Origin of the sequence: Catenuloplanes sp. NPDC051500 (assembly GCF_044454585.1) — a bacterium.
Classification (GTDB): Bacteria; Actinomycetota; Actinomycetes; order Mycobacteriales; family Micromonosporaceae; genus Catenuloplanes.
The window spans coordinates 25,253-74,501 of sequence record NZ_JBITDX010000032.1 but is presented as its reverse complement, the minus strand read 5'-3'; the positions used below and the strand labels follow the sequence as shown (position 1 = coordinate 74,501).

At 71.8% G+C, this 49,249-nt stretch carries 47 protein-coding genes, 2 pseudogenes and 1 riboswitch; of the genes and pseudogenes, 23 read left to right on the top strand and 26 right to left on the bottom strand.

Annotated elements, in window-relative coordinates:
* Positions 1-666 precede the first annotated feature (666 nt).
* The 7 genes from ACIA8K_RS37815 to ACIA8K_RS37785 form a co-directional block, all read right to left on the bottom strand.
* Positions 667-1,542: a patatin-like phospholipase family protein gene (locus ACIA8K_RS37815; protein ID WP_396068297.1), complete on the bottom strand. Its 876-nt coding sequence runs from the start codon at positions 1,540-1,542 to the stop codon at positions 667-669.
* A gap of 94 nt (positions 1,543-1,636) precedes the next feature.
* Complete coding sequence (gene serA / locus ACIA8K_RS37810) at positions 1,637-2,851, bottom strand: phosphoglycerate dehydrogenase (protein ID WP_396068296.1); 1,215 nt, start codon at positions 2,849-2,851, stop codon at positions 1,637-1,639.
* Positions 2,852-3,145: 294 nt separating this feature from the next.
* Positions 3,146-3,628, bottom strand: a complete 483-nt coding sequence (locus tag ACIA8K_RS37805) for a hypothetical protein (protein WP_396068295.1) — start codon at positions 3,626-3,628, stop codon at positions 3,146-3,148.
* A gap of 155 nt (positions 3,629-3,783) precedes the next feature.
* A complete protein-coding gene (locus tag ACIA8K_RS37800; protein WP_396068294.1) occupies positions 3,784-4,233 on the bottom strand; it encodes a hypothetical protein in 450 nt (149 codons plus the stop codon).
* Complete coding sequence (locus ACIA8K_RS37795; RefSeq protein WP_396068293.1) at positions 4,230-4,745, bottom strand: RNA polymerase sigma factor; 516 nt, start codon at positions 4,743-4,745, stop codon at positions 4,230-4,232. Before ACIA8K_RS37795 ends, ACIA8K_RS37800 begins: the two co-directional genes overlap by 4 nt.
* Positions 4,746-4,790: 45 nt before the next feature.
* Entirely contained in the window at positions 4,791-4,979 is a 189-nt protein-coding gene (locus ACIA8K_RS37790) for a DUF397 domain-containing protein (protein WP_396068300.1), read from the bottom strand.
* Position 4,980: 1 nt separating this feature from the next.
* On the bottom strand, positions 4,981-5,862 hold the full coding sequence (locus ACIA8K_RS37785; RefSeq protein ID WP_396068292.1) for a helix-turn-helix domain-containing protein: 882 nt from the start codon (positions 5,860-5,862) through the stop codon (positions 4,981-4,983).
* A gap of 156 nt (positions 5,863-6,018) precedes the next feature.
* Here ACIA8K_RS37785 and ACIA8K_RS37780 point away from each other — a divergent pair, with 156 nt between their 5' ends.
* The gene (locus ACIA8K_RS37780) at positions 6,019-6,318 is read left to right on the top strand and encodes a hypothetical protein (RefSeq protein WP_396068291.1); all 300 of its coding nucleotides are present in this window, start codon (positions 6,019-6,021) and stop codon (positions 6,316-6,318) included.
* 7 nt (positions 6,319-6,325) lie between these two features.
* Here the strand turns inward: ACIA8K_RS37780 and ACIA8K_RS37775 are convergent, their stop codons facing one another.
* The 4 genes from ACIA8K_RS37775 to ACIA8K_RS37760 are packed head-to-tail and all read right to left on the bottom strand — an operon-like array spanning position 6,326 to position 9,400.
* Positions 6,326-6,568 carry a hypothetical protein gene (locus ACIA8K_RS37775; RefSeq protein WP_396068290.1) on the bottom strand — a complete coding sequence of 81 codons (243 nt, stop codon included), beginning with the start codon at positions 6,566-6,568 and terminating at the stop codon, positions 6,326-6,328.
* Between the two features lie 48 nt (positions 6,569-6,616).
* Entirely contained in the window at positions 6,617-7,945 is a 1,329-nt protein-coding gene (locus ACIA8K_RS37770) for a hypothetical protein (RefSeq protein WP_396068289.1), read from the bottom strand.
* Positions 7,942-8,352 carry a hypothetical protein gene (locus ACIA8K_RS37765; protein ID WP_396068288.1) on the bottom strand — a complete coding sequence of 137 codons (411 nt, stop codon included), beginning with the start codon at positions 8,350-8,352 and terminating at the stop codon, positions 7,942-7,944. The genes ACIA8K_RS37770 and ACIA8K_RS37765 overlap by 4 nt, the downstream gene beginning before the upstream one ends.
* 22 nt (positions 8,353-8,374) lie before the next feature.
* The gene (locus ACIA8K_RS37760; RefSeq protein WP_396068299.1) at positions 8,375-9,400 is read right to left on the bottom strand and encodes an LLM class flavin-dependent oxidoreductase; all 1,026 of its coding nucleotides are present in this window, start codon (positions 9,398-9,400) and stop codon (positions 8,375-8,377) included.
* Between the two features lie 173 nt (positions 9,401-9,573).
* Here ACIA8K_RS37760 and ACIA8K_RS37755 point away from each other — a divergent pair, with 173 nt between their 5' ends.
* Complete coding sequence (locus ACIA8K_RS37755) at positions 9,574-10,959, top strand: serine hydrolase domain-containing protein (protein ID WP_396068287.1); 1,386 nt, start codon at positions 9,574-9,576, stop codon at positions 10,957-10,959.
* On the opposite strand, the gene ACIA8K_RS37750 is transcribed toward ACIA8K_RS37755, so the two are convergent.
* The 3 genes from ACIA8K_RS37750 to ACIA8K_RS37740 all read right to left on the bottom strand — a co-directional run bounded on the left by ACIA8K_RS37750 (position 10,936) and on the right by ACIA8K_RS37740 (position 13,366).
* The gene (locus ACIA8K_RS37750) at positions 10,936-11,412 is read right to left on the bottom strand and encodes an META domain-containing protein (protein WP_396068286.1); all 477 of its coding nucleotides are present in this window, start codon (positions 11,410-11,412) and stop codon (positions 10,936-10,938) included. The genes ACIA8K_RS37755 and ACIA8K_RS37750 overlap by 24 nt on opposite strands.
* A gap of 82 nt (positions 11,413-11,494) precedes the next feature.
* Entirely contained in the window at positions 11,495-12,745 is a 1,251-nt protein-coding gene (locus tag ACIA8K_RS37745) for a hypothetical protein (RefSeq protein WP_396068285.1), read from the bottom strand.
* Positions 12,746-13,111: 366 nt separating this feature from the next.
* On the bottom strand, positions 13,112-13,366 hold the full coding sequence (locus tag ACIA8K_RS37740) for a hypothetical protein (protein WP_396068284.1): 255 nt from the start codon (positions 13,364-13,366) through the stop codon (positions 13,112-13,114).
* A gap of 133 nt (positions 13,367-13,499) precedes the next feature.
* Between ACIA8K_RS37740 and ACIA8K_RS37735 the strand changes: the two genes are divergently transcribed.
* Positions 13,500-14,351, top strand: coding sequence for an alpha/beta hydrolase-fold protein (locus tag ACIA8K_RS37735; RefSeq protein ID WP_396068283.1), 852 nt, complete (start codon positions 13,500-13,502; stop codon positions 14,349-14,351).
* Positions 14,352-14,418: 67 nt separating this feature from the next.
* On the opposite strand, the gene ACIA8K_RS37730 is transcribed toward ACIA8K_RS37735, so the two are convergent.
* On the bottom strand, positions 14,419-14,724 hold the full coding sequence (locus tag ACIA8K_RS37730; protein ID WP_396068282.1) for a hypothetical protein: 306 nt from the start codon (positions 14,722-14,724) through the stop codon (positions 14,419-14,421).
* A gap of 127 nt (positions 14,725-14,851) precedes the next feature.
* On the opposite strand from ACIA8K_RS37730, the gene ACIA8K_RS37725 reads away from it, so the two are divergent.
* A complete protein-coding gene (locus tag ACIA8K_RS37725) occupies positions 14,852-16,477 on the top strand; it encodes a diguanylate cyclase (protein ID WP_396068281.1) in 1,626 nt (541 codons plus the stop codon).
* A gap of 121 nt (positions 16,478-16,598) precedes the next feature.
* Here the strand turns inward: ACIA8K_RS37725 and ACIA8K_RS37720 are convergent, their stop codons facing one another.
* Entirely contained in the window at positions 16,599-17,507 is a 909-nt protein-coding gene (locus tag ACIA8K_RS37720; protein WP_396068280.1) for a LysR family transcriptional regulator, read from the bottom strand.
* 153 nt (positions 17,508-17,660) lie between these two features.
* On the opposite strand from ACIA8K_RS37720, the gene ACIA8K_RS37715 reads away from it, so the two are divergent.
* A complete protein-coding gene (locus ACIA8K_RS37715; RefSeq protein WP_396068279.1) occupies positions 17,661-18,758 on the top strand; it encodes a C4-dicarboxylate ABC transporter in 1,098 nt (365 codons plus the stop codon).
* Here ACIA8K_RS37715 and ACIA8K_RS37710 read toward each other — a convergent pair.
* Both ACIA8K_RS37710 and ACIA8K_RS37705 read right to left on the bottom strand, forming a co-directional pair.
* Complete coding sequence (locus ACIA8K_RS37710) at positions 18,707-19,474, bottom strand: phosphotransferase (RefSeq protein ID WP_396068278.1); 768 nt, start codon at positions 19,472-19,474, stop codon at positions 18,707-18,709. The genes ACIA8K_RS37715 and ACIA8K_RS37710 overlap by 52 nt on opposite strands.
* Positions 19,475-19,557: 83 nt before the next feature.
* Positions 19,558-20,409 carry an ion transporter gene (locus tag ACIA8K_RS37705; protein ID WP_396068277.1) on the bottom strand — a complete coding sequence of 284 codons (852 nt, stop codon included), beginning with the start codon at positions 20,407-20,409 and terminating at the stop codon, positions 19,558-19,560.
* Positions 20,410-20,420: 11 nt separating this feature from the next.
* Between ACIA8K_RS37705 and ACIA8K_RS37700 the strand changes: the two genes are divergently transcribed.
* The 3 genes from ACIA8K_RS37700 to ACIA8K_RS37690 all read left to right on the top strand — a co-directional run bounded on the left by ACIA8K_RS37700 (position 20,421) and on the right by ACIA8K_RS37690 (position 23,355).
* Entirely contained in the window at positions 20,421-21,407 is a 987-nt protein-coding gene (locus tag ACIA8K_RS37700; protein ID WP_396068276.1) for a nitronate monooxygenase, read from the top strand.
* Between the two features lie 242 nt (positions 21,408-21,649).
* Entirely contained in the window at positions 21,650-22,687 is a 1,038-nt protein-coding gene (locus tag ACIA8K_RS37695; protein ID WP_396068275.1) for a TerC/Alx family metal homeostasis membrane protein, read from the top strand.
* An 83-nt stretch (positions 22,688-22,770) separates the two neighbouring features.
* Positions 22,771-23,355, top strand: coding sequence for a hypothetical protein (locus tag ACIA8K_RS37690; protein WP_396068274.1), 585 nt, complete (start codon positions 22,771-22,773; stop codon positions 23,353-23,355).
* A 44-nt stretch (positions 23,356-23,399) separates the two neighbouring features.
* On the opposite strand, the pseudogene ACIA8K_RS37685 reads toward ACIA8K_RS37690, so the two are convergent.
* Both ACIA8K_RS37685 and ACIA8K_RS37680 read right to left on the bottom strand, forming a co-directional pair.
* Positions 23,400-23,657: pseudogene (locus ACIA8K_RS37685) on the bottom strand (snapalysin family zinc-dependent metalloprotease); the annotation flags it as partial.
* Between the two features lie 24 nt (positions 23,658-23,681).
* Positions 23,682-23,930: a hypothetical protein gene (locus ACIA8K_RS37680; protein WP_396068273.1), complete on the bottom strand. Its 249-nt coding sequence runs from the start codon at positions 23,928-23,930 to the stop codon at positions 23,682-23,684.
* A 141-nt stretch (positions 23,931-24,071) separates the two neighbouring features.
* Here ACIA8K_RS37680 and ACIA8K_RS37675 point away from each other — a divergent pair, with 141 nt between their 5' ends.
* Positions 24,072-25,034 carry a zinc-binding alcohol dehydrogenase family protein gene (locus tag ACIA8K_RS37675; RefSeq protein WP_396068272.1) on the top strand — a complete coding sequence of 321 codons (963 nt, stop codon included), beginning with the start codon at positions 24,072-24,074 and terminating at the stop codon, positions 25,032-25,034.
* Here ACIA8K_RS37675 and ACIA8K_RS37670 read toward each other — a convergent pair.
* Together ACIA8K_RS37670 and ACIA8K_RS37665 are read right to left on the bottom strand one after the other, a co-directional pair.
* On the bottom strand, positions 25,031-25,960 hold the full coding sequence (locus tag ACIA8K_RS37670; protein WP_396068271.1) for a diacylglycerol/lipid kinase family protein: 930 nt from the start codon (positions 25,958-25,960) through the stop codon (positions 25,031-25,033). The two genes, ACIA8K_RS37675 and ACIA8K_RS37670, sit on opposite strands and share 4 nt — an antisense overlap.
* 38 nt (positions 25,961-25,998) lie before the next feature.
* On the bottom strand, positions 25,999-26,487 hold the full coding sequence (locus ACIA8K_RS37665; protein ID WP_396068270.1) for an NUDIX domain-containing protein: 489 nt from the start codon (positions 26,485-26,487) through the stop codon (positions 25,999-26,001).
* A 75-nt stretch (positions 26,488-26,562) separates the two neighbouring features.
* Between ACIA8K_RS37665 and ACIA8K_RS37660 the strand changes: the two genes are divergently transcribed.
* Entirely contained in the window at positions 26,563-27,774 is a 1,212-nt protein-coding gene (locus ACIA8K_RS37660) for an ATP-binding protein (protein WP_396068269.1), read from the top strand.
* Entirely contained in the window at positions 27,771-30,080 is a 2,310-nt protein-coding gene (locus ACIA8K_RS37655; protein ID WP_396068268.1) for a PAS domain S-box protein, read from the top strand. Before ACIA8K_RS37660 ends, ACIA8K_RS37655 begins: the two co-directional genes overlap by 4 nt.
* 11 nt (positions 30,081-30,091) lie before the next feature.
* Here ACIA8K_RS37655 and ACIA8K_RS37650 read toward each other — a convergent pair whose 3' ends face one another.
* Complete coding sequence (locus ACIA8K_RS37650; RefSeq protein ID WP_396068267.1) at positions 30,092-30,976, bottom strand: DMT family transporter; 885 nt, start codon at positions 30,974-30,976, stop codon at positions 30,092-30,094.
* Between the two features lie 69 nt (positions 30,977-31,045).
* Here ACIA8K_RS37650 and ACIA8K_RS37645 point away from each other — a divergent pair, with 69 nt between their 5' ends.
* From ACIA8K_RS37645 to ACIA8K_RS37610, 8 genes are all read left to right on the top strand, one after another.
* Positions 31,046-31,975 (top strand): LysR family transcriptional regulator, encoded by a 930-nt coding sequence (locus ACIA8K_RS37645; RefSeq protein WP_396068266.1) that lies wholly within the window; start codon positions 31,046-31,048, stop codon positions 31,973-31,975.
* Between the two features lie 198 nt (positions 31,976-32,173).
* A complete protein-coding gene (locus tag ACIA8K_RS37640; RefSeq protein ID WP_396068265.1) occupies positions 32,174-33,730 on the top strand; it encodes a CocE/NonD family hydrolase in 1,557 nt (518 codons plus the stop codon).
* Between the two features lie 72 nt (positions 33,731-33,802).
* Entirely contained in the window at positions 33,803-34,216 is a 414-nt protein-coding gene (locus ACIA8K_RS37635) for a hypothetical protein (RefSeq protein ID WP_396068264.1), read from the top strand.
* Positions 34,210-34,434 carry a helix-turn-helix transcriptional regulator gene (locus ACIA8K_RS37630; RefSeq protein WP_396068263.1) on the top strand — a complete coding sequence of 75 codons (225 nt, stop codon included), beginning with the start codon at positions 34,210-34,212 and terminating at the stop codon, positions 34,432-34,434. The genes ACIA8K_RS37635 and ACIA8K_RS37630 overlap by 7 nt, the downstream gene beginning before the upstream one ends.
* Complete coding sequence (locus tag ACIA8K_RS37625) at positions 34,431-34,919, top strand: alcohol dehydrogenase catalytic domain-containing protein (protein ID WP_396068262.1); 489 nt, start codon at positions 34,431-34,433, stop codon at positions 34,917-34,919. Before ACIA8K_RS37630 ends, ACIA8K_RS37625 begins: the two co-directional genes overlap by 4 nt.
* 97 nt (positions 34,920-35,016) lie before the next feature.
* A complete protein-coding gene (locus tag ACIA8K_RS37620) occupies positions 35,017-35,316 on the top strand; it encodes a hypothetical protein (RefSeq protein ID WP_396068261.1) in 300 nt (99 codons plus the stop codon).
* Complete coding sequence (locus tag ACIA8K_RS37615; protein ID WP_396068260.1) at positions 35,313-35,903, top strand: RNA polymerase sigma factor; 591 nt, start codon at positions 35,313-35,315, stop codon at positions 35,901-35,903. The genes ACIA8K_RS37620 and ACIA8K_RS37615 overlap by 4 nt, the downstream gene beginning before the upstream one ends.
* Complete coding sequence (locus tag ACIA8K_RS37610; protein ID WP_396068259.1) at positions 35,900-36,247, top strand: hypothetical protein; 348 nt, start codon at positions 35,900-35,902, stop codon at positions 36,245-36,247. Before ACIA8K_RS37615 ends, ACIA8K_RS37610 begins: the two co-directional genes overlap by 4 nt.
* Here ACIA8K_RS37610 and ACIA8K_RS37605 read toward each other — a convergent pair whose 3' ends face one another.
* A complete protein-coding gene (locus tag ACIA8K_RS37605; protein ID WP_396068298.1) occupies positions 36,248-37,360 on the bottom strand; it encodes a LamG domain-containing protein in 1,113 nt (370 codons plus the stop codon). It abuts the gene before it with no gap.
* Here ACIA8K_RS37605 and ACIA8K_RS37600 point away from each other — a divergent pair.
* Entirely contained in the window at positions 37,359-37,730 is a 372-nt protein-coding gene (locus tag ACIA8K_RS37600) for a hypothetical protein (RefSeq protein WP_396068301.1), read from the top strand. The genes ACIA8K_RS37605 and ACIA8K_RS37600 overlap by 2 nt on opposite strands.
* Before the next feature lie 1,817 nt (positions 37,731-39,547).
* Here the strand turns inward: ACIA8K_RS37600 and ACIA8K_RS37595 are convergent.
* Positions 39,548-40,015 (bottom strand): annotated as a pseudogene (locus ACIA8K_RS37595) (protein kinase); the annotation flags it as partial.
* 127 nt (positions 40,016-40,142) lie between these two features.
* Positions 40,143-43,745, bottom strand: coding sequence for a cobaltochelatase subunit CobN (gene cobN / locus ACIA8K_RS37590; RefSeq protein ID WP_396068258.1), 3,603 nt, complete (start codon positions 43,743-43,745; stop codon positions 40,143-40,145).
* 56 nt (positions 43,746-43,801) lie between these two features.
* Positions 43,802-43,966: riboswitch (cobalamin riboswitch) on the bottom strand.
* 158 nt (positions 43,967-44,124) lie between these two features.
* Between cobN and ACIA8K_RS37585 the strand changes: the two genes are divergently transcribed.
* The 3 genes from ACIA8K_RS37585 to ACIA8K_RS37575 are packed head-to-tail and all read left to right on the top strand — an operon-like array spanning position 44,125 to position 48,040.
* Positions 44,125-45,840 (top strand): precorrin-3B synthase, encoded by a 1,716-nt coding sequence (locus tag ACIA8K_RS37585; RefSeq protein WP_396068257.1) that lies wholly within the window; start codon positions 44,125-44,127, stop codon positions 45,838-45,840.
* Positions 45,837-46,469 carry a precorrin-8X methylmutase gene (locus ACIA8K_RS37580; RefSeq protein WP_396068256.1) on the top strand — a complete coding sequence of 211 codons (633 nt, stop codon included), beginning with the start codon at positions 45,837-45,839 and terminating at the stop codon, positions 46,467-46,469. Before ACIA8K_RS37585 ends, ACIA8K_RS37580 begins: the two co-directional genes overlap by 4 nt.
* A gap of 2 nt (positions 46,470-46,471) precedes the next feature.
* Complete coding sequence (locus ACIA8K_RS37575) at positions 46,472-48,040, top strand: precorrin-2 C(20)-methyltransferase (protein WP_396068255.1); 1,569 nt, start codon at positions 46,472-46,474, stop codon at positions 48,038-48,040.
* Positions 48,041-49,249: the final 1,209 nt, after the last annotated feature.

Here is a 49,249-nt window from a genome sequence, read left to right as displayed (position 1 = left end):
TGGTGGCCCTTATTCGAGCGCGATAAGGGCCACCAGAGCCGCAAGGATCTTGCATCCCGCCAGATGGACGCGAGATCCCGCACAACGAACCCATCTCGGCGCGGAGCGCCCAAGCTGCCACTGTCTCTGGCGCGGCGACACGCGAAAGCCAAGATCGACTAACTCTTCGGCAGCTCTCGGCTTCGGTGCAAGCCCTTGCGACCGCCCAGGGCGAGCTCGACCGGCTTGCCCGGCTGCGTCCGCTGTTTCGGTGCGAGCTCTTGCGACCGCCCAGGGCGAGTTTGACTGGCTTGCCGGGCCGCGTCCGCTGTCTCGGTGCCGGCCCTTGCGACAGTCCAGACCGCAGCCGCCCAGACCAGCCGCCGCTGAGACGATGACCGTGCTGCCCCCGCGTGCCGCGAGACCGCTGACCAGCCGGAACGACCCGCCAGACTCTCGGCTCGATGCCAGCCCTTCGATCGTCAGGCCCCAGACCGCCGCACGCGAATGGGCAACAGAGTCGTCAAGCCCGGTCGGCAGCGCGTCGTCGCGTAGCCGGGCCGCGTCCTGCGTCGGGGCTCACCGAACAGCCGCCGGTACTCGTAGGTGAACTGGGACAAGCTGTCATAACCGACCAGGTGCCGGATCGCGGCGATGTCACCGGGCCCAAATCGCCCGCGCCACCGCCTACGCGAAGCAGGCGGCCGACACGGCCGGGGCGACGCGGTGGCCCTGGGCGCGGGCGGCGTCAAAGGCGGGATCCCAGCGGGTGGCGTCGAAGACGTTGGAGCCGAGCGCGTCAAGTGCCTCCGCGTCCGGGACGACGAGCGTGGCGCGGGTGGCCCGGGCGTCGCGGCTGTCGCGGGTGTCGCGGGTGTCGCGGCGGAGCGTGTCCAGTTCGGCGTCGGTGGTGCCGCGGGCGCGGGTGCGGGTGGGGGAGAGCGGGGAGAGGACGACGACGCGGGCCGCGCCGGTGGCCAGGTCCGCGTTGGTCAGTGAGCGGACGCCGCCGTCCATGTAGCGGCTGCCGTTCATGGTGACCGGCGGGAAGATGCACGGGACGGCGCAGCTCGCGGCGACCGCGCGGTCAAGCGGCACGCCTGAGGTGCGGTCCCAGGTGACGGGATGGCCGGTGGCCGCGTCGACCGCGGTGATCAGCAGCGGGCGGTCCGGCCAGTCGTGGGACGGCAGGCGGCGGCCGAGCGCGATGACGTAGGGCTCCTCAGCGACCACGTCCGCGGCCAGTGCCAGCGTGCCGACCGCGGCCCGGACCGACGCGGGATCTCGTTCCGTGTCGTTGAGCAGGCCGAACACCTCGGTGCCGCGTGCCCAGTCCGGCTGCATCGGCGGGTCGGCGTCGGTCAGCCGTGCCTCCAGCCGGGCGGCGTCGACGGGGTCGAGGCCGCCGGCGAGCAGCGCCCCGGCGACCGCGCCGGCGGACGTGCCGACGATCAGGTCCGCGCCGGTCAGGTCGACGCCCTGTTCGCGCAGGCCGGCGAGCAGTCCGAGATGCCAGGCGATGCCGGTGAGGCCGCCGGCGCCGAGCACGAGCGCGAGATCCATATGTTCAGGGTAAGGCGCTGTATCGACGTGGGGGGCGGAGCGAGGCGCGGTCCAGGAGCACGGGAGGGCGGCGAACCGCCCTCCCGTGGCCGGGTCAGGCCAGGACGCGCAGGCGGACCGTCTGGGGCAGCGTGCCCAGCTGGTTGACCATCTCCGGGGTGAAGTCGCGGCCGATGTCGGTGAGCAGGTAGCCGAACTCGCCGCGGGTGGCAAGCAGCTGACCCTCGACGTTCACCGAGTGCTCCGCGAGCACCCGGTTGACCTGCGCGAGTACGCCGGGCGTGTTGCGGTGCAGGTAGACCAGGCGGTGGCCGGTGGTGTGCGGCGGGAGCGCGACGGAGGGCAGGTTGACGCTTAGCGTGGTGTTGCCCTCGGTCAGGTAGGTGGCCAGCTTGTTGGAGACGAACGCGCCGATGTCGGCCTGCGCCTCCTCGGTGGAGCCGCCGATGTGCGGGGTGAGGATCACGTTCGGCAGGCCGCGCAGGACGGACTGGAACTCGTCGCCGCGGCCCTTCGGCTCGACCGGGAAGACGTCCACGGCGGCGCCGGCGATGTGCCCGTTCTCGAGGTGCCGGCGGAGCGCGTCGTGGTCGATGACGAGGCCGCGGGAGAGGTTGAGGAAGATGCTGCCGGGCTTCATCCGGGCGAACTGCTCCTCGCCGAAGAAGCCGTTGTTGCCGGGGCGGCCGTCGACGTGGATGGTGACGATGTCGGCCACGTCGAGCAGCTCGTCGAGGGTGCTGCAGCGCCGGGCGTTGCCGAGCGAGAGCTTGTCCGCGCTGTCGTAGAAGTAGACGCGCATGCCGAGCGCCTCGGCGAGCACGGAGAGCTGGGTGCCGATGTTGCCGTAGCCGACGATGCCGAGCCGCCGCCCGCGCACCTCGTGGCTGCCGTCCGCGGCTTTGTCCCAGGTGCCCGCGTGCATGCCGGTGTTCTTCTCGGTGAGCCGGCGGGTCAGCGCGATGATCTCGGCGAGGGCCAGCTCGACGACGCTTCGCGTGTTCGAGAACGGCGCGTTGAAGATCGCGATGCCGGCCTCGGACGCGGCGGCCTGGTCGATCTGGTCGGTGCCGATGCAGAACGCGCCGATCGCGGCCAGGTCCTTCGCGGCCTCGATGACGCGCGCGGTGACCCTGGTCTTGGACCGGATGCCGAGCAGCGTGACGCCGTCGATCCGCGAGATCAGCTCCTCCTCGTCGAGCGCGGAGGAGACGGACTCCACGACATAGCCCTCGGACTCGAACCGGGCCACCGCGTCGGGGTGGATGTTCTCCAGGAGAAGGACTCGCGCTTTACCGTCGTCGATCATCGGGTGTTAATCCTCGGTTTCCCTGCTGCTGGGGTGGGTCGGTCCCACCTTAGCGAGCCGCGCATGCGGGTTTCGGCGAGCGGCTGGCCGGGTCCCACATTGCGTGACGGGCGCAGGTGCAGAAAAATCGATCGATCCCGATCAAAAGTAGTGGGGCATGAGCAGGTGAGCGTCATCCTGACGCCCTTTATCCGGATATTTCCGGGCATTGCGTCGGCCGAGGCGTAGGCCGGGCCGCCCGTCACCCGGATCGGTGACGGCCGGCTGGACCCATGCCCGGACTGAACCTCAGGGTCAGGGCGCGTTGAAGTTGAGGGTGACGTCGTTGGACTGGCCGATGACCGTGACGTCCCAGCCGTTCGGGTGCTGAAGCGTCAGCAGCGAGCCGATGTCGGTGAGGACCGTGTACCCGGCCTTCGGCGCCGCCGCCCGGTAGTAGTCGAGCACCTCCGCCGGGGACGGCGCGCTGAGGATCACGGTGCTCGTCGTACCCCCGATGAACGCGTCCTTGACCGTGGCACCCGGCGGAAATTCAAGACCGGGCGCAACGCCGGAGATGGTACGGCCGTCGACAGCCACCGAATCGCCCGCGGACGATCCCGCGGGCGCTCCGGTGGCGGGCGGCGCAGCAGCGGCCGAGGTCGCCTCCGACGCAGCGGCCGGTGAGGTGGCGGCTGGCGCCGGTGCGGCCTCCGGCGCCGGGCTGGAGGAGCAACCGGCCATCACCGCCAGGGCCATGCCTGTCGATAGAGTCAGGGCGAGCGTCCTGGCGGTCATGGCGTCCTCCGGCGTGTCGGGTCTGTTACCGCTCCCGATCTTGAATGATGGCCGCAACCGCCACCTCACCAGAACGTGCCAACGACCTGCGCGTTCATCGACGGTCAGGGCCGCGCCGAGGCACCGCGCCACGGCACCGCGCCACGGCATCGTGCTCAGCCGCCGAGCTCCCGCTTGCGACGCAGCAGCGCCGCCCGGTGTGCCCGCGCCCGGACCAGGTTGACCACCGCGACCACGAGCAGCGTGACCGACATCGCGATTGCGGCCGGCTCCCACGTGTCCCGGGAGATCGCCACCGCTGCCACGAACGCGGCCAGCAGCGCGGACGCGGTCAGCCCGAGCCAGCCCGCGATCACCCGGTCCCGGGCGAAGAGCGGCGCGCGCCGGGTCAGCACCCAGCTCGCCCACCCGCACCAGCCCAGCCCGACCGCCACCATGACCGCGAACGCGGCCCGCGTCGCGCCCGGCAGCCCGGGTTCGGTCGCCCACAGCGTGCCGGCCACAAGCGCCCCGCCCAGCCCGCCGAGCAGCGCCACCACGGCGGCGAGACGGCGTCCCGGCGACAGCGTCCCGGACAGTCGGCCGATCATGTCGTCCGCGTTCATGCCTGGTGTCCTTTCTCGATGAGCGAGGCGCGGAGCAGTCGCCGCCCGCGTGACAGCCGTGACTTGACAGTGCCGGCCGGCACGCCGCAGATCTCCGCGCACGTCTCGACGGACAGGTCCTGCAGGTAGAACAGGATCAGCAACTCGCGTTCCAGTACCGGCACCCCGGCCAGCCCGGCGGCCACCACGGCCCGGTCGACGACGGCGTCGCCGATGTCCGGCTCCGGCTCGTCGGCCGGTGCGGCAGGTCGTGCGTACTCGGCGCGCAGCCGGTTGGTGACCGCCCGCCGCGCGATGCTGAACAGCCACGGCGCGAACCGGCCCGGCTCCCTCAATCGGGGCAGCCCGCGTACGACGGCGAGCCACACCTCCTGGGCCACGTCGTCCGCGGCCCCCGTACCGATCATGCGGCGCACGAACGCGTGCACCGGCTCGTGCCACTCCCGGACCAGCCCGGCGAACGCGTCACGCTCGCCGAGCTGGGCGCGGACGACCAGCAGTTCGTCAGTCATCCCGCCTCCTCTCACCGACTCAGTCGGGAAAGGGGGCCGGCGGGTTCATCGCCCGGCGAGGTGTGCGGTGAATGCGCGGTACGCGGCGGTACTCACGGTCAGGATCGGCCCGGCCGGATCCTTGCTGTCGCGGAAGGCAACAAAACCGGGCAAATTACCGGCGATTTCCACGCAGTTGCCGCCGCCGCCACCGCTACGACGACTCTTGCGCCATTGCGCCCGGCTCAGGTCCAGATCATGCACCGGTGTACTCCTTGATCACTTTTCCGATGAGGTCATCCGAAGCATCGCGATCGAGAGCCCGCCGGTCCAGCATATTCCACACCGTTTCGAACGAGGACACCTCTTCGGGGAGGTCGAGATAGAGCGCGCCGGTCACGTTCTCCATGTAGACGGTGGTCGGCTCCACTTTGCGGATTCCGACCTGGGGGAAGTCGAGCAGCACGAACGCGCCGGCGCCCATCGCCCAGTGCGGCCCGGCGGAGGACGGCACGATGCGCACGCCGATGTTCGGCCGCGTGGAGATGTTCACCAGGTGAGCCAGCTGCCGCAACCAGGCGTCGGTGTCACCGATCGGGCGGTGCAGCACCGACTCGTCGAGCAGCACGTCGAGCTGCGGCGGCCGGGGCGTGCGGCGGGTGAGCAGCCGCTGGCGCTGCATCCGGACCCGCAGGTGCTGGGCCAGTTCGGGCTCCGAGATGGCGGGGAAGGTGCCGAGCACCGTGGTGGCGTAGGCCTCCAGCTGCAACAGGCCGGGTATGAGCGTCGGCTCGTAGTGCCGGAGCCGGGACGCGGCCTCCTCCATGCCGACGTAGAGCTCGAACCACTTCGGCACCGCCTTGCCGTACGCCTGCCACCAGCCGTGTTCCTTGCTCGCCGCGGCCAGGCCGAGCATCACCTCGCGCATGTCGTCCGGAGCGCCGTAGAGGTCGCTGGCGGCCCGCACCTCAAGCAGCTTGACCGGCGCCTCGCCGCCCTCGATGCGCGACATTCGCGCAAGTGATATCTCCAGGTGGAGTGCGGCGTCCTTGAGCTTGACGCCCGCCTCCTCGCGCATCTGGCGTAGTAAACGACCGAGCTGCCTCCGGGGTACGGACGATCCGCCCTCTGTCGGCATGCCGTCTCCTCGTCGTCGTTTTTGAGAGGTCGTTCCCTCTCGAAATGCAGGGCCGGAAAAGCGAACACCGGAAATTCCGGTAGCAAGCTTTCCAGGCGGCCGCCCGAACGGGAAGGTCTACCACGGAACACGTCCGTACCAGGGAAGGACGACACGATGGTGAATGCGCCGCCGCCGATGCCGCGACTGACGCCGGGCACGATCCTCGGACTGCACGAGCGCGACTACCGCTACGGCGTCGGATACCTCGGGTTACGGGTCCGTGAGGTGGGGGTGGACCGGATCGATACTGCGGCGGAGTGGGTGCTGGTCCGCGGCCATCGGCTCACCCACGACGGCCGGGTCGACGCCCGCGAGCTGGAGATCCTGGTCAATGTCGCGGCCCTCCGTGAGGGCGCGGTCAAGCCGACCGGCTGGCTGCCGCCGGTCACGGCCGTGGCGCCCCCGCGCCGCTGAGAGGTGACTACTCGGCGTCGGGGGAGAGGTACCGCTGCGCCCACTCCGGAACACGCTTCGCCTTCGTGAACCGGCGGGTGATCCGGACGCGCGGGGCCTCGGCGCACTGGCCGCTGATGGAGAGCTGCTTGAACTCGCCGTCGTCGAAGACCGCTGTCACATTGTCCGGCGTGATGGTGCGGCCGGGGTGGTCGGTCTCCACGGCGGGGACGCCGGAGACGGGGTAGTGGTACTCGTCGGTGGTGCTCACGTGAGGGGTCTCCCGGGTTACCGATCAAGGACGCGTCAGAGGATCACTCTACGGCCGTGTGCCAGGTGTCGGCGACGGCATCGCGGCAGTCTCCGGCACATCTGTGACGGAGGTGGTCTCCCGCGTGTTTCTGGTACGTGCCCGGCGCAGGACGAGCGGCAGCCACGGCGCTGTGCGTCTGGGCAGCCACGGCGCTGTGAGTCTGCGCAGCCACGGTGCCAAGCCCACAAGCAGCAGAATCGCCAGCAGCGGCGCCCGCCACCAGCCGGAGAGCACCTGTGGCGGCGCGCCCGGCGTCTCGGTGGTCCACGGGCGTGCGGTCTTCGACCAGGCCAGGAACGCGTCGCCGGCCGGGACCAGCCCGCCCGCGTACCGCTTGCTGCCGGGCGTGTCGAACGGCAGCCCGGCGACCTCGCCGAACGAGGCGTACCCCGCGGCAAGTGACCTGTCGCCGTGTACCTGGGCGGCACCGAGCGCGACGACAGTGGTGGAGAGGCTGATGCCGAGCGGCAGCGGCCCGGAGTCGACGTCGGCCGGCCCGTCCGTGCCGTGCGGGTATTCGCGGACGGCCGGCCCGAGCCCGAGCGGCCGGTCCAGGAATTGCGTGCGGAACAGCAGGTACTGCTCGCGGGCGAAGACCGGGTCCACGTCCACCAGGAAGCGCTGGATGATCGCCTGTGAGGTGCCGCGCGCGCCGGTGACTGACGGTGACGCGGTGTGCGGCATCAGGCCGGTGGCCGGGTCGAGCCGGGCGCGTACGTCACCGACCCAGCGGGTGACGGTCGGGGTGAAGCGGCCCGGCCCGGACAGCGTGGCGGCCAGCCGCAGCGACGCGATCGCCACAGTGGAGTCGCAGGGCCAGGCCTGACCGGGATAGGCCTCCAGGAACGGCGTGCCGGAGGCGTCGAACGCGGCCGCGAGCGCCTCCGAGTCCGCGAGGAACCGGGCCCGCTGCGCCGGATCGTCGCGCACCGTCAGCAGCCCGCCGCGCAGCCAGTTCGTCCAGCCGGCGTAGAAGACGCCGTAGGCGGGCGTCGCGCCCGGGTCGAACGGCGCGCGCCCGGCGTCCGACTCCACCTGGGCGAGCGCCCACGCGGCCTCGTCCGCCGCCTCGTCGACTGACACGCCGCGCTGTCCCAGCTCCACCCAGGACAGTCCGTAGAGGACGTTGAGGAAGTAGAACCCCTCCGGGAACAGCGACTGCGCGTCGGTGGCGGCGCCGTCATCGAGCGCGGACCGCAGGAAGGCGAGCTGACGGCGTACCCCCGGCGGCTCGTGATCTGGATCTGCGGCTGCGGACGGCGCGACGAGCCGGATCGCGCCGCCCAGCGCAAGCAGGGACAGCAGCACGGCGAGGACGCGGCGGACCAGGATCACGAGGACAGCGACGCCGCGGCGGCGCGCAGGTGGGCGTCGACCGCGCCCCGGTCCCAGCCGCGCATCACGACTGTGAACGCGGCGGCGCGCGCCTCCGCGGCCACGGAGGCGCGCAACGCCGGGTCGGTGGACGTGCGTGCCGCCTCGATCCGGGCCAGCAGCGCGCGCACCTGGCCGATGTCGTAGCCGCGCAGCACGACGAGGAATTCGCCCGGCCCGTAGGAGACGGTCGGGCCCACCGGTGGCTCGGCCGGCTGTGCCCGCACCACGACGCCGAGCACGAGCAGCCACACGCCCGCGAAGCCGGCGGTGACGCCGAACGACCCGGTGAGCCCCAGGACGATGCCGGCCAGCACGGTCCCGATCAGCAGGCCGGCGAGGAACAGGACGATCGGTCTGGCACGCATCCGGTCACGATAGCCGTGACCGTCAATGCGCAAGCAGCTCGCGCACCCGGGGGATGACCTCGGTGCCGTAGAGCTCGATCGAGCGCATCATCGCGTCGTGCGGCAGCGTGCCGTGCGAGTACTTGAGGTCGAACCGCGTGATGCCGAGCGCCCGCACGGTCCGGGCGATCTTCTGCGCGACAGTCTCCGGCGAGCCGGCGTGCAGCGCGCCCTCGGTCAGGTCCGCGTCGAACGCCCGGCGGGTCATCGGCGGCCAGCCGCGCTCCCGGCCGATCCGGTCCCGGTTCACGCGCATGTGCGGCCAGAGCGTGTCCGCCGCCTCCTGGTCGGTGTCCGCCACGAAGCCCGGCGCGTGCACCGCGACCGGCAGTGGCTCCGCGCCCAGTTCGCTCAGCGCCCGGTGGTACAGCTCGACGTAGGGCGCGAACCTAACCGGATCGCCGCCGATGATCGCCAGCACCAGGGGCAGCCGGTGGCTCGCCGCGCGCACCACCGACTCCGGACTGCCGCCCACACCGATCCAGGTGCTGATCCTGCCGGACTCGGTCTTCGGGTAGACGTGCTGCGCGTCGAGCGCGGCCCGGACCGTGCCCTCCCAGGTCACCGGCCCCTCGTCGAGCAGCGTCGCCATCAGGTCCAGCTTCTCGGAGAACAGCTTCTCGTAGTCGCGCAGCTCGAAGCCGAACAGCGGGAACGACTCGGTGAACGAGCCGCGGCCAAGCGTGATCTCGGCGCGGCCGTTCGAGACCGCGTCGAGCGTGGCGAACCGCTCGAACACCCGCACCGGGTCGTCGGAGCTGAGCACTGTCACCGCGGTGCCCAGCTTGATCGTCGAGGTGCGCCCGGCGATCGCGGCAAGCACGATCTCCGGCGCGGACACCGCATAGTCGTCCCGGTGGTGCTCGCCCACGCCGAACGCGTCCACGCCGACCCGCTCGGCCAGCACGGCCTGCGCCACGACATCGCGGATGACCTGCGCATACGACACCCGTTTGCCGTCCGGCCCGGCCGTGACGTCGCCGAATGTGTCAAGCCCGAATTCCACGATCTGCTCCCTGCTCCGGCCCCGCAGCGGGGCATCCGGGGCCAGTCAACCGCACGAGCACCTGCGCGATTCCCGCGACCTGCACATCCAGATCAAACGCATGTGAGGGTACGAATCGAGCGCGCTGGATACCGTACCCCCTCGATCGGGTGGTTGTCCGTTCTAGGGTTGTGTTCATGTCTCTCGATGTGATCGCCTCCGCGCTGCACGCCGACCTCCCCCCGCTGCTCGCCCGGCACCAGGTCCCGGGCGCGGTGCTGGCGGTCTACGCGGACGGCGAGCAGATCGACCTCGCGCACGGCGTGCTGAACATCCGCACCGGCGTCGAGGCCACCACCGACTCGCTCTTCCAGGTCGGCTCGATCACCAAGGTCTGGACCACCACGCTGATCATGCAACTGGCCGACGAGGGCCGTCTCGAACTGGACGCGCCGGTCCGCCGCTACCTGCCGGCGTTCCGGCTGGGGTCGGAGGCGGCCGCGGCCGCGGTCACGATCCGCCAGCTGCTGTGCCACACCGGTGGCTTCGAAGGCGACCTGTTCACCGACACCGGCCGCGGCGACGACTGCGTGGCCCGGTTCGTCGCCTCGCTCGGCGACACGCCGCAGCTGTTCCCGCCCGGCACGATGCTCTCCTACAACAACGCCGGGTTCGCCGTGCTCGGCCGCGTGATCGAGGTGCTGCACGGCCGCCCGTTCGACGAGGTGCTGCGTACCTGCCTGGCCGAACCGCTCGGCGTGCGCGCGTTCGCGACCGACGCGTACGAGGCGATCCTGCACCGCGCGGCGGTCGGCCACATCCGCCCGTCCGCGGGCGCGCCGCTCGCTCCCGCCCGCATCTGGTCGCTGCCCCGCTCCAACGCCCCGGCCGGCAGCATGCTGGCGATGAGCGCGGCCGACCTGCTGCTCTTCGCCCGCATGCACCTGGCCGGCGGCGACCACCTGGTCTCCCCGGACGCGGTCAAGGCGATGCAGCAACGCGCCGCCGACCGCCCCGCCCCCGGCATGCCCGGCGGCGGCTGGGGCCTCGGCTGGGAGATCCTCGACGACGGCGGCAGCGTCATCGGGCACGACGGCGGCACCATCGGCCAGGCCGCGTTCCTGCGCGTCGTCCCGGACCGTGACGTGGCGATCGCGCTGCTCACCAACGGCGGCGACGCGGCCTCGCTCTACTGGTCGCTGGTCCCGCCGCTCATCCACGCGCTGACCGGCGTGCGGTTGCCGCCGCCGGCCACGCTGCCGCCGGTCCCCGCGCCGTTCGACGCGTCCCGTTACCTCGGCGTCTACAGCTCCCGCGTCGCCGACCTGACGATCTCCCAGGACGCGGCCGGCCGGGTCTGGCTCGACGACGCGCCCAAGGGCATCTTCACCCAGCTCGGCCCGCCGTCACCGCCGCAGGAGCTGGTCCACCTCACCGGCGACACACTCATCGCCCGTACCCCCGAGGGTGTGGTTCATCCGGTCTACGCCTTCCTCGGCGCCGACCCGGAGGGCCGGTCGCTGTATCTGCACGGCGGCCGTGCCACCCGTCGCGCGCCCTCAGCCGGTGCGCGGCGCGTCTGACGGCTGTTGCGTGTCCGGCGAGGGTGTGCCGGTGGAGCGCAGTCGCATCGTCGCCCGCGCGGTGGTAAGCGTCAGCCCGCCGCCGTCGAGCGCCACTGTGGGCCGGTCCGCGAAGAACGCGGCCACCCACTCCTGCACCGCGACGAACTCCTCGGGGCAGGGCAGGTCGGTCGTGCGCGGATCCGTGACGGTGAGCCGGTCGCCGTCCAAGCCGGCCCGCCCGGTCATCGTGTTGCAGCCGCTGTCGGCCGCGAGGGTGCCCGGACCGAAGGTAAGCGTGATCTGTGCCGCGCCCGACGGCCTACCGGTTCCTGATATATCGACGAGTTCGTATGCGCCGCTCGGTTCCGAACCGTTCGTGGCCTGCCCGGTAATGGTTCCCGGCGCATCTGTGGAGGCGCAACCGGTGACGATTGCCGCCGCTGTCGCAATGATCAATAATTGGGTACGCATTCCGGTTGGACGCCTTTCACCGCGACCTGGACGCGTGCCCCTACCGATGTCACTCGATAGGGGCACGCCGGGAAAACTCGGATCACGAGGTCTCGTAGACCAGCGCGCTCCAGAATGCGTTGAGCGGGCTGGCCCACGCCTCGCCGTTCGCGACATTGCAGCCGGTCAGGCTCGAACTGTGCAGGGCGACGGCATAGCGGTTGCCGGAGCCCGGCAGCCAGTACCAGCCGCCGCCGCTGTCCCCGCCGCACGGGTCGTAGCCGACCATCTTCGTCTTGATCGCGGCGCCGACCTCGGTGACCGTGGCGCACGGGTTACCGGCCCGGGCCGGGTTGGTGTAGCTGGCCGACAGGCAGTTGACGTCGTTGACCAGGTTGAAGCTCTCGCCGGTCACCGGGGAGAAGCTGGACGGCCCGATCATGATGCGGCCCGCGGTCTGCGCGGTGTAGAACGCGTTCGTCACCTGGATCGCACCGGCGTCCTGGTTGCCCGAGTTGAGGAAGTCGGTGGCCGGGCCGACGGTGCGGATCGTCGCGGTGCCGTTGGACCACGACTCGCCGATGGTGCCGACGCAGTGGCCGGCGGTCAGCGCCCACTTGATGCCGTTGCTGCGCGCGGTGAAGCCGAGCGAGCACCACAGCGAGCCGGAGCGGCGCAGCACCAGGCCGGCGCGCAGGTCGTTGTCGCAGTCCGTCCGCGAGGTGCAGGCGTCCAGGTGCTGGGTGACCTTCGTGCCCTGCTCGACCCGGACGCCGACCGGCACGTCGGCCGCCGAGAGCGCGGCGAACCGCGTCTTCGGCACCCGCACCACGACCTCGTTGGTCAGGACGTCGATCGTCACGTCGCCGTCCGCCGCCTTCGCCAGCTTGTCCGTGCCGGAGCGGATCCGCTCCACCTGCTCGCCCAGCTCCCGCATGGACCGGGCGACCTGGTGCGTGTTGACGATCAGGCCCGGCGTCCGGGCGGCTGCCGTCGCGACGTCCTTCGCCGCGGCCGGCGTGGTCACCGCGATGTGGAACTCCGCGGTGTGCGGGTCGAACCAGCCGCCCGCCCAGGTGTCCTTCTCGACGTCAAGACTCTGCCGGAACGTCGCGCTGCCCGCCTGGGCACGCGCCGCCGTCAGTGCCGCCTCGGGCGAGAGGTCCTTGAACGACGCCCGGTACGCGTCCGCGACGGTCTGCAGGTCGTTCCTGCCCGTGTCGTAGGCCGCCGCCGGGGCCTTGGCCGGTGCGGCTTTCGCCTGAGCGGCGCTCGCCGGGACGGTGAGCGCGGTCACGACCAGCGCGGCCGCGCCGACGGTGGCCAGACACCGCCGCAGGTTGGCGTGTTTCACAGGTACCACCCCTTTCCGAATCATATTGATCCGCCTTAATGGCGAGGATGAATATAGCCACGGAAAAGAGATCTAATTACATCGAAGTCAAGCTTGCGACATTTGAGCCCGTTCAATGTGCGATCGCATTCTCAATTGGCGCGGGAGAATGAATGTGATGCCCGAAAAATGACGCGATGCCGCCAAGGCCGGAGGTGCGGGTCGTGTATCAGAACTGCCGGGCCGTCCTCGGCGCGTCATTCGGAGGCGGGCGTGCAGTCGATTTCCGACCCCATTTAGCGGCATGAAAGCCGACTTGGCGGCCCCCGAGGAACTCGGCCTTCCTTCGGGTGGCCGACCCTTCGTCGACTGGGCGGCGGGCGAGGGCTACGGCGTCGGCAGGGCCGTCAGGGCCACGTCCACGACCTTCATCAGGCTCTGCCGGGACGCACCACCGGAGGCCTCCACCGCGATTCCCTGCGCGACGGCCGCGACATAGGCGCCGAGTGACGCGGCGTCGGTGCCGGCTGGCATCCGGCCGGTCTCCACGGCGCGTGCGAACAGCTGCTGGAGATCGTTCCGGACGTCCGTCCGCAGGGCGGCGAGCTGGTCGACCACGTCGTGGTTGGCGTCGCTGCACACCAGTGCGCCGCTAAGGCGATCTGACGCCGCGCTGAGCCACTGCCGCGGTGCCGGTATGGGCAGCCACCGTCGCCTCCCGGCGGTGGCTGTCGCCTGCGCGGCTGGCTGGGTACCCGTTTGGAAGGCTCGGGCCATGGACACTGTACTCGTCGATGGAACGGTCAATGACATTCCGTACAAAGCGCTCGCACCGGGCAGCGACACCGCGAACCTCCCACTGATCCTGCTGCTGCACGGCGCGTTCTCGTCGGCGGACCGGCTCGGGCAGATCCAGTCGCTTGTCGCGGGCCTGTGGGCGGACGGCAGCCTGCCGCCGTGCGTGCTGGCGTGCGCCTCGACGCCGACAGTGGGCGGCTTCTACATCGGCGGCTGGGAGACGGTGGTGGCGGAGGCGCTGCCGGCGGAGATCCACAGGCGGTTCGCGACAGATCCGGCCCGGGTGTCGTTGCTCGGCGCGTCGATGGGCGGCTACGGCGCGCTGAAGATCGCGTTCGGGGACCCGGCGCGCTGGACAGCCGTCGCGGCGACCTCTCCGGCGCTGCTCAACGACGCGCCGGGGCCACGGAACACGATAAGCGTGCTTGCCGCACTGCGGGACGCGATGACCGTCTCCGGCTGGGAGCGGGAGAGCGTCCTGCACCGGTTGCGGCGCCGGGCGGACGAGATCCGGGCGGCGCGGCTGCCGATCATGCTGCGGTGCGGGGACCGGGACGCGTTCGCGATGCACGACGGCACCGAGCGGCTGCACCGGGAGCTGTGGGATCTGGACGTGGCGCACGAGTACCACCTGGTGCGCGACGCGGATCACGGCGGCCCGGAGCCGGCCGACTCGACGCGCGCCGCACTCATCTTCCTGGCGGCCGCGCTGCGTACCCCGGTGGCCGTCCCTGATGATGTTGTCGCGCTGCGCGCCATGATCGCGCCGGAGCGGGCCGAGGCCGCACGGCGCGATCCGGACACGGACCGGCGCTACGGCCGGGTGTGACAGGCAAAAAAACCAGGATCCAGGCGCGCCGAGGGTACGCGGTGCGCCTGAATCCGCCGCGGCGGTGTCAGATCAGCGTTGCCGCTTGAGTGAGCAGCTCACCGGTGCGCTGGTCGCGGCACAGATAGCGCTGTCCCTCGTGCATCCAGCCCCAGATGTCATCCTGGACGAGAGGCTCCTTGCAGTGCAGGCACCTCGGGTCGGTCGGCTGCGCAGTGGCGGAACCGGTGCGGGTGGAGGTGGGCGTCAAGGTCGGCGTCCCTTCGGGTCGTGTGGTCGGGGCCGTTCCAAGTTCCCCTGAGATCACGTGCAATATCGCACCGTAGCGGATCGCCGCCGATTCGATGCCAAGGGCATTGACCTCGGGCAACACGGCTCACCCTTCGTGTGACCGGCGTCTCAGTTGGTGGTAAATCATTCGGATGGCCTAGATTCGGCCGAAGGGAGCCGCACGGTCGGCGGGTACGCCGTGCGACCGGGCACGATGGGGAGGGCGCAGCGTGATCACCAGCAGCGCCGCGCTCACCGCCGCTGAGCTGTTCGTTCAGGCCGAGGCGGCCCGCACCCGCGGCGACTACCGGGGCGGTCTCGACCTCGCCCGCCGCGCCGCCGATCTCTATGCGAAGCACAGCGACGTCTCAGGTCAGGCCTCATCGCTGCGGCTGGCGGCGAACCAGCTGCTGCGCGTCGGCGAGCAGGAGGCCGCGATCACCGCGTGCACCCAGGCGGTCGCGCTGTTCGAGTCGATCGGCGACGAGCGCGGCATCTGCGAGACGCTCACCGTGCAGGCCATCCCGTTCAACGATCTGGGCCTGCACGAGGAGGCGCTCGACGCGCTGGACCGGGCGCGCAGGATCGCTCAGCGCCTCGACGACCGGGCGCTGCTCTACTGGGTGCACAACCGCACCGGCGTGGTGCACAGTGCCATGGGCGACCTGGCCAGCAGCAACGAGTGCCTGGTGAGCGCGCTCGCGATGGTCGATCCGGGTGATGACGAGGCCCGCTTCTGCGTGCTCAACAACCTCGGCGACAACGCGGTGTACCGCATCCCGCAGTTGCGTGAGTCAGGCCTCGACGAGGAGGCGGAGGCGCAGCTGGAGGCCGCGCTCGACCACGTGCGGACCGCGCTTCGGCTGGCCGAGGCCGCGAACCACCCGTACCGGCAGTCGATCGTGCTCGACAACTTCGGCATGCTGATGGCGCTGCGCGGCGAGTACGGCGAGGCGTTCACCCTTGTCGAGAACTCGCGGATGATCGCGCTCGCGCATGGCTACCGGTCGCTGGAGTCCGCGGCGCTGCAGCACCAGGCACAGATCCGGCTGCTGCGCGGCGACTGCGCGATAGCGGTGCTCGGCCTGCTTGAGGCGCTTGAGCGCGCGAAGGAGGCGAAGGAGAAGCCGATGACCATGGCGATCCACCTTCAGCTCTCCTCCGCGTACGAGCGGATCGGCGACTTCAAGGCCGCGCTTGCGAACTACCGCGCCTATCACACGCTTGAGCGCGAGTCGCACAACGACGTGGCCGCGGTCCGCGCCCGGATGATGGTCCACCACTTCGAGCTGGACAACGCGCGCCTGGAGGCCGACAACGCCCGCCTCGAGTCCGAGCTGCACCGCATCCGCAGCGCCGAGCTGGAGGAGCAGGCGCTCACCGACGCGCTCACCGGCCTGGCCAACCGGCGCGCCGCCGACCAGCGCCTCCCGGAGATGGCCACGCTGTCCGACGCGACCGGCCGCCCGTTCTGCCTGGCGATCGCGGACGTGGACCATTTCAAGAACGTCAACGACAGGTACGGTCACGCGGCCGGCGACGACGTGTTGCGCCGGATCGGCGCGCTGCTGCGCGAGCACGTCCGCGGCGTGGACCTGGTGGCCCGGCTCGGCGGCGAGGAGTTCCTGATCGCGTTCGAGGGCGTGGACCTGCCCGAGGCCGCGCACCTGGCCGAGAAGCTCCGCCTGGTCATCCAGGACCACGACTGGTCGGCGCTGCAGCCCGGCCTCGAGGTGACGATCAGCATCGGCGTCGCGGAGCATGAGCAGGACCACACCACCCTGCTGCCCCGCGCCGACGCCCGCCTCTACGCCGCCAAGCGCGCGGGCCGCAACCAGGTCACCGCCGGCGGCTGAGCGTCCAGCGCGGCCGTCCACGATCATTCGGCATTCGCCGCGCGGGCGGGTTTACTGAGCTTTCGGGCCGCATCCGGCCCGCCCAACCGCCGCGGACCCGAGCCGTCACGACCAAGCACCCCTACGCGCGACGCGCGATCAGGTACAGGTCCTGTGTCGGCCCGGTCAGCTGGTGCCCGGCCGGCCAGATCGCGCGCAGGGACCGCTCCAGCCGCACCCCTGGCACCGACACCTCGACCAGCGTCCTCGCCGCCAGCTCAGTGGTCACGGCGAGGGAGCTCAGGACCGCCGGCCCGCTCCCCGCCGCCACCGCATGCTTGATCGCGGTGGTGGACGACAGTTCCAGCAGCGGCGGCGCCAGCGTGTCCAGGCCATGGGCGCGAAGCGCGGCCTCCAGGGCGCGGCGGGTGCCGGAGAGGGCCTCGCGCGCGACAAGGGGCGTCGACGCCAGCTCGGCGGCGGTCACGCCACGGCGGCGGCGGGCCCATGCGTGGCCGGGGGCGACCACGGCGACCAGGCGGTCCGTGGCGACCTGCGCGGCGTGCAGCCCGGCGGGGAGGTCGGGGCCCTCGACGAAGCCGAGATCCGCCTGGCCGGCGAGGACCCGGGTCGCCACGTCTGCCGAGTTCGCGGCCTGCAGAGCCACGGTGAGGGCGGGGTGGCCGCCGCGGAGCGCGACCAGCCAGCCGGGGAGCAGGTATTCGGCGACGGTCTGGCTTGCGGCGATCAGCAGCCGGCCTTCGGCGGCCGAGCGGAGCGTGCCGACGCCCTCGGCGAGTGCTGCGGCGGCGTCCAGGGCGGCGCGCGCCCAGTCGGCGACAAGCGCGCCGTGGGCGGTGAGCGTGGAGCCGCGCGGGCCGCGGTGGAGCAGGGTCAGGCCGAGGGCGCGTTCGAGGCGGCGGAGGCGGGCGCTGGCGGCGGGCTGGGAGACGCGGTGGGCCTGGGCGGCGCGGCCGACACTGCCGAGGCGGGCGACGGAGAGCAGCAGGTCAAAGCCGGTCAGGTCGGAGACCAGCGGCGGCAAAGGCATAACGTCAGGTTATGGGGCCATCCGGGATCGGCGTCTACCGGCCCGGGCGGTTCACCACCAGGCTGAGGATCATGAACGTCGAGCTGCACCGGTACGCGACCGGCCGGGAATCATGAACGCCGGGCCGCACCGGTACGCGACCGGCCGGGAATCATGAACGCCGGGCCGAACCGGTTCGCGACCGGGGCCGGGACCCTCAGCTTCGGGCCGAACTGGTTCGCGACAGTGATGGGCACCGGCGTGCTTGCCACCGCGGCGCTCTCACTGCCGCTCGGCGGCGCGCCCGGCGTGCACGCGGCCGCGACCGTGGCCTGGGCGATCGCGGCCACGCTGCTCGTCGCGCTCGCCGCCGCATTCCTGAGGCATCTCGTCACGTCCCGCCGTGGTTACCTGGACGACCCGGTCCTGGCGCACTTCTGGGGCGCGCCGCCGATGGCGGTCCTGACCGTCGGTGGGGGCGCGCTGCTGCTCGGCGTGCCGGGCGCGGTGCCGCTCGCGACGGTCTGCTGGCTGCTCGGGACGGCCGGTGGGCTGATCACGGCGGTCGTCGTGCCGTACCGGACGATCACCCGGGGCTGGGGCGGGCCGGCCGACGCGGCGGGCGGGCGGCTGATGCCTGTCGTCCCGCCGATGGTCGCGGCCGCGAACGGCGCGCTGCTCGCGGCCCACCTGCCCGCCGGTGACCTGCGCACACAGGTGCTCACGGCGTGCGCGGCGATGTTCGGCGCGAGCCTGGCCGCGGCGCTCGTGGTGATCGGCCAGATCTGGACGCGGCTGGTCGCGCACGGGCCGGGGGCCGCGGCCGGCGTGCCGACGTTGTGGATCGTGCTCGGGCCGCTCGGGCAGTCGATGACCGCCGCGCACCTGCTCGCCGCGGCAGCGCCCCCGGAGCTGTCCCGCATGGCGAACGCGGTCGCGGTGCTCTACGCCGTACCCACGCTGGGGTTCGCTCTGCTCTGGCTGTCGCTCGTGGGCGCGTTGACGGTGCGCGCGGTGCGGGACGGGCTGCCGTTCACGCCGGGATGGTGGGCGTTCACGTTTCCGGTCGGCACGCTTGTCACAGGCGTCGCGGGACTTGCCGGCCGGGTCGGATCGGCGCCGCTGGGTGCGCTCGCCGTGGCACTCCTCGCGCTGCTCCTCTGCGGCTGGGTGGTCGCGGCCGTGGGCACGGTGCGCTGGGTCTCCCGGCTGAGGCCGGCTCAGCCGAGGCCCAGCGCCCGCCGCCAGACCGTCTCGTTGCGGGCGATGTAGTCGGTGTCGTCGCGCCAGGCGTCGCCGTGGCCGGTGCGCCAGTGCGTCACCCACGGCTCCACATCGAGCGCGGCCTGGTCGCGCAGGAAGTCGTGCATCGTGCCGGTCCGGGCGGACAGCAGCGGGACCAGCTCGGTGCGCTGCGTCTCGTCCAGGCCGTAGGCGTCCGCGAAGACGCCGAGCCGCCGGCCGTGATCCCACTCCGACCAGGGCGCCAGCGGCACGAAGCCGTGCGCGGCGTAGGCCAGGTCCCACAATCGCGAGCCGGGGCCGGACGCGTCCCAGTCGATGAACGTGAGCGTGCCGCCGTCCATGACCAGGTTCCACGGCGCCAGGTCGTTGTGCGTGATCATCTCGACCGGGTCCGGCGGCGTCAGCGCGAACCACCGCGCGCCCACCGGCGGCACGAAACCGGCGGCGGCCTCGTGCAGCTCCCGGATCACCCGTGCGACCGCCCGGATCGCCTCATCGCTCGCCACAAGCGGGAGGTCGTCGCCCCACGGCACCGTGCCCACGGCGAACGTCAGCACCTCCCGGCCCTTCTCGTCGAAGCCGAGCGGGCGCGGCGCGTGCCGAAAACCGTTGCGGTGCAGGTGTTCCAGGAACGCGTGCACGAACGGTGTGTGCGGGCCGGCCGGCCGCCGCACCGTGTCGCCCACCCGCACGATGTCGCCGCTCACGTTGCCTCGCGGCAACAGGATCTCCTCATCAACCACAGAGCAGATATTTTCCCACTGCCGCCGTGGTCGCCACCCGTTTGCTCCCGCGGCCTCGGATCCGTGGGTGGTCACCGTGCCCCTCAGGGCCGGTCCCGATCGATCCGCAGGTCCTTCTCCAGCTCGGCCATGAGCGTGCGCAGGTCGTCGAGGCGCTGGCTGACGGCGATGCGGTCGATCTCGTCGGGGATGCCGTCGCCGTCCGCGTCCGCGAGCCCTTCGGTGATCTCTAGCCGGCGCGCCTCCTCCATGGAGTTGACGATGACCGCGATCAGGACGTTGAGCAGCAGGTTCACCATGACGAGCACGTAGCTGACGTAGTAGAGCAGCGTCCAGGGCGAGTAGTCGATGCCCTGCGCCAGCAGGTCCGGCAGGTTCTCCTGGGAGAGGAGTACGAAGAGCGTGACCATCGCGTGGCCTACCGTGCCGTACTGCGCGGGGAACTCGTCCGCGAAGATCAGCCAGCCGGCCATCGCGTAGAGGTACATGGTGACGACCGCGAGCGCCAGGAAGCCGCCGATGCCGGGAAGGCTGCGCAGCAGCGCGGTGACGATTGTGCGCAGGCCGGGGGAGAACCGGACCAGACGCAGCACCCTGGCTATCCGCACGATCCGCAGCAGCGCGGAGTCGCCGTGCAGGCCGGGCAGGAAGACGGCCGCGATCACCACGAAGTCGAACACGTTCCACCCGTGCCGGAAGAAGTCCTGCGGGCGGCGGCCGTGCGCCAGGATCCGGATGGCGATCTCCGCCACGAAGACCGCGCGGAAGAACCACTCCAGGCCGTGCAGCACCGGCGCCCACGCACCGAGGTGCCGATAGGTCTCGATCCCGAGCACCACGGCGTTCACGCCGATCACCACGATGATGATCACCTCGAAGGCGCGGGAGTCGCGGACGGCGGCACAGGCGCGGGCGAGCGGCAAATGCGTGATCATGAATGCAGGGTATGTTGCCGGTTGTGATGGAACTGTCCCGTCCCGTGGTGGTCGCGCCGATGGCCGGTGGACCGTCCACAGTCGCGCTCGTGGTGGCGGCGGCGCGGGCCGGTGGGCTCGGATTCCTTGCCGCCGGCTACAAGTCGCCGCAAGCGGTCGAGGCGGAGGTGGCCGAGGCGCGCGCGGCCGGGCTGCCGTTCGGGCTGAACGTCTTCGTGCCGGACGAGACCCCTGTCGACCGTGCGGCGGTCGCGGCCTACCGGGCGCGGCTGGAGGGTGAGTTCGGCACCCGTGCCACGCCGCCGGAGCACGACGACGACCACTTCCGGGAGAAGCTGCGGATCGCGGCCGGCGTGCCGTTCGTCAGCTTCACGTTCGGCCTCCCGCCCGCGGACGCGGTGGCGGCGCTCAAGGCGGCCGGCAGCACCATCGTCCTCACCGTGACAAGCGCGGACGAGGCCCGCCTGGCGATCGCGGCGGGTGCGGATCTGCTCGTCGCGCAGGCCGGGTCCGCCGGCGGTCACGCGGCCGTGTTCGACCCGGCCGGGTACGAGGGCACCAGCACCGCGCCCGCGCTGCTCGACACCATGCCCCGGGAGGTGCCGATCATCGTGGCCGGCGGCACCGGCACGGCCCGGGACGTCCGTGCACTGCTTGACCGGGGTGCGGTAGCGGTCCAGGCCGGCACCGCGTTCCTGCTCGCGGACGAGGCGGGCACCCGGCCGCCGCATCGCGAGGCGCTCACCCAGGGGCGGGAGACCGTGGTCACGCGCGCGTTCACCGGCCGTCCGGCCCGCGCGCTCCGCAACCGCTTCATCGACGTGTACGGGCCGTACGCGCCGATCGCGTACCCCCTGATCCACCACCTCACCGCCCCGATCCGCGCGGAGGCGGCCCGGCGCGGCGACGCCGAGGAGCTCAACCTGTGGGCCGGTGCCGCCCACGCCGAGGCACGCCCCGGCCCGGCCGGTGACCTGCTGCGCATGCTCGCGGCCTGAATCACGCGTCGGTTGCAATACTCGCAACACGCCCCTGAACTGGGGGTTATCAGGAACTATCCAGGGAAGGCCCATAGTGTTGCCGGTTGAGGGGAGTACCCCACGAAGATCGCTCCGGTCAGTACGGGTACACCCATGTGACCCCCGGACGGTCGCCCACCTGTGACAACACACCCTGATGGCAGGGTGAGGTGCGGCGGGGGAGACCTCAGGCGATTTCGCGTGCGCCTGAGGAGGCACCCGTGACAGTCCTGTCCGCCCCACTACAAACCATCGGGTCGCCTGTGCTGTGGGCGATCACACTCGCCATCCTGCTCGTCCTGCTGGCCGTGGACTTCATGCTCACCCGCCGGCCGCATGACGTGCACATGAAGGAGGCGGTCGGGTGGACCGTCTTCTACCTGGCGCTCCCGCTCGCGTTCGGCCTGATCATCTGGCCGATATACGGCGCCACCCCGTCGATCGAGTTCTTCACCGGGTACGTGGTGGAGAAGTCCCTCTCCGTCGACAACCTCTTCGTCTTCATGCTCCTGCTCGCCGCGTTCGCCGTGCCGAAGGAGCTGGCCCAGCGCGTCCTGCTCTACGGTATCGTCGGCGCGCTCGTCCTCCGGGCGATCTTCATCGCCATGGGCGCGGCCGTGCTCAGCACCGGCACCTGGGCGTTCCTGCTCTTCGGCGGCATCCTGCTGCTCACCGCGATCAAGGTGATGCGGGACGCGGTCAAGGGCCAGGACCACGAGGTCGACATCGACAGCATGCGCAGCGTGAAGTTCCTGCGCCGCCTGATGCCGGTCACCACCACGTTCCACGGGTCGAAGCTGACGATCGTCGAGCACGGCAAGCGGACGCTGACGCCGATGGCACTGGTCGTGGTCGCGGTCTTCATGACGGACATCGTGTTCGCGGTCGACTCGGTGCCTGCCGTCTACGGCGTGACCGAGGACCCGTACATCGTGTTCGCGACGAACGCGTTCGCGCTGCTCGGCCTGCGCGCGCTCTACTTCGTGCTGCAGAACGCGCTGAGCAAGCTGCGTCACCTGAACCACGGACTGGCGATCATCCTGGCGTTCATCGGCGTGAAGCTGGTGCTGCACTGGGCGCACACGGTGTGGACCTGGGTGCCGGACGTGCCGACGCCGCTGTCCCTCGCCGTGATCATCCTGACGCTTGTGACTGTCACGCTGACGTCGCTCGCGGCCAACCGGCGGGACGAGGCGGCGAAGTCGGACGACGGCGGGCCGTCCCGCACGTCGGCCCACGTCGGAGGCGCTCCGCGATAGATCGTGACCGATAATGCGGCAGGGGTGGCGCCTGAGGTGTCACCCCTGTGTACTTGTCGGCGGAAGCTCAGGAAGGAGGCGCCGTGGAGAACGATCCGGCGAGGACGCTGGGGATGATCACGGGCCGGGTGCTCTGCCTGCTGTTGTGTCTCGGCGTGGTGGCGTTGATCGCGTTCGGCATCTACAAGCTCGCGACGCGGAACAGTGGAAGGCCGCCGAAAGCGGGGCCCTACCCGCCGCAGTCGCCGTACGGGGCGGGATATCCGCCGCAGCCCTACCCGGGGCAGCCGTACGACCAGCAGCAGTATCCGGGTCAGCCGGGCTATCCGGGCTATCCAGCACCACCTGGTTATCCGGGGCAGGAGGGCTACCCAGGGCAGCCGGGCTATCCGGGCCAGCCGGGTCAAGAGGGCTACCCGGGTCAGCAGCATCCGGGTCAGCACGGGCATCCGGGCCAGCCGCAGCAGTACCCGGGCCAGCCGTCCTACGACCCGCCGGGCCACCCGCCGCAGTCGCACATGGGCCACCAGTCGCACCCGGGCCACCAGTCGTCGCCGGATCCGGGGCCGTCCCCGTCCTACGATCCGCCGTCCTCGTCCTCCGGGCCGGATTCCTCGTCGTCCTCGGGGTCGGATTCCGGCTCCTCCGGCTCCTCGTCGTCAGACTGACGCCGGGCCGGCGCGCCACCACCGTGGCGCGCCGGTCACCGCGGTCAGCGCCAGATGTAGTAGGCGCCCGGCGCCGTCGCAAGCGACCCGGCGAACGCGGAGTTCACCGTGGAGGCCTCGGTGGCGTTCGGGTTCGGGTTGGTGCAGGAGACCGGCGCGCTCGAGCCGGACATCAGATCGGCGCACAGCCCGGTCCGCCGGTCCGGCAGGCCCAGGATGTGGCCGAACTCGTGCGCCGCGATCCGCGGCACGTAGTACCCGTCGTTGACCGCCTCCCGGCCCATGTACCAGTAGCCGTTGCCGAGCGACGAGGTGTAGGTGCGCGGTCATCCGTTGTCCGCGTAGACCCGGATGTTCGGCGTGCGCCCGGCCGGCACCGGCTGGAGCTTCACGTTTGTGACGCGCGCGTTCCAGATCGCCGCGCCCTGGTTGACCGCGGAGACGAACTCCTGGGCCGTGCTGGCGTCGTAGTACAGGATCCGCGCGGCGGCGGACGCGGGCTGCGCGGCGACAAGCATGCCGCCGAAGAGCAGCGTCAACGCCGCTACCAGGGTGGACAGTCTTCGTAGGACCATCGCAAAACCTCGCAATCGAGTAAGAAGCGGGTGACTCGACGCTAGCGAAGGCAGCGATGATTGTGGATATATTGGTTTCCGCCTACCGTCCGTGTGATAGCGGATAATCCGGCTGACAGCCGATAACCCCGGGAGGTATGCGTGCGCGCCATCCAGCTCACCGAGTTCGGCGGCCCCGAGCTGCTCACCGTCTCCGAACTGCCCGATCCGGTCCCCGGCGACGGCGAGGTGGTCCTGGACGTGCTCGCGGCCGGCATCAACTACGCGGACACCCACCAGACCGAGAACTCCTACCTGTCGAAGCAGCAGCTCCCGCTCATTCCGGGTGCCGAGGTGATCGTCCGTGGCACGGACGGCCGCCGCTATGCCGCGCTTGTCGGCGGCGGTGGCTACGCGGAGCGGATCGCGGTCCGGCCGAGCCGGCTGATCGCGGTGCCGGACCGGGTCGACGACGGCGCCGCACTCGGCGCGCTGGTCCAGGGCGCCACCGCCTACCTCCTGCTGCACCAGGCCGCCCGCCTGGAACCGGGCGAGTCGGTGGTGGTGCACGCGGGCGCGGGCGGCACCGGCACCCAAGCCATCCAGCTGGCGAAACGGGCCGGCGCGGGCCGGATCATCGCCACCGCGTCCACACCGGAGAAGCGCGCGCTCACCCGGGAGCTGGGGGCGGACGTGGCAGTCGACTCCACCGCCGAGGACCTGAAGACCGCGCTGCTTGAGGCGAACGGCGGCCACCGCGTCGACGTGGTGCTGGAGATGACCGGGGGTGCGGTCTTCGACAAGAGCCTCTCGGCGCTCGCCCCGCTCGGCCGGCTTGTGCACTTCGGCATGGCGTCCCGGACACCGCCCACGCCTGTGGTCCCGGCCGCGCTGATGGGCCGCGGCCGCTCGGTGATCGGCTTCTGGCTGACGCATGTCGTCGCCCGCCGCCCCGACCTCTACACGAAGGCGGTCGGCGAGCTGTTCGGCGCGATCTCCGACGGCTCACTCACGTCGGTGGCCGGCGGCGCCTACCCCTTGGAGCAGGCCGCCGACGCCCATCGCGCGCTGCTGGCCCGTACCAGCGTCGGTAAGTTGATCCTGAAGCCGCAGGAAAGGCCCTAGCGGTCGATCGTGCCGGCGGGCGCCATCACCCGGAGCGCGTTGGCCTCCAGGCCGATCCGCATCGGGGTCCGCCCGCACGGCTCGCCGTCCACCTCGACCGGCGCGGAACGGTCCGCCTCCAGCCACAGCTCGCCCACGGCCAGGAACGGCTCGTCGACGAGCGTGCGCCGGTGGCCGGTCGCGGCGTTCCGCGCGGTCTCCCGCAGCAGCCCGAACCGTCCCTTGCCACCCACCGGGTACGCCACAAGCAGCCGGTCGTCCGCGTCCGCGTCCGCGGTGATCGGCCGTCCGGCGTGGAAGCCGCCGTTCGCCACGTAGAGCTGGTGCGTGCGGAACTCGTGCTCGTCGCCCTCCGCGCGCACCACCACGCGCATCGGCCGGTGCCGGAGCAACAACAGCAGACCCGTCAGCGGGTACGCCCAGCGCCCGGCGAGACGCTTCAGCGGCGGCGGCGCCGCGTCCATCACCGCGGCCGACAGCCCGACGCCCACGTGGTTGGTGAACAGCATGTCGCCGGCCCGGCCCAGGTCCACGTCGATGACCTTGCCGGAGACCAGCGTGTCGATCGCCTCGTCCAGGTCGAGCGGCACCCGTACCGTGCGGGCGAAGTTGTTTGTGGTCCCCAGCGGGAGCAGGCCGAGCGCGTTCTCCCGGTGGGCCATCAGCCGCGCGGCCGTGCTTATCGTGCCGTCGCCGCCGCCGGCCACCACCAGGTCCGCGCCCGACTCCCGTGCCTTGATCAGGGTCTCCTCCAGGCGGCGGGGCTTCTCCACCGGGTAGGAGGCGAGTAGGTGGAAACCGGCCCGTTCCAGCCGCGTCTTGGCGCCCTCGTAGAGCAGCCGGCCGCGCCGGGAGTGTGTGTTGACGACCAGCACCGCTCGCCGGTCCCGGTGGATGTCCTCGGTCAAGCGTTGCTTCGTCCGCATCGGTGGGCAGCCTACCGAATGATCAACTGGACGGCGCGTCAGACACCGCCGAAGTACCGCCCGACCAGTGCGGTGTGGAGCGGGAACCCCATCTCGGCCGGCCCGTCCAGCACGTAGTGGCCGAGCGTTTCCGGGTTCGGGAACGCGGCGGGCAGGTCCGCGGGCGCGATCGGCGGCAGCAGCCCGGCGATCAGCACGGTGCCGTCCGGCGTGCTCTGCACGTCGAAGAGCGTCACGCCGCGCTCGTCCGCGCGCACGCCGGTCTCCTCGGACAGCTCCCGGACCACCGCGTGCTGCCAGCTCTCGCCCACGTCGACGTAGCCGCCGGGAAGCGCGGGCCTGCCGTACGCCGGTGGGATGCCGCGCCGGATCACCAGCAGCCCGTCGCCGACCGGCTGCAACGCGAGCCCGACCGGCGCCGGATTGCGGTAGCTGATCTCCCCGCAGGCGGCGCAGGCACGCGGCCAGGGCTGGTCCGGAGCGAACGCGGCGCCGCAGTAGGAGCAGTGGGCGTGGGGGTCGGCCATGCGGACGAGGATGTCATGCCGAGCCATCTCACAGAAGCGCGCACACGTGCCGTACCCGGCTGGGATCATGGAGCGGTGAAGGCTCCGGTGCCGGTCGACGAACCACAGCGGCTGGCCGCGCTGCGCGAGACCGCGATCCTCGACACGCCGCCGGAGCCCGAGTTCGACGACATCGCGGTGCTCGCCTCGGAGATCTGCGGCACGCCGATGGCGCTTGTCAGCCTGGTCGACGCGGAGCGCCAGTGGTTCAAGGCCAGGGTCGGCATCGACAGGACCGAGACCGTCCGGGACGCGTCGATGTGTGCGCACGCGGTGGCCGGCCGGACGCTGCTTGAGATCGACGACGTCGCCGGGGACGCCCGGTTCGCGGACAGCCCGATAGTGACCGAGCAGGGGGTCCGGTTCTACGCGGGCGCGCCGCTGCTGATGCAGGACGGGCACGCGATCGGCACTGTGTGCGTGATGGACCACCGGCCGCGCGAGCTGACCGGCGATCAGCGCCGGGCGCTGCGGTCGCTGGCCCGGCACGCGTCCGCCCATCTGGAGCTGCGCCGGTACGCGGCCCGGGTGGTCGACGCCGCGGACCGGTTGCGCGAGCTGGACCGGCTGAAGGACTCGTTCCTGGCCAGTGTGAGCCACGAGCTGCGTACCCCACTGTCGTTGATCCGGGGTTATCTCGAGGTGCTGCTCGACGACGACGCGGATCCGGACACGGCCCGCCGTTTCCTGGCGGTGATGAGCCGCAACGCGGACCGGCTGCTGCGGCTGATCGACGACCTGCTGCTCGTCGCGCGACTGCACGAGGACGGGCTCAAACTGGAGAGCACGACCGCTGACCTGTCCGAACTCGCCTACCAGGCCGCGGTCACGTCGCGGCCGCTGGCCGAGCACAAGGGCATCACAGTGGTCGAGCACACCGGCGCGCCGATCCCGATCGCGGGCGATCCGCAGCGGCTGTCCCAGGCGTTCAGCCACCTGATGTTCAACGCGGTCAAGTTCACCCCGGAGGGCGGGCGGATCGCGGTCGCGACAAGCGGGGAGGACGAGCCCACGCTGACCATCATGGACACCGGCGTCGGCATCCCGCGGGCGGACCTGCCGTTCCTGTTCGACAGGTTCCACCGCAGCAGCACCTCGGACGTGCTCGCCGCCCAGGGCTCCGGCGTCGGGCTGACGATCGTCAAGGCGATCGTCGACGCCCACCACGGCACGATCTCGATCGAGAGCGAGCTGGACGAGGGCACCACGGTACGGGTGACACTGCCCCGGGGGACGTCGTGCGGGTGACGGATCGGATCGACCGCCCGGAGCGGCTGGCCGCGGTGACCGCGACCGGCCTGCTGGACCGCCGCGACGTGGCCGGCCTGAACCGGCTGACCGGGCTCGCGGCCCGTCTGCTGGACGTGCCGACAGTGGTGGTCGCGCTTGTCACCGCGGACCACCAGGTGTTCCCGGGCCGGGCCGGGACGGCCGCGAGCGAGTCGCCGCTGTCCCATTCGTTCTGCCGGTTCGTGGTGGCGGACGACGGGCCGCTTGTGGTGACTGACGCGCGCCTGGACCCCCGGCTGAGCGACAACCCGGCCGTGCCGCACGTGGTCGCGTACGCGGGCATGCCGATCCGGGTCGCCGGCGAGACGCTCGGCGCGTTCTGCGCGATCGATACGGAGCCGCGCGCGTGGACCGGCGACGAACTGGCCGTGCTTGAGGATCTGACCGCCGCGGTCGAGTCGGAGATCGCGCTGGAGCAGGCCGCGCACGATGCGGAGCGGTCCGCCGCCGCGTTCAAATCAGTGCTTGACGTGGCGCACGACGCGTTCGTCTCCATCGACCCGGACGGCTGTGTGGTCGAGTGGAACCAGGCCGCGGAGGCGATGTTCGGCTGGACGCGCACCGAGGCGGCCGGCCGGGTGCTCACCGACCTGATCGTCCCGCCGGAGCATCGTGCCGCGCACGACAGCGGCCTGGCCCGGGTGCGTGAGACCGGGCTCTCCATCCAGGCCGGCAACCGGCTGGAGCTGCCCGCGCTGCACCGCTCCGGGCGGCGCTTCCCGATCGAGCTGACGTTGCAGGTGACCGACGGCGGCGGCGCCGGGCTGCGGTTCCACGGCTTCCTGCGCGACATCAGCGAGCGGCGCGCGGCCGAGGATCTGCTGCGCCGGCAGGCCGAGCTGATCGACGCCGCGCCCGCCGCGATCATCGTGCGCGATCCGGACGGCACGATCCGCTCGTGGAACCGTGGCGCGGAGGAGATGTACGGCTGGCCCGCCACCGCGGTGCTCGGCCGCAACATCCACCGGCTGCTGTCCACCGAGTTCCCGGCCGGCGAGGACGTGGTCGACCGCGCGCTGGCCGGGCAGGGCGTCTGGCAGGGCGAGCTGATCCACCGGCGCGCGGACGGCACCGAGCTGGTCGAGCTGAGCCGGCAGACCATGCGCGCCGGGCGGGACGGCGGCCTCGAGGTGATCGAGACGAACGCGGACATCACCGACCGCCGCCAGGCCGAGCGCGCCTTGGAGTCCGCCGAGCGGCAGTTCCGCACCCAGTTCCACCAGTCCACAATCGGCCAACTGATCATGGACTCCGGCGGCACGATCATGCACGCGAACAGCGCGTTCGCCACGATGCTCGGGTTGACACCGCCGGAGGTGGTCGGGCGGCACATCATGTACGTCACCCACCCGGAGGACCACGAGGAGGACGCGCGCAAGCGGGCCGGCCTGTTCGCGGGCGACTTCGACTCGTACGAGCGGCTCAAACGCCTGCTCGACGTCTACGGCCACCCGGTCGACGTGCGCGTCGCGGTGCGCCTGGTCCGCGACCACGACGGCACGCCGCTGCACCTCCAGGCGATCGTCCAGGACATCACCGCGCAGCTGCACGCGCAACGCGAACGCGACGCCGCACTGACCGCGCTCACCCACCGCAACCACCAGCTTGAGCAGGCGAACCTGCTCAAGCTGGACCTGATGGGAATGCTCTCGCACGACATCGGCACCCCCCTGGCCACCATCATCGGGTACGGGGAGGTGCTCACCGAGTCGCCGTTGTCCCCCCGCCAGCAGGCCGCGATGGGCCGGATCCTGAACGGCGCACGCCGGATCGACGTGCTGCGCCACAACGTGCTCGCCATGTGCGCGCTCGACGCGGACCGCCTGCAGACCACACGCGAGCCGGTGCTGCTTCGCGCCGCGCTCACCGACGCGGTCCGGGCCGCCGACATGACCGTGCCGATCTCCTGCCCGCCCGGCCTGGAGGTGCTGGCCAACCCGGCCCACCTGCAGCAGATCGTGGTCAACTTCCTGAGCAACGCGGCCAAGTACGGCGGCGGCGCCACAATCGTCACCGTCGCGGCGGGGGCCGGCACCGTGGAGATTGGCGTGCACGACGGCGGCCCGGGCGTACCTGAGGCGTTGCGCGCCCACCTGTTCGAGCGCTTCACCCGGGCCGCCGACGTCACCGCCACCGGCCACGGGCTCGGCCTGCACATCGTGGCCAGCCTGGCCGAGGCGAACGGCGGCTCGGTCGGCCACCGCGACAACGTGCCGTCCGGAAGCGTCTTCTCGCTGTGCCTGCAGCTCTGCCCGCGCGGCTGACACCGTCGGTGTCACACGGTGGCGGCGACCGGGGTCTCCGACGGGACACGGGCCGGCCGGGTGGAGAGCCAGCACCCGGACGCGATCAACGCGAACCCGGCCACCGTCCCGAGCCCGATCGGCTCATGCAGCAGCACCACGCCGAGCAGCACCGCCACCACCGGGTTGACGTAGGTGACCAGAGCCGCGCGGGACGGCCCGGCCGCCGCGATCAGCCCGTAGAAGGCGAGCAGTGCGGCCGCGGTGCAGAGCACGCCGAGGCCGGCCAGCGCGGCCCAGGACACCGCCCGCACGTCGCCGGACGGCAGCGCGAACACCGCGAACGGCAGCAGCACCAGCGAGCTGATCGCCGTGGTGCCCGCGGTCAGCGCGACCGGCGGCACGTCCCCGAGGCGGCGCTGCACCATGACCGTCGCGATGCCGTAGCCGAGCGTGGCCAGCAGCACCATGCCGGCGCCCAGCAGGCCCAGCCGGTCACCGGAGAGGTCCGCTCCCACAAGCACCGCGACACCCACGAAACCCAGACCCAGGCCGGCGGTACGCAGCGGCGTGAGCGGCTCGGCCCGCAGCATCAGCAGCGCGATCACGGCCGGCTCGATCGCGATCAGCAGGCCGGTCAGCGACGAGCTGATGTGCACCTCGCCATAAGTGATCAGCAGGAACGGCCCGACGATGTGCACGAGCGACAGTGCGGCGACCACCGGCAGCCGCCCGCGCAGCGCGGTGAGCAGGCCACGGGCGGCCGCGATCGGCAGCAGCACCAGCGCCGCGATGGCCAGCCGGCCGAAGACCACCGCCATCGGCGACAGGTCCTCGATCGCAACCTTGATCAGCAGGTACGGCATGCCCCAGAGCACGGACACGGTGAGGAAGAGAAACCAGGCTCGTCTGTTCACACCGCAAGCCTTCCGTCGTACCGTTGTAAGGGGTAGTGGTGATCTCCTAATTCGTTGTAAGGAGAGCTAATGATCGACGTGCACCGGCTCCGGGTGCTGCGCGAGGTCGTACGACACGGCAGCTTCAACCGGGCCGCGGTCGCGCTGCGGATGACCGCGTCCGCCGTGTCCCAGCAGATCGCCGCGCTGGAACGCTCGGTCGGCGCGGCAGTGGTCGAGCGCAGCACCCGCGGCGTCGTGCTCACCGAGGCCGGCCAGATCCTTGCGGACACGGCGGACGCGGTCACAGCCGAGCTGGACCGGGCCGAGCACGACCTCGCCCGGCTCTCCGGCGCCGCGGACCGGGAGCTGACAGTTGCCACGTTCGCCAGCGGCGGTCAGCGCCTGCTCCCACCCGCGCTGATCCGCTTCAGCCGGGAACACCCGGACGTGGTGCTTACAGTGCTGGAGAGCGACACCGAGCAGAGCCTGCCGCAGGTCGTCGCGGGCACGGCCGATCTGGCCCTCGCCTACCACTTCGACGGCCCGCCGCCGGACCACCCGGGCCTGACCTGGACGCCGCTGCTTGACGACCCGCTGTGGGCCGTGCTGCCGTCCGGCCACCCGCTCGGCGACCGCGACGCGGTCGGGCTCGGCGAACTGGCAGGCGAACGCTGGATCCTCGGCTGCCTCGGCATGGACGAGATCCTCGGCGCGCACGCCGTCACTGCCGGTTTCGACCCGATCATCGCGTGCCGGGGCAGCGACTACGTGTTCGCCCAGGCGCTGGTCCGGGCCGGCGTCGGCATCAGCCTGATCCCGCAGGTAGCGCTGACCGTCGAGCGCGGCGGCCTGGCCGTGGTACCGCTTACCGTGCCCCGCCCGGTCCGTTTCGTGGGCGTGGCGACACCGTCCCGCCGGGTCCGGCCCGCAGCCACCGCACTGCTGCATGCCCTGCAGGAAACGGTCGAGGGCCTCCCCGCCACCGTCACCCCCGCCGCCGACCCCGCTGCACGATGACCGGCAATCCATCTCCGCCCCGCTCTTGACACGGTCCAGATGAGCCAGATCCGTCACGATCGCCGCGCGCGCCGTTCCCGCAGACCCCTTTCCGCTCTCATTGATGCTCGTCGAGGTCTTGTGGTGTGACCGGGCGGTAACCTACGCTCCCGTCAACGCCGTTACCGGCCGGTAACGCCCGCGTGTCAGGAGTGCCGCATGCGCCTGCCCGCCCTCGTCTCCGCGCTGCTCGTCGCGGCCGCGCTGGTTGTCTCCCCGCCCTCGCCCGCCTCTGCCGCCGCCCCGGTCTCCGCGCCGCAGGCCGTGCGGATCGCCGGTGATGACGGTGTGCTGCTCACGGCGAACGTGATCGCGCCGCGCGCCTCCGGGACGTACCCCCTGATCGTGTTCATTGCCAGTTGGGGGTTGAACGACGTCGAGTATCTGGCGCAGGCGACGCGTCTGGCGACCAGCGGGTACGTGGTCGTGTCCTACACGCCGCGCGGCTTCTGGTTTTCCGGCGGCGACATCGACACGGCCGGGCCGCGCGACGTGGCGGATCTGACCAACGTGATCGACTGGGCGCTTGCCAACACGCCTGTGGACGCCGGGAAGGTGGGTGTCGGCGGTGTCTCCTACGGCGCCGGGATCGGGCTGCTCGGCTCCGCGTTCGATCCGCGGATCAGGGCTGTGGTGGCGCTGAGCGGCTGGACCGATCTGGTCTACTCGCTCTACGGCAACGACACCCGGCACCTGCAGTCGCCGCTGTTCCTGCAGCTCGCGGCGGAGCTGCTGGGGAGTCCGGGCCCGGAGCTGTCCGGCGTGCTCGCGGACTTCTACGCGAACCGGAATGTGCCCGCGGTCAAGGAGTGGGGCCGGGTGCGGTCCGCCGCGTCCTACCTGGACCTGATCAACGCGCGCCGGCCCGCCATCCTGATCGCGAACGCGTGGGGCGACTCGTTCTTCCCGCCGAACCAGCTGTCCTCGTTCTACACCGGACTGACCGGGCCGAAGCGGCTTGAGCTGGCGCCGGGTGACCACGCGGTGGCGGAGGCGGGCGGCCTGCTCGGCCTGCCGAACGCGGTGTGGACGAGCGTGGGCCGGTGGTTCGACCACCATCTGCGCGGCGTGGCGAACGGGATCGACGCCGAGCCGCCGGTGCAGGCGCGCCCGTGGAACGGCCCGGCCGAGGGGTACGCCGACTGGGCGGATCTGACCGGGCGTGTCGGCAGATATCCGCTCGGCGGGATCCGGCCGCTGGACGGCACCGGGCTGCTCGGCGATCCGTCCACGGCCGCGTGGAGCAAGGCGGTGCCGCTCGGCCTGGACACCACCGCGAACGGCGGGATCGCGCTGATCAGCAACGGCCTGTCCGCGATCACCGGCGTGCAGCAGTCGGTCTGGCTGCCCTCGGTCAGCCGGGTGCGGGCCGGCGTGTGGGCCTCGTCCCGCCCGTCCGCGCCGGTGCGGGTCCGCGGTGTGCCGCGCCTGCACCTGGAGTTGGACGGCACGCCGCCGGCCGGCACGCTCGTCGCCTACCTCTACGACCTCGACCTGCTGGGTACCGCGAAGCTGATCTCGCACGCGCCGGTGACCTGGGATTCCGCGGTCGGTGCGGTGGACGTCGACCTCTTCGCCACCTCCTACGACGTGCCGGCCGGGCACTCGCTGACGCTTGTGGTGGACAGCGAGGACCCGCTCTACCTGGACGCGAACGTGAACGGCACGTCGGTGGCGCTGGCTGCGGGTTCGTACCTGGACGTACCCCTGATGTAAAGCTTTTTTGACATGGTGGCGTACCGTGGGTGATGTCAAAGATTCTTGACATCACCCACGGGAGACGCTCTCATGACGCTTGAACAGAGGCGGGCCTGGATCAGGCTCGTGGTCGCGGTGATCGCCTACGGGGGCTATGCCGCGGTCGTCACGGTGCGGGCGGACGGCGGCCCGCTCACCGAAACGCCCTACGGGGCCGCGCTGCTCTGGTCAGTCGGCGGCGCCATCGCGGCCTCGATCCTCGCCGAGATCGCGCTCGGCGGCCGCGACCGCGGGATCGACGTGCGGGACCGCGAGATCGGCCGGGCCGGCGAGCAGGCCGGGATGTCCTTCGTGGTCATCGGCGCGGTCGCCGGCATGCTGATGGCGGTCGCCGGCTGGGACCGGTTCTGGATCGCCAACGTCATCTACCTGTGCTTCGTGCTCTCCGCCGTGCTCGGCGGCGTCACCAAGGTCGTCCTCTACCGCACGGGAATGCCGTGGTGAAGCCGACGCGGGTGACGAACAGCATCCGCGCGCTCCGCCTCGACGCCGGCGAGATGACCCAGGCCGACCTGGCCGCCCGGATCGGCGTCACCCGGCAGACCGTGATCGCCATCGAGCAGGGCCGTTACTCCCCGTCGCTGGAGATGGCGTTCCAGATCGCGCGCGTGTTCGGCGTGCCCCTCGAAGCCGTCTTCCAATACCCCCTGGAGTCCTCATGAAAGCCATGATCAATCGGCGGTACGGCGACCCGTCCGTCCTGACGCTCGCCGACCTCCCACGCCCGGCGCCCGGCCCCGGCGAGGTGCTCGTCAAGGTCCACGCGGCCGCGGTCGACCCCGGCGTCTGGATCCTGGTCACCGCCAGGCCGCCCGCGATGCGGCTGATGGGCTTCGGCCTGCTCCGGCCCAGACACCCGGTCCGCGGCCGCGACCTGGCCGGCGTGGTGGTCTCGCCCGGCGGCACCTTCGCGGTCGGCGACGAGGTCTACGGCACCTGCGACCGTGGCTCGTTCGCCGAGTACGCGGCCGCGCCGGAGAAGTGGCTGGCCCGCAAGCCGGCCCGGCTGTCGTTCGCGGAAGCGGCAGCGGTGCCGGTCTCCGGGCAGACCGCGCTCGAGGCGATCCGCGGCCGGACCGCTGCACGGCCGCCGCGTCCGCGGTCTACCGCCTCGCCGAGGGACATCCGGGTGGGAAGATCGTCATAACGATGTGAGAGTGACCCAGGTCACGTTCCATGAGCCAACCGATTCCGGGGCCGCGCGTCCTTCCAGACGTAACGTTCCCGAAGTCCTGGAGGGCCAGATGAACCGGAGAGCACGCACGCTCGCCTACCTGATGACCGGCACCGTAGCGATCGGTCTCGGCGCCGCACTCGCCACGACCGCGTTCGCCGCGGAGACCGGCCCGGCGCCGGCCGCAGGCATCGAGGCGGGCACCGGCCCGATCGAGCACCGGCCGGACGGCTCGATCGTGATCCGCTCCACGTTCCCGGTCGCGATCCAGGAGAACGCGCCGGTCACCACCCAAGCGGACGGCTCGCTGCTCGTCGCGCCCGGCACGCCCGTCGAGATGCTGCCGGACGGCGGGATCCTGATCGGGTGACGATCTCCATCGCACCGTCCTGGCCGCTGCTGCGTCTGCTGCGGTCCGTGACGTCCGGCTTGCGGTCCTCCCGTGGCGATTCGCCGCGGGAGACCCCGCCGGCGATCAACGAGCTGTACCACGCGCGCCGGCTCAGCCTGGTCCGGCTGGCGATCCTGATGGTGGACGACCTGCCCACCGCCGAGGACATCGTGCAGGACGTGTTCGCCGCGCTCTACCGACGGCACGGCGCTGACCTGCGCGGACTCGCGGACCCGCACGCCTACCTCACCACAGCGGTGCTCAACACCGCCCGGTCCGCGCTGCGCCGCCGCCGCACCGCGCGCTCCTACGTGCCGCCCCCGCCGCCCGCGCCCAGCCCGGCCGCGGAGGAGGAGGCGCTGCTCAGCGAGGCCGACACGGAGATCCTTGCCGCGCTCGGCCGGCTCACCGCGCGGCAGCGCCAGGTCGTCGTGCTCAGGTACTGGTCGGACCTGTCCGAGGCGGAGATCGCAACAGTGCTCGACATCTCCCGCGGCACGGTCAAGTCCACCGCCAGCCGCGCCCTCACCATCCTCCGCGACGCACTTCAGGAGACGCGACAATGACCGCCGACGACCTCGAACGGCGGCTGCGCGACGCCCTCGCCGCCCGGGCCGGCCAGGTCACCCCGAACGACCTCCGCCCGCCCGTGCCACCGACCATGGCCGCCGAGCGCCGCACGTTCCCGCTCCTGCTCCGGGCCGTGCTGCTCGCCAGCGCTTTGATGCTTGTCGCGGTGGCGCTGATCCCGTTGCTCCGGCCCGACCCGGCACCGCAGCAGCCGGCGTCCCCACCCTCGACCGTGACGGTAACCGTGTGCCCGCCGTACGTGGTGGAGGAGGACGAGACCCCGTCGGCGTCCCCGTGCCCGGTCTCCGTGTACTCCCCGTCATCGCCCGGCGGCGGATGATCACTCCGCGATCGTGGCGATCTCCGCCGCGGTGAGAGACCTGTTGTAGGCGCGCACGTCGTCGAGCGCACCACCGAACGGGTCGGTCCACAGCGTGTCCACCCGCGCCCGGCCGGCCTGGATCGCCCCGGTCGCCTGCCAGCGCTCCGGGTGCGGCGCGCTGCCCTCCGCACGGCCGTCGACGTAGAGCGTGACCCGGCCGGTCGCGGCGTCGAACGCGGCGGCCAGATGCGTCCAGGTGCGCAGCTTCGGCGTCGACGTGGACGAGGCCACGTCGACCACCGGATCGCTGGCGTCCGCACGCGGCATCAGCACCCGCCAGGAATCACTCGCCTTGTCGTACCGCAGGACAAAACCGCTGCTCACCACACCCGGCTGGGACAGAACACCCCGATCGGCGCGACGGTCCGTGAGATAAACCCAGGTCATAACCGTGAAACTCCGGTCGGTACGCACGGCGGCGCGCGCACCCGCCGCGTAGCTCTCCGGTGTGGACGCGCTGAGCCGCAGCGCCGAACCCTTCCCGTCATGCCCGGCCGCCTCCCAGCCGGCCGCGGCCGACAGCAGCGCCGGGTTCGCCGCATTCGAGCCGTCGCCCGCCACCCGGCCGGTGCCCTCGTCCGCCGCCCAGCGCAGCGCCAGCCCGCCGGTCACCCCGTCCGGCGGTGCCACCCGCGGCGCACGGACCTGCGGCGGCGCGGACCCGGCGGGCCCGGCCGGCGCGGCGTCGGTGGGGGAGGGCGCCGGATCCAGCTCGCCGGCCAGCAACGCGCGAGTGGTCGGGAACGCGGCCAGGCCGATCAGCAGCGCGCCGGCGGCCAGCCCGGCGACCATGCCCCGTCGGCGGCGCGAGTCCCGGCGGAGCATCAGCTCGATGGGGGTGAGGGCGGGCTTGTCCTCGGCGGACTTCCGGCGGGCGGACGTGGTGACCGGGATGGGGCGGGCGGCGGGCCCGGGGACGGCGGATCCGTCGGACCCGGGACTGGTCCGGGCCGGGCGCCCGCCGAATTCGGACTGGTCCTCCCCGATCGTCAGAAGGCTGTCAGCGGTCCCGTCGAGAGGCGGTTCGCCGGAAATCTCCGCGCCGCGCTCCTCCGCGACGAAGGAGGGCATGCCGGACCCCGCGGTGCCGGGCGCCATGGTGCCGGATTGTGCCGTGCCGAACGTCGTGGTGCCGGACGTCGCCGTGCCGGGCGCCATGGTGCCGGATGGTGCCGTGCCGGTCGCTGCTGCGCCGGATGCTGCGGTGCCGGATAGTGCCGTGCCGGACAGTGCCGTGCCCGAGGCCGCGGCGGCGGACTCTGTCGTGACGGACCCTGTCGTGACGGACGGCGTTCTGCCGGATTTCGTGCTGGCGGGACTGGCGGTGTCGATGATCGATGTTGAGGAAGAGACCGCGGATCCGTCGATGGCCGAAGCAGCTGGGACGCTGGCGAACGAGTCGCCGGCGTCCACGCCGTCGCCGGCCGGCCCGCCATCCTGAGGCCCCACATCCCGCGGACCCGTGATCTCCGCCGACCGGCTGGGATTAGACCGGCCGTCGGTAATCGCGTCGGCGCCGCCTGCAGTGGGGTGGGCACCCGAATTGCCCGTCGCGGAGCTCGCGCCGTCCTGCGCGGTATCCGCAGCGACCGAACCACTGACACCTGCTGCTGCCGCATCTGGCAGATCGACACCGGTAGCCGCGGTCTCCGTCCATCGGTGCCCGGTTACCACGCGGACCGAATTGTCCCGCCCGATCTCCGCGACCCCGGAGCCGCCGGAGACGCCCGAGACCGGCGTGACGCGTGAGACGCCCGTAGCGCCTGAGACGGGGGTAGCGCCTGAGACGCCCGTAGCGCCTGAGACGGCGGTAGTGCCTGAGACGGCGGTAGCCCCTGAGACATCTGGGGCGCCTGAGACGCGCGTGATCTGTGAGACGCCCGAAATGCTCGAGACGCCACCTACCGCCGAGCCCGGTGCGTCGGTGACGACATCGGTGCTGTCCAGCGTGGGACGGCCTACCGACAGATCCGGCGTCAGAAGGCCTTTCGGCAGGTGGTCCGTGGTTTCCCGGCCGGTTTCCGCCTCATCCGAGGCGCCCGCATCGCTCGCCGGGCCGCCGGGAACCTTGCCAGCGGCCGTCTCGATGTCCGAACTCGGGCCACCCGTCACCACACCGTCCTGCTCAGGCGAATCTCCGCGTGAACCGGCGCGCTCAGCCGGCACGTCGATCCCACGATCGCCCCCCGAGTCCGCCGGACCCTCCGCTGTCGGAGATGTCGGAGGTGTCGGCGCAACGCTGCCGGAACGCCGCCCGAACCCTGCCTTCAGCCCTCGCGCGCGCTGCCTCCCGAGCCCAAACCCCAGTCCCAGCCCGCGCCCACCCTTCGACCCGGCCCGCTCCCCGGAGTCGCGCTCACCCGCGAGCGGCTCCGCGCTGCCCACCGGCTCACCGGCCACCTCGACCGGCTCCGCCGAGCCGGAGGAGTCTCCCGGCGCGGCAATCCCGACAACCGCCCGCGCTTCCGCAGCCTCCCGCGCTTCCGCAGCCTCCCGCGCTTCCGCAGCCTCCCGCGCTTCAGCAGCTCCTCGCCCCTCCCGCGCGTCCGCAGCCGTCCGCGTTTCAGCAGCTCCTCGCCCCTCCCGCGCGTCCGCAGCCGTCCGCGTTTCAGCAGCTCCTCGCCCCTCCCGCGCGTCCGCAGCCGTCCGCGTTTCAAGAGCTCCCCGCGCTCGCGCAGCAGTCCGCGTTTCAGCAGCCCTCCGCACCTCCGGCGAGTCCGCGGTTCCCCACGCCTCCCACGCTTCCGCAGCTTTCCGCGCCCCTGGCGTGTCAGCAGCTCCACGCGCCCCCGGCGTGTCAGCAGCTCCACGCGCCCCCAGCGTGTCAGCAGCTGCCCGCGCCCCGGGAGTGTCAGCAGTTCCCCGCGCCTCCGGCGTCTCAGCCGCCTTCCGTGCCTCCGACGTCTGAGCAGCTCTCCGGTCCTCCGGCGTCCCAGCCGCCTTCCGTGCCTCCGGTACCGCCGCTCCCGCGCCCACGTCCACCCGCGTCACCGCGAACCCGGCTTCCGCCTGCACCTCCCGAAGCCGGTCGCCGAACTCGCGCGCCGACCGCACCGGCACCCCGGACGGCACCCCCAGCACGGACCCCAGCAGGTCCGCGAGCCCTGGCACCGCCTGTACGCCAGGCGTCGCCAGCCCGTCCCGTACCCCGAATCCGATCTGTGGCAGTGCGCCTGTGAGCAGCGCGAACAGCACCTCGCCCAGCCCGGCCACGTCGCCGGACGGCGCGGCCCACTCGGTGCGCGAGATCGTTCCGACGCCGAAGTCGGACAGCAGTGGCCGGCTCTCCAGGTCGAGCAGCACGTTGGACAGTCGGACCGCGCCGTGCGGTACGGCCAGCCCGTGCGCGTAGGCGAGCGCGTCCGCCAGTCGCGCGCCCGCGGCAAGTGCCCATGCCTGGTCGACCGGCCCGGTGCGCAGCAGCGCCTCCGCGAGTGTGCCGCCCTCGCCGAGTCGCATCGCCTGCCAGGCCCGGCCGGTCGGGGTGACGCCTACCGCGTAGACGGCAGCGATGGCCGGGTGCGGGCCGAGCCGCCCGACCGCGCGGCACGCGTCCTGGAACGCGACAGCGGACGCGTGGTCCTGCACGTACCTGTGAAAGAGTTTCAGCGCCACCCAGCGCCTGCCGTGCTCGTCCCACGCCCGGTAGACGGTGGCGCCGCCGCCCGAGCCGATCCGATGCGTGCCGGTGTATCCGGCTGGGGTATCGATCCCCGGACCGCTCATCACGTCCACGTCCTGCTCCGTCTTCCGCACATCCCCGACGAAGCAGCCAACGCGACACCCCGCTCTCCGGCAACGGCCCCGATCGCAATGCAAGATCGGGGACCGTCACGAACGTGGAGGTGGAGCGCTACCGATCCTCGAGGTCGCCCTCGGTGCGGAGGTAGACCTCGCGGAGGCCGTCGAGCGCGTCGGAGTCCGGGTGTTCCCACATGCCGCGCTCGGCGGCTTCGAGCAGCCGCTCCGCGATGCCGTGCAGCGCCCACGGGTTGGACTGCTCGAAGAACTTCTGGTTCTCCTCGTCAAGCACGTATGTCTGGGCGAGCGTGTCGTACATCCAGTCCGCCACCACGCCCGCTGTCGCGTCGTAGCCGAAGAGGTAGTCGACGGTCGCGGCCAGTTCGAACGCGCCCTTGTAGCCGTGCCGGCGCATCGCGGCGATCCAGCGCGGGTTGACCACGCGGGCCCGGAACACGCGCGCGGTCTCCTCGGAGAGCGCGCGGGTGCGTACCGCGGAGGGCTGGGTGCTGTCGCCGATGTAGGCCTTCGGCGCGGTGCCGGTCAGCGCGCGGACGGTCGCGATCATGCCGCCGTGGTACTGGAAGTAGTCGTCGGAGTCGGCGATGTCGTGCTCGCGGGTGTCGACGTTCTTGGCCGCGACGGACATGCGCTTGTAGACGGTCTCCATGTCGCCGCGGGCCGGGACGCCGTCCACGCCGCGGCCGTAGGCGTAGCCGCCCCAGACCGCGTAGACCTCGGCCAGGTCGGCGTCGCCGCGCCAGTTCCGGCTGTCGATAAGCGGCAGGATGCCGGCACCGTAGGCGCCCGGCTTCGACCCGAAGACCCGCAGCGTGGCCCGTCGCGCGTCGCCGTGCGCCTCGAGGTCGGCCGAGACGTGCGCGCGGACAAAGTTGAGATCGGCCGGCTCGTCAAGCGCGGCGACCAGCTGCACCGCATCGTCAAGCAACGCCACCACGTGCGGGAACGCGTCCCGGAAGAACCCGCTGATCCGGATGGTCACGTCCACCCGAGGCCGGGAAAGCTCCTCCAGCGGGACGACGGCCAGCCCGTTCACCCGGCGCGAGGCCTCGTCCCAGGTCGGCCGCACGCCGAGCAGCGCCAGGATCTCCGCCACGTCGTCGCCGGCCGTGCGCATCGCCGCGGTGCCCCAGATGGACAGCCCGACCGACCGCGGCCACTCGCCGGTGTCCTCGCGGTAGCGGTTGACGAGCGACTCCGCCATCGCCTGCCCGGTCTCCCAGGCCAGCCGGCTCGGGATCGCCTTCGGGTCCACCGAGTAGAAGTTCCGCCCGGTCGGCAGCACGTTGATCAGACCGCGCAGCGGCGACCCGCTCGGCCCGGCCGGCACGTAGCCGCCGTCAAGCGCGTGCAGCAGGTGCGTCATCTCGTCGGTGGTCCGGTCCAGCCGGGGCACGATCTCCGTCGCCGCGAAGATCAAGATCTCTTCCACAAGCTCGGGGGTACGGATGTCAGCCCGATCGACAAGCGACGCCGCAGCCCCCGGGTCCCAGCCCGCCGCCTCCATGCCCGCGACAAGTGATTTCGCAAGCTCCTCGACCGCGTCCACCTCGGACATCGGCGCCGACCCGTCGTCGGTGAGCCCCAGCGCCTCACGCAGCCCCGGCAGCGCCGCGACCTGCCCACCCCACATCTGCCGCGCCCGCAGCATGGCCAGCACCAGGTTGACCCGCGCCTCACCGGCCGGCGGCTCGCCCAGGATGTGCAGCCCGTCGCGGATCTGCACGTCCTTGACCTCGCACAGCCAGCCGTCCACGTGCAGCAGGAAGTCGTCGAACTCGGCGTCGTGCGGCCGGTCCGCAAGCCCGAGGTCGTGGTCGAGCTTCGCGGCCTGGATCAGCGTCCAGATCTGCGCGCGGATCGCGGGCAGCTTCGGCGGGTCGAGCGCCGCGATGTTCGCGTGCTCGTCAAGCAGCTGCTCCAGCCGGGCCATGTCGCCGTACGACTCCGCCCGCGCCATCGGCGGCACCAGGTGGTCGACGAGCGTGGCGTGCGCGCGCCGTTTCGCCTGGGTGCCCTCGCCCGGATCGTTGACCAGGAACGGGTAGATCAGCGGCAGGTTGCCGAGCGCCGCATCAGGCCCGCAGGCGGCGGAGAGCCCGAGCGTCTTGCCGGGCAGCCACTCAAGGTTGCCGTGCTTGCCGATGTGCACGACAGCGTGCGCCTCGAAGTTCGCCGCCAGCCACCGGTACGCGGCCAGGTAGTGGTGCGAGGCAGGCAGGTCCGGGTCGTGGTAGATCGCCACCGGGTTCTCGCCGAACCCGCGCGGCGGCTGCACCATGACCACCACGTTGTTGCCGCGCAGTGCCGCGAGCACGATCTCGCCGTCCGGGTCCTGCGACCGGTCCACGTAGAGCTCGCCCGGCGCCGGCCCCCAGTGCTGCTCGGTCACGGAACGCAGCTCGGCCGGCAGCGTGGCGAACCACGCGCGGTACTCGCTCGCCGGGATCCGGACCGGGTTCCCCTCCAGCTGCTCCTCGGTCAGCCAGTTCGGGTCCTGGCCGCCGGCTGCGATCAGCGCGTGCATCAGCGCGTCGCCGTCCTGCGCGTCGACGCCGGGGAAGTCGCCCACGTCGTACCCACGCTGGATCATGGCTTTGATCAGGCGCACGGCGGAGGCGGGGGTGTCCAGGCCGACCGCGTTGCCGATCCGGGAGTGCTTGGTCGGGTACGCCGACAGCATCAGCACGATCTTCCGCTCGGCCGGCGGGACGTGGCGCAGCCGCGCGTGCCCGAACGCGATGCCCGCGACACGCGCCGCCCGCTCCGGATCGGCGACGTAGACGGTCAGCCCGTCCCTGTCGGTCTCCTTGAACGAGAACGGCACCGTGATGATCCGCCCGTCGAACTCCGGCACCGCGACCTGGGTGGCCGCGTCAAGCGGCGACAGCCCGTCGTCGTTGCCGTCCCAAACCGCCCGCGAGCTGGTCAGACATAGCCCCTGCAGGATCGGCACGTCAAGCTTGGCCAGCTCGCCCACGTCCCACGCGTCGTCCTCGCCACCGGCCTGGGCCGCGGCCGGGACCACGCCGCCCGCGCCGCCGGCGGCAAGCACCGTCACGATCAGCGCGTCCGCCTGCCGCAGCGCGTCGAGCAGGTCATCGCCGGGCGCGCGAAGCGAGGCGCAGAAGATCGGCAGCGGCTCCGCGCCGGCCGCCTCGACCGCGTCCGCAAGCGCGTGCACGAACGCGGTGTTCCCGGCCATGTGGTGTGCGCGGTAGTAGAGGATCGCGATCTTCGGGCCGGTCCGGTGCGCCGACTCCGGACGCTCCAGCCGGCCCCAGAGCGGCGCCTCGGCCGGCGGCGCGAAGCCGTGGCCGGTCAGCAGGATCGTGTCGCTGAGGAAGTGGTGCAGCTCCGCCAGGTTCGCCGGGCCGCCCTGGGCCAGGTAGAGGTGCGCCTCGGCCGCCAGGTTCGGCGCCACTGTGGACAGCCGCATCAGCTCCGCATCCGGCGCCGCCTCGCCGCCGAGCACAAGCAGCGGGCGCGCCTGCGCACGCAGCGCATCGATCCCCTCCTCCCAGGCCCGGTGGCCGCCGAGGATCCGGACCACCACCAGCTCGGTGCCGTCAAGAAGACCTTCAAGATCTTCCACCTGGGTACGCGAGGGGTTCGCCAACCGGAAGTCCGCGCCACTGGCACGGGCGCTGAGCAGGTCGGTGTCGGACGTCGACAGCAGCAGGACGCGGGCCACCGCGGGCTCCTCCCTGGGGTCCGCGCCCCAGATCGTGACGGATCGCGCGGCGACCGGAGTCTCCTGGCTCCCGGATCGGCGCTCGCCCCGACCTTCCCGCAATCGATCCTGTGCCGGCGATCCTGTGCCGGTGTGGTGCCTAGGATGCAGCAGTGGTCATGCTGGGGTCCGCTCCCCGGTGACAGTGGCGGGACCGCGCCGGATTCACACCGGACTTCCTCCACCGTCGCCGCGTTTCATGCAGTGCCCCTACTCTCCCGACCGCCCCTGCACACGTCAAGCCACCGGCGGTGATCTTGCTCGCCCCGGTTGTGACGCATGTCGGGGTTCTGCGGACGAACCCGAAACAGTCTCCGTGACAACCCGTAGTATCCGCCGCATGCCTCCGACCCCCCGCGCCGCACGCACCGGACCGGACGCGTGCCCCACCGCGCTCCAGGTGCACGCCGCGGCGGACGGCGGACTGGCCAGGGTGCGCATCCCCGGCGGCGTGCTCACCGCCGCCCGCGCCCGGGTGCTCGCCCGCGCGGCCCGCGAGCTCGGCGACGGCCGCCTGGACCTGACCTCCCGCGGAAACCTGCAGCTCCGCGCGCTGCCGTCCGGGGCGGAGCTGGAATTGGCCGACCGCCTGGCCGACGCCGGCCTGCTGCCGTCCCTGACGCACGAGCGCGCCCGGAACGTGGTCGCGTCGCCGCTGAGCGGACTCGACGGGCAGGGCGGTGCGGACGTGCGGCCACTTGTGGACGCGCTCGACACCGCGCTGTGCGCGTCGCCTTCGCTTGCCGGCCTGTCCGGGCGGTTCCTCTTCGCGCTCGACGACGGCCGGGGCGACGTGGCCGCGCTCGGCGCCGACCTCTGCCTGCTCGCCTCCGGCCCCGACGAGTTAACCCTGCTCATCGACGGTGTCGACGTAGGTTTACGCGCCCCCGCGGGCACCGCCCAGCGGGCTGTCGTCGCTCATCCGGGTGGCGCGGTTCGTCCCGGTGGTGCGGCCCATCTCGGTGGTGCGGCTCGTTCCGGTGGTGCAGCGCATCCCGCCGGTGTGATCAGTCCCTCCGGAGCGGCTGGTTCCGTCGGTGCCGACCGCTCCGCCGGGGTGCCGGGTCCCACCGCGGCAGGCCTGGCGGTGGCGGCCGCTGAGGCATTCCTCGCCGAGCGGGCCGCCCAAGGCTCGGCGGGCTGGCGGGTGTCCGAGATCGATCAGGGCGTGGCGCGGATCGCCGATCGCCTCGGTGTCCACGCCGCACCTGTCACTCCCGCCCTTGACCCGCCCGCGCCACCGATCGGCGTGATAGCCCACCCGGCCGCCGGCGTCGCGCTCGCGGTGATCATCCCGCTCGGCCGGATCTCCGCCACCCAGCTCGACCTGCTTGCCGACGTGGCCGCGACCGGCGGCGGCGAGCTGCGCTTCACACCCTGGCGCGGCGTGGTCGTCCCCGGCCTGCCGGACGCCTCCCACCTCCCCGGACTGGTCACGGCCGGGCTCGGCGCCGATGCGGACTCGCCCTGGTACGGCGTCACCGCCTGCACCGGCCTGCCCGGCTGCGCCAAGTCGCACGCGGACGTCCGCGTGGACGCCACGACGGTCACGCTCGGCGCGGCGCGGGCTGCCCGGGACGCGCTACCGGTCCACTGGATCGGCTGCGAACGTGCCTGCGGCCACCCGGCCACTCCGCACGTGCGGGTGCTGGCCACCGCGCGCGGCTACCGGGTGACCGGCCCGGCGCCGCTCGCGAGCCCGCCGCCGGCCGGTAACCGGACGTCACCCGCTGTCGCCGCTTCGTCCGGTCCACGGACGTCACCCGGTGCTTCGGCGTTGCCCGGCGCTTTGGCGTCACCCGGTGCTTCGGCGTTGCCCGGTGCTTTGGCGTCACCCGGTGCTTCGGCGTTGTCCGGCGGTTCGGCGTTGTCCGGCGGTTCGGTCTCACCCAGCGGGTCGGCGTCATCCGGCGGTTCGGCGTTGCCGGGTGGTTCGGCGTCGCCGGGCGGCCCGGCCTCGCCCGCGGCCCCGGCGGACGGTGTGGACCTCGACCGGCTCGCGGCCGCAGTTGCTGCCGCCCGTACCAGCTTCGCCTCACAGGAGACCGGCGCGTGACCGAATACGATTATGTCCGGGATGGTGCGGAGATCTATCGCCGCTCGTTCGCCACGATCCGTGCCGAGGCCCGGCTGGACGCGTTCCCGGAGGATGTCTCCCGCGTCGTGGTCCGCATGATCCACTCCTGTGGCATGACCGATCTGGGCGACGACATCGCGTACTCGCCGGGTGTGGTCTCGTCCGCCCGTGCGGCGCTCCAGGCCGGCGCGCCGATCCTCTGTGACGCCTACATGGTCGCGTCCGGTGTCACCCGCCGCCGCCTGCCCGCGGACAACGAGGTGGTCTGCACACTCCGCGACCCGCGTGTCCCGGCCCTGGCGCAGTCGCTCGGCACCACCAGGTCCGCCGCCGCGCTTGAGCTGTGGCGGGACAAGCTCGCCGGTGCGGTGGTGGCGATCGGGAACGCGCCGACCGCGCTGTTCCACCTGCTGGAGATGCTTGACCAGGGTGCGCCCCGGCCGGCCGCGATCATCGGCATCCCGGTCGGCTTCATCGGCGCGGCCGAGTCGAAGGCGGCGCTCGCCGTACACCCGGCGGCAGTTGAATTTCTTGTCGTGCACGGCCGCCGTGGCGGCAGCGCGATGACCGCGGCGGCGCTCAACGCCATCGCCAGCGAGGAGGAGTAGCAGTGGTCGGGCGTCTTTACGGAGTCGGACTCGGTCCGGGCGATCCGGAGCTGGTGACCGTCAAGGCGGCCCGGCTGATCGGCGCCGCGGACGTGATCGCGTTCCACAGTGCTCGCCACGGCCGCAGCATCGCGCGCGGGATAGCCGCGCCCTACCGGCGGGACGGGCAGATCGAGGAGGCGCTCGTCTACCCGGTCACCACCGAGACCACCGACCACCCGGGCGGCTACCGCGGCGCACTTGAGGACTTCTACGCGGATGCGGCCGCCCGGCTCGCCGCACACCTGGACGCCGGCCGTGACGTGGTGGTGCTCTGCGAGGGCGACCCGTTCTTCTACGGCTCCTACATGCACATGCACAAACGCCTGTCCACCCGGTACGAGACGGCAGTCGTCCCCGGCGTCACCTCGATAGCCGGCGCCGCGGCCGAGCTGGGCCGCCCGCTGGTCGAGGCGGAGGAGACGCTCACCGTGCTGCCCGGCACGCTCCCACCGGCCGAGCTTGCGTCCCGCCTGGCCGCGGCCGACTCCGCCGCCGTGATGAAGCTTGGCCGCACGTTCGGCGGGGTCCGGGACGCGCTGGAGTCCGCCGGCCGCCTGGACGACGCCTGGTACGTCGAGCGCGCCACCACCGCCCAGCAGCGCATCCTCCCGCTGCGCGACGTGGACCCGTCCACCGTGCCGTACTTCTCGGTGGCGCTGCTGCCGAGCCGGGTGCACGCGTCCACCGCGGCCGCGCTGTCCGATCTCGCGGCCGCGTCCGGCGTGCCGGCCTCCACTGTCTCGCCGGTCGCAGGCACGCTTGTCACCGCGGCCGCGCCCGAAATGCCGGGAACCGGCGCCCTGGCCGTGGTCGGTCTCGGCCCCGCCGGCCGGGAGTGGACCACACCCCAGGCGCAGGCGGCGCTCGGCGAGGCCACCGACCTGGTCGGCTACGGCCCCTACCTGGACCGCATCCCCGCCAACCCGCGCCAGACCCGCCACCCCAGCGACAACCGCGTCGAGTCCGAGCGCGCCGAGTTCGCACTGACGCTCGCCGCCCGCGGTCGCCGGGTGGCAGTGGTCTCATCCGGCGATCCCGGCGTGTTCGCCATGGCCAGCGCGGTTCTCGAGGTCGCCGCGACCGCGCCCTACACGGACATTCCGGTCACCGTCCTGCCCGGACTCACTGCCGCGCAGGCCGTCGCCAGCCGGGTCGGCGCACCGCTCGGCCACGACTACGCGGTCATCTCGCTCTCCGACCGGCTCAAGCCCTGGGACGTGATCGAGGAACGCCTGACCGCCGCCGCCCGCGCCGACCTGGTCATCGCGATCTACAACCCGGCCTCGAAGTCCCGCACCTGGCAGGTCGACAAGGCCCGCGAACTGCTGCTTGAGCACCGCGGCCCGGACACACCTGTGGTCCTCGGCCGCGACGTCGGCGGCTCCGGCGAGCGGGTCAGCGTGGTCCGCCTCGCCGACCTCTCCGCCGACGCGGTCGACATGCGCACGCTCCTGATCATCGGCTCGTCCCAGACCCGCCACGTCAACGGCACGGTCTTCACCCCCCGCCGGTACCCGACGACCAGCTGAAGCGCTCAAGCGGAAGGCTTTCCCGCTCTGTGGGTGGTGCTGCGCGTACGCTCCCGCGGGCCTCGGGTTAATGCCGCTTAGCTTATTTTGATCTTGATAGCGTGGGCGACTGGGTGACGCGTCAGCGGCCTGCGCACATGCGCTTCGCCCTATCTGGATGCAAGAGGGCTGCGGCGGTGGGCGCTTTATGAAGACCCAGTTTGAGTTCATGATCAAGATGGGCTGCCTGGCATCGGGCCTCCTTTCTTGTTCCGCCGCGCTCCAGTGCAGAACAAGACACGCGAGCCTGGGCCTCACCGTCATGATCATGAGCATCTGGCATGCGTGTGGCCTCGTCACGTGCGGCCTTCGTGTGGCCTCGTCGGGTGTGGCCCTGGCACGCGTGTGCCCATCACGTGTGTGCCCATCACGTGTGTGCCCGTCACGTGTGTACCCGTCACGTGTGGGCCCCTCACGTGCGCGGGTGGTTTGGGAAGTGGGTGACGCGTCAGCGGCGGCCGGGCGGTGCGGAGGCGGCCTCGGTGCTCGCAAGAGCGGGCATCGAGGCCGGAGATTCGTGGTGTGCCGGTTGGTCGCGGCACTTCGGTGTCGTCGGGGTCCGGCTTCACAAGCCAGAGCGACACCATATCCGGCATTTCGGGACACGGCCCCTGTCCACGGCGGCTCTCCCAGCGAACTCAAGATCCTTGCGGCTCTGGTGGCCCTTTCAAGTCTGAAATAAGGGCCACCAGAGCCGCAAGGATCTTGACTCTCGCTCATAGGACGTCAGTTCCCAGATTCTGGACCATATCCGCGCGCGACCGGCGAAGCCTGACGCTCCACATCCGACATATCACCATCAAGCAACCCACGCCGGGCGGGCTCGCGCCGGGCGGGCTCGCGCCGGGTGGGCTCGCGCCGGTGGGCTCACGCCTGCGGCTCAGGCTCGCGGCTCAAGACGCGCCTGCTCCAGACGGCTGGCCGGCCAGCCAGCCTCAATGACACCCGGTCATTCTGATCATCACACCGAGCTGTGCCACCGTCGGGCGCGACCAGCCACAGGCGGAGAGAGCGGGAGGGGGTCGACCCATGCGTCCGGCGCAAGCAAGGGCACCACCGATGCGACCCCAATCCGACCACCGTCAAGATCGTTGTTGGGGGGGGGGGGGGGGGCCCCCCGCCGGGGGGGACATGATGGCAAAAACGCGGGGGGGTGGGGGGGGGGGGGCC

Coding starts and splice junctions, on each gene's coding strand:
- ACIA8K_RS37815 (WP_396068297.1), bottom strand. CDS start 1,542: ATGGATCTCGCGCTCGTGCTCGGCGCCGGCGGCCTCACCGGCATCGCC.
- serA (WP_396068296.1), bottom strand. CDS start 2,851: ATGATCGACGACGGTAAAGCGCGAGTCCTTCTCCTGGAGAACATCCAC.
- ACIA8K_RS37805 (WP_396068295.1), bottom strand. CDS start 3,628: ATGACCGCCAGGACGCTCGCCCTGACTCTATCGACAGGCATGGCCCTG.
- ACIA8K_RS37800 (WP_396068294.1), bottom strand. CDS start 4,233: ATGAACGCGGACGACATGATCGGCCGACTGTCCGGGACGCTGTCGCCG.
- ACIA8K_RS37795 (WP_396068293.1), bottom strand. CDS start 4,745: ATGACTGACGAACTGCTGGTCGTCCGCGCCCAGCTCGGCGAGCGTGAC.
- ACIA8K_RS37785 (WP_396068292.1), bottom strand. CDS start 5,862: ATGCCGACAGAGGGCGGATCGTCCGTACCCCGGAGGCAGCTCGGTCGT.
- ACIA8K_RS37780 (WP_396068291.1), top strand. CDS start 6,019: ATGGTGAATGCGCCGCCGCCGATGCCGCGACTGACGCCGGGCACGATC.
- ACIA8K_RS37765 (WP_396068288.1), bottom strand. CDS start 8,352: ATGCGTGCCAGACCGATCGTCCTGTTCCTCGCCGGCCTGCTGATCGGG.
- ACIA8K_RS37755 (WP_396068287.1), top strand. CDS start 9,574: ATGTCTCTCGATGTGATCGCCTCCGCGCTGCACGCCGACCTCCCCCCG.
- ACIA8K_RS37750 (WP_396068286.1), bottom strand. CDS start 11,412: ATGCGTACCCAATTATTGATCATTGCGACAGCGGCGGCAATCGTCACC.
- ACIA8K_RS37735 (WP_396068283.1), top strand. CDS start 13,500: ATGGACACTGTACTCGTCGATGGAACGGTCAATGACATTCCGTACAAA.
- ACIA8K_RS37720 (WP_396068280.1), bottom strand. CDS start 17,507: ATGCCTTTGCCGCCGCTGGTCTCCGACCTGACCGGCTTTGACCTGCTG.
- ACIA8K_RS37715 (WP_396068279.1), top strand. CDS start 17,661: ATGAACGCCGGGCCGAACCGGTTCGCGACCGGGGCCGGGACCCTCAGC.
- ACIA8K_RS37705 (WP_396068277.1), bottom strand. CDS start 20,409: ATGATCACGCATTTGCCGCTCGCCCGCGCCTGTGCCGCCGTCCGCGAC.
- ACIA8K_RS37700 (WP_396068276.1), top strand. CDS start 20,421: ATGTTGCCGGTTGTGATGGAACTGTCCCGTCCCGTGGTGGTCGCGCCG.
- ACIA8K_RS37680 (WP_396068273.1), bottom strand. CDS start 23,930: ATGGTCCTACGAAGACTGTCCACCCTGGTAGCGGCGTTGACGCTGCTC.
- ACIA8K_RS37670 (WP_396068271.1), bottom strand. CDS start 25,960: ATGCGGACGAAGCAACGCTTGACCGAGGACATCCACCGGGACCGGCGA.
- ACIA8K_RS37665 (WP_396068270.1), bottom strand. CDS start 26,487: ATGGCCGACCCCCACGCCCACTGCTCCTACTGCGGCGCCGCGTTCGCT.
- ACIA8K_RS37645 (WP_396068266.1), top strand. CDS start 31,046: ATGATCGACGTGCACCGGCTCCGGGTGCTGCGCGAGGTCGTACGACAC.
- ACIA8K_RS37640 (WP_396068265.1), top strand. CDS start 32,174: ATGCGCCTGCCCGCCCTCGTCTCCGCGCTGCTCGTCGCGGCCGCGCTG.
- ACIA8K_RS37635 (WP_396068264.1), top strand. CDS start 33,803: ATGACGCTTGAACAGAGGCGGGCCTGGATCAGGCTCGTGGTCGCGGTG.
- ACIA8K_RS37625 (WP_396068262.1), top strand. CDS start 34,431: ATGAAAGCCATGATCAATCGGCGGTACGGCGACCCGTCCGTCCTGACG.
- ACIA8K_RS37620 (WP_396068261.1), top strand. CDS start 35,017: ATGAACCGGAGAGCACGCACGCTCGCCTACCTGATGACCGGCACCGTA.
- ACIA8K_RS37610 (WP_396068259.1), top strand. CDS start 35,900: ATGACCGCCGACGACCTCGAACGGCGGCTGCGCGACGCCCTCGCCGCC.
- ACIA8K_RS37600 (WP_396068301.1), top strand. CDS start 37,359: ATGCCGGACCCCGCGGTGCCGGGCGCCATGGTGCCGGATTGTGCCGTG.
- ACIA8K_RS37605 (WP_396068298.1), bottom strand. CDS start 37,360: ATGCCCTCCTTCGTCGCGGAGGAGCGCGGCGCGGAGATTTCCGGCGAA.
- ACIA8K_RS37585 (WP_396068257.1), top strand. CDS start 44,125: ATGCCTCCGACCCCCCGCGCCGCACGCACCGGACCGGACGCGTGCCCC.